At 72.2% G+C, this 57,671-nt stretch carries 51 protein-coding genes and 1 pseudogene (1 of these 52 running past the window's edge); 19 read left to right on the forward strand and 33 right to left on the reverse strand.

Annotated features, from left to right (window positions below; translation table 11 throughout):
• Positions 1 to 8 precede the first annotated feature (8 nt).
• Positions 9 to 632 (forward strand): class I SAM-dependent methyltransferase, encoded by a 624-nt coding sequence (locus tag LJB74_RS02260; RefSeq protein ID WP_259307004.1) that lies wholly within the window; start codon positions 9 to 11, stop codon positions 630 to 632.
• A gap of 2 nt (positions 633 to 634) precedes the next feature.
• On the opposite strand, the gene LJB74_RS02265 is transcribed toward LJB74_RS02260, so the two are convergent.
• The 4 genes from LJB74_RS02265 to LJB74_RS02280 are packed head-to-tail and all read right to left on the reverse strand — an operon-like array spanning position 635 to position 3,768.
• A complete protein-coding gene (locus LJB74_RS02265; RefSeq protein WP_259307005.1) occupies positions 635 to 958 on the reverse strand; it encodes a thioredoxin family protein in 324 nt (107 codons plus the stop codon).
• A gap of 56 nt (positions 959 to 1,014) precedes the next feature.
• Positions 1,015 to 1,941 (reverse strand): diaminopimelate epimerase, encoded by a 927-nt coding sequence (gene dapF / locus LJB74_RS02270; RefSeq protein WP_259307006.1) that lies wholly within the window; start codon positions 1,939 to 1,941, stop codon positions 1,015 to 1,017.
• 13 nt (positions 1,942 to 1,954) lie between these two features.
• Complete coding sequence (gene miaA, locus LJB74_RS02275) at positions 1,955 to 2,905, reverse strand: tRNA (adenosine(37)-N6)-dimethylallyltransferase MiaA (RefSeq protein WP_259307007.1); 951 nt, start codon at positions 2,903 to 2,905, stop codon at positions 1,955 to 1,957.
• Complete coding sequence (locus LJB74_RS02280) at positions 2,902 to 3,768, reverse strand: hypothetical protein (RefSeq protein ID WP_259307008.1); 867 nt, start codon at positions 3,766 to 3,768, stop codon at positions 2,902 to 2,904. Before LJB74_RS02280 ends, miaA begins: the two co-directional genes overlap by 4 nt.
• A 198-nt stretch (positions 3,769 to 3,966) precedes the next feature.
• On the opposite strand from LJB74_RS02280, the gene LJB74_RS02285 reads away from it, so the two are divergent.
• Positions 3,967 to 4,425: a YbjN domain-containing protein gene (locus tag LJB74_RS02285; RefSeq protein WP_259307009.1), complete on the forward strand. Its 459-nt coding sequence runs from the start codon at positions 3,967 to 3,969 to the stop codon at positions 4,423 to 4,425.
• 65 nt (positions 4,426 to 4,490) lie between these two features.
• A pseudogene (locus LJB74_RS02290) lies at positions 4,491 to 4,886 on the forward strand (YbjN domain-containing protein); the annotation flags it as partial.
• Between the two features lie 63 nt (positions 4,887 to 4,949).
• Here the strand turns inward: LJB74_RS02290 and miaB are convergent.
• The 7 genes from miaB to LJB74_RS02325 all read right to left on the reverse strand — a co-directional run bounded on the left by miaB (position 4,950) and on the right by LJB74_RS02325 (position 13,293).
• Positions 4,950 to 6,575, reverse strand: a complete 1,626-nt coding sequence (gene miaB, locus LJB74_RS02295; RefSeq protein ID WP_259307010.1) for a tRNA (N6-isopentenyl adenosine(37)-C2)-methylthiotransferase MiaB — start codon at positions 6,573 to 6,575, stop codon at positions 4,950 to 4,952.
• An 86-nt stretch (positions 6,576 to 6,661) separates the two neighbouring features.
• Entirely contained in the window at positions 6,662 to 8,128 is a 1,467-nt protein-coding gene (gene rny / locus LJB74_RS02300) for a ribonuclease Y (RefSeq protein WP_259307011.1), read from the reverse strand.
• Positions 8,129 to 8,247: 119 nt separating this feature from the next.
• On the reverse strand, positions 8,248 to 8,835 hold the full coding sequence (locus LJB74_RS02305) for a regulatory protein RecX (RefSeq protein ID WP_259307012.1): 588 nt from the start codon (positions 8,833 to 8,835) through the stop codon (positions 8,248 to 8,250).
• Positions 8,836 to 8,910: 75 nt separating this feature from the next.
• Positions 8,911 to 9,951: a recombinase RecA gene (gene recA / locus LJB74_RS02310; protein ID WP_259307013.1), complete on the reverse strand. Its 1,041-nt coding sequence runs from the start codon at positions 9,949 to 9,951 to the stop codon at positions 8,911 to 8,913.
• A 218-nt stretch (positions 9,952 to 10,169) separates the two neighbouring features.
• Positions 10,170 to 10,964: an MBL fold metallo-hydrolase gene (locus tag LJB74_RS02315; protein ID WP_259307014.1), complete on the reverse strand. Its 795-nt coding sequence runs from the start codon at positions 10,962 to 10,964 to the stop codon at positions 10,170 to 10,172.
• Positions 10,961 to 13,063, reverse strand: a complete 2,103-nt coding sequence (locus LJB74_RS02320; RefSeq protein ID WP_259307015.1) for an alkaline phosphatase family protein — start codon at positions 13,061 to 13,063, stop codon at positions 10,961 to 10,963. The genes LJB74_RS02315 and LJB74_RS02320 overlap by 4 nt, the downstream gene beginning before the upstream one ends.
• The gene (locus LJB74_RS02325; RefSeq protein ID WP_259307016.1) at positions 13,060 to 13,293 is read right to left on the reverse strand and encodes a DUF3046 domain-containing protein; all 234 of its coding nucleotides are present in this window, start codon (positions 13,291 to 13,293) and stop codon (positions 13,060 to 13,062) included. The genes LJB74_RS02320 and LJB74_RS02325 overlap by 4 nt, the downstream gene beginning before the upstream one ends.
• Before the next feature lie 115 nt (positions 13,294 to 13,408).
• Here LJB74_RS02325 and LJB74_RS02330 point away from each other — a divergent pair, with 115 nt between their 5' ends.
• Both LJB74_RS02330 and LJB74_RS02335 read left to right on the forward strand, forming a co-directional pair.
• The gene (locus LJB74_RS02330; RefSeq protein ID WP_259307017.1) at positions 13,409 to 18,460 is read left to right on the forward strand and encodes an ATP-dependent helicase; all 5,052 of its coding nucleotides are present in this window, start codon (positions 13,409 to 13,411) and stop codon (positions 18,458 to 18,460) included.
• 36 nt (positions 18,461 to 18,496) lie between these two features.
• Positions 18,497 to 19,315 carry a DNA-formamidopyrimidine glycosylase family protein gene (locus LJB74_RS02335; protein WP_259307018.1) on the forward strand — a complete coding sequence of 273 codons (819 nt, stop codon included), beginning with the start codon at positions 18,497 to 18,499 and terminating at the stop codon, positions 19,313 to 19,315.
• A 107-nt stretch (positions 19,316 to 19,422) separates the two neighbouring features.
• Here the strand turns inward: LJB74_RS02335 and LJB74_RS02340 are convergent, their stop codons facing one another.
• The 5 genes from LJB74_RS02340 to LJB74_RS02360 all read right to left on the reverse strand — a co-directional run bounded on the left by LJB74_RS02340 (position 19,423) and on the right by LJB74_RS02360 (position 25,906).
• Positions 19,423 to 19,761 carry a helix-turn-helix domain-containing protein gene (locus LJB74_RS02340; RefSeq protein WP_259307019.1) on the reverse strand — a complete coding sequence of 113 codons (339 nt, stop codon included), beginning with the start codon at positions 19,759 to 19,761 and terminating at the stop codon, positions 19,423 to 19,425.
• Positions 19,762 to 20,034: 273 nt separating this feature from the next.
• On the reverse strand, positions 20,035 to 20,562 hold the full coding sequence (locus LJB74_RS02345; RefSeq protein ID WP_396125107.1) for a CinA family protein: 528 nt from the start codon (positions 20,560 to 20,562) through the stop codon (positions 20,035 to 20,037).
• Between the two features lie 42 nt (positions 20,563 to 20,604).
• Positions 20,605 to 21,183 (reverse strand): CDP-diacylglycerol--glycerol-3-phosphate 3-phosphatidyltransferase, encoded by a 579-nt coding sequence (gene pgsA / locus LJB74_RS02350; RefSeq protein WP_259307020.1) that lies wholly within the window; start codon positions 21,181 to 21,183, stop codon positions 20,605 to 20,607.
• Positions 21,180 to 23,453: a bifunctional diguanylate cyclase/phosphodiesterase gene (locus LJB74_RS02355; RefSeq protein ID WP_259307021.1), complete on the reverse strand. Its 2,274-nt coding sequence runs from the start codon at positions 23,451 to 23,453 to the stop codon at positions 21,180 to 21,182. The genes pgsA and LJB74_RS02355 overlap by 4 nt, the downstream gene beginning before the upstream one ends.
• Positions 23,432 to 25,906 (reverse strand): DNA translocase FtsK, encoded by a 2,475-nt coding sequence (locus LJB74_RS02360; RefSeq protein WP_259307022.1) that lies wholly within the window; start codon positions 25,904 to 25,906, stop codon positions 23,432 to 23,434. The genes LJB74_RS02355 and LJB74_RS02360 overlap by 22 nt, the downstream gene beginning before the upstream one ends.
• A gap of 480 nt (positions 25,907 to 26,386) precedes the next feature.
• Between LJB74_RS02360 and LJB74_RS02365 the strand changes: the two genes are divergently transcribed.
• Positions 26,387 to 27,295: a DMT family transporter gene (locus LJB74_RS02365; protein WP_259307023.1), complete on the forward strand. Its 909-nt coding sequence runs from the start codon at positions 26,387 to 26,389 to the stop codon at positions 27,293 to 27,295.
• Between the two features lie 19 nt (positions 27,296 to 27,314).
• On the opposite strand, the gene LJB74_RS02370 is transcribed toward LJB74_RS02365, so the two are convergent.
• Positions 27,315 to 29,000: a ribonuclease J gene (locus tag LJB74_RS02370; protein ID WP_259307024.1), complete on the reverse strand. Its 1,686-nt coding sequence runs from the start codon at positions 28,998 to 29,000 to the stop codon at positions 27,315 to 27,317.
• Entirely contained in the window at positions 29,000 to 29,926 is a 927-nt protein-coding gene (gene dapA, locus LJB74_RS02375; protein WP_259307025.1) for a 4-hydroxy-tetrahydrodipicolinate synthase, read from the reverse strand. The genes LJB74_RS02370 and dapA overlap by 1 nt, the downstream gene beginning before the upstream one ends.
• Before the next feature lie 296 nt (positions 29,927 to 30,222).
• Here dapA and LJB74_RS02380 point away from each other — a divergent pair, with 296 nt between their 5' ends.
• The 4 genes from LJB74_RS02380 to LJB74_RS02395 all read left to right on the forward strand — a co-directional run bounded on the left by LJB74_RS02380 (position 30,223) and on the right by LJB74_RS02395 (position 34,336).
• Entirely contained in the window at positions 30,223 to 30,924 is a 702-nt protein-coding gene (locus LJB74_RS02380; RefSeq protein WP_259307026.1) for a glycerophosphodiester phosphodiesterase, read from the forward strand.
• Complete coding sequence (locus LJB74_RS02385; protein ID WP_259307027.1) at positions 30,921 to 31,886, forward strand: carbohydrate ABC transporter permease; 966 nt, start codon at positions 30,921 to 30,923, stop codon at positions 31,884 to 31,886. Before LJB74_RS02380 ends, LJB74_RS02385 begins: the two co-directional genes overlap by 4 nt.
• Positions 31,883 to 32,779, forward strand: a complete 897-nt coding sequence (locus LJB74_RS02390; RefSeq protein ID WP_396125108.1) for a carbohydrate ABC transporter permease — start codon at positions 31,883 to 31,885, stop codon at positions 32,777 to 32,779. The genes LJB74_RS02385 and LJB74_RS02390 overlap by 4 nt, the downstream gene beginning before the upstream one ends.
• A 144-nt stretch (positions 32,780 to 32,923) precedes the next feature.
• Positions 32,924 to 34,336: an ABC transporter substrate-binding protein gene (locus LJB74_RS02395; RefSeq protein WP_259307028.1), complete on the forward strand. Its 1,413-nt coding sequence runs from the start codon at positions 32,924 to 32,926 to the stop codon at positions 34,334 to 34,336.
• A gap of 36 nt (positions 34,337 to 34,372) precedes the next feature.
• On the opposite strand, the gene LJB74_RS02400 is transcribed toward LJB74_RS02395, so the two are convergent.
• The gene (locus tag LJB74_RS02400) at positions 34,373 to 34,870 is read right to left on the reverse strand and encodes a dihydrofolate reductase (RefSeq protein ID WP_259310258.1); all 498 of its coding nucleotides are present in this window, start codon (positions 34,868 to 34,870) and stop codon (positions 34,373 to 34,375) included.
• Between the two features lie 71 nt (positions 34,871 to 34,941).
• A complete protein-coding gene (locus LJB74_RS02405) occupies positions 34,942 to 35,745 on the reverse strand; it encodes a thymidylate synthase (protein WP_259307029.1) in 804 nt (267 codons plus the stop codon).
• A gap of 6 nt (positions 35,746 to 35,751) precedes the next feature.
• Here LJB74_RS02405 and LJB74_RS02410 point away from each other — a divergent pair, with 6 nt between their 5' ends.
• The 4 genes from LJB74_RS02410 to LJB74_RS02425 all read left to right on the forward strand — a co-directional run bounded on the left by LJB74_RS02410 (position 35,752) and on the right by LJB74_RS02425 (position 38,937).
• Positions 35,752 to 37,269, forward strand: coding sequence for an NAD-dependent succinate-semialdehyde dehydrogenase (locus LJB74_RS02410; RefSeq protein WP_259307030.1), 1,518 nt, complete (start codon positions 35,752 to 35,754; stop codon positions 37,267 to 37,269).
• Between the two features lies 1 nt (position 37,270).
• Positions 37,271 to 37,972 carry an AzlC family ABC transporter permease gene (locus tag LJB74_RS02415; protein WP_259307031.1) on the forward strand — a complete coding sequence of 234 codons (702 nt, stop codon included), beginning with the start codon at positions 37,271 to 37,273 and terminating at the stop codon, positions 37,970 to 37,972.
• Positions 37,969 to 38,289, forward strand: a complete 321-nt coding sequence (locus LJB74_RS02420) for an AzlD domain-containing protein (RefSeq protein ID WP_259307032.1) — start codon at positions 37,969 to 37,971, stop codon at positions 38,287 to 38,289. The genes LJB74_RS02415 and LJB74_RS02420 overlap by 4 nt, the downstream gene beginning before the upstream one ends.
• 102 nt (positions 38,290 to 38,391) lie before the next feature.
• Positions 38,392 to 38,937, forward strand: coding sequence for a GNAT family N-acetyltransferase (locus LJB74_RS02425; protein WP_259307033.1), 546 nt, complete (start codon positions 38,392 to 38,394; stop codon positions 38,935 to 38,937).
• Between the two features lie 90 nt (positions 38,938 to 39,027).
• Here LJB74_RS02425 and LJB74_RS02430 read toward each other — a convergent pair whose 3' ends face one another.
• Positions 39,028 to 39,486, reverse strand: coding sequence for a hypothetical protein (locus LJB74_RS02430; RefSeq protein WP_259307034.1), 459 nt, complete (start codon positions 39,484 to 39,486; stop codon positions 39,028 to 39,030).
• A 5-nt stretch (positions 39,487 to 39,491) separates the two neighbouring features.
• Positions 39,492 to 40,286 (reverse strand): 4-hydroxy-tetrahydrodipicolinate reductase, encoded by a 795-nt coding sequence (gene dapB, locus LJB74_RS02435; RefSeq protein ID WP_310650791.1) that lies wholly within the window; start codon positions 40,284 to 40,286, stop codon positions 39,492 to 39,494.
• 54 nt (positions 40,287 to 40,340) lie between these two features.
• Here dapB and LJB74_RS02440 point away from each other — a divergent pair, with 54 nt between their 5' ends.
• The 3 genes from LJB74_RS02440 (at position 40,341) to LJB74_RS02450 (ending at position 42,372) form a co-directional block, all read left to right on the forward strand.
• A complete protein-coding gene (locus tag LJB74_RS02440) occupies positions 40,341 to 41,036 on the forward strand; it encodes a hypothetical protein (RefSeq protein WP_259307035.1) in 696 nt (231 codons plus the stop codon).
• A 30-nt stretch (positions 41,037 to 41,066) separates the two neighbouring features.
• The gene (locus tag LJB74_RS02445) at positions 41,067 to 41,324 is read left to right on the forward strand and encodes a hypothetical protein (RefSeq protein ID WP_259307036.1); all 258 of its coding nucleotides are present in this window, start codon (positions 41,067 to 41,069) and stop codon (positions 41,322 to 41,324) included.
• 100 nt (positions 41,325 to 41,424) lie between these two features.
• Positions 41,425 to 42,372, forward strand: a complete 948-nt coding sequence (locus tag LJB74_RS02450; protein ID WP_259307037.1) for a hypothetical protein — start codon at positions 41,425 to 41,427, stop codon at positions 42,370 to 42,372.
• A 44-nt stretch (positions 42,373 to 42,416) separates the two neighbouring features.
• Here the strand turns inward: LJB74_RS02450 and LJB74_RS02455 are convergent, their stop codons facing one another.
• The 4 genes from LJB74_RS02455 to LJB74_RS02470 form a co-directional block, all read right to left on the reverse strand.
• Entirely contained in the window at positions 42,417 to 43,745 is a 1,329-nt protein-coding gene (locus LJB74_RS02455) for a pitrilysin family protein (RefSeq protein WP_259307038.1), read from the reverse strand.
• 1 nt (position 43,746) lies between these two features.
• Positions 43,747 to 45,963, reverse strand: coding sequence for a polyribonucleotide nucleotidyltransferase (locus LJB74_RS02460; RefSeq protein WP_259307039.1), 2,217 nt, complete (start codon positions 45,961 to 45,963; stop codon positions 43,747 to 43,749).
• A 206-nt stretch (positions 45,964 to 46,169) separates the two neighbouring features.
• Entirely contained in the window at positions 46,170 to 46,439 is a 270-nt protein-coding gene (gene rpsO / locus LJB74_RS02465) for a 30S ribosomal protein S15 (RefSeq protein ID WP_259307040.1), read from the reverse strand.
• 237 nt (positions 46,440 to 46,676) lie between these two features.
• Positions 46,677 to 47,651, reverse strand: a complete 975-nt coding sequence (locus LJB74_RS02470) for a bifunctional riboflavin kinase/FAD synthetase (protein WP_259307041.1) — start codon at positions 47,649 to 47,651, stop codon at positions 46,677 to 46,679.
• A 218-nt stretch (positions 47,652 to 47,869) separates the two neighbouring features.
• On the opposite strand from LJB74_RS02470, the gene LJB74_RS02475 reads away from it, so the two are divergent.
• A complete protein-coding gene (locus LJB74_RS02475) occupies positions 47,870 to 48,400 on the forward strand; it encodes an NUDIX hydrolase (RefSeq protein ID WP_259307042.1) in 531 nt (176 codons plus the stop codon).
• Between the two features lie 4 nt (positions 48,401 to 48,404).
• Here the strand turns inward: LJB74_RS02475 and truB are convergent, their stop codons facing one another.
• From truB to rimP, 6 genes are all read right to left on the reverse strand, one after another.
• A complete protein-coding gene (gene truB / locus LJB74_RS02480) occupies positions 48,405 to 49,343 on the reverse strand; it encodes a tRNA pseudouridine(55) synthase TruB (RefSeq protein WP_259307043.1) in 939 nt (312 codons plus the stop codon).
• Positions 49,340 to 49,804 carry a 30S ribosome-binding factor RbfA gene (gene rbfA / locus LJB74_RS02485; RefSeq protein WP_259307044.1) on the reverse strand — a complete coding sequence of 155 codons (465 nt, stop codon included), beginning with the start codon at positions 49,802 to 49,804 and terminating at the stop codon, positions 49,340 to 49,342. The genes truB and rbfA overlap by 4 nt, the downstream gene beginning before the upstream one ends.
• 127 nt (positions 49,805 to 49,931) lie before the next feature.
• Positions 49,932 to 52,769 carry a translation initiation factor IF-2 gene (infB, locus tag LJB74_RS02490; protein WP_259307045.1) on the reverse strand — a complete coding sequence of 946 codons (2,838 nt, stop codon included), beginning with the start codon at positions 52,767 to 52,769 and terminating at the stop codon, positions 49,932 to 49,934.
• 71 nt (positions 52,770 to 52,840) lie between these two features.
• The gene (locus LJB74_RS02495; protein ID WP_310650792.1) at positions 52,841 to 53,308 is read right to left on the reverse strand and encodes a YlxR family protein; all 468 of its coding nucleotides are present in this window, start codon (positions 53,306 to 53,308) and stop codon (positions 52,841 to 52,843) included.
• Positions 53,305 to 54,327 carry a transcription termination factor NusA gene (gene nusA / locus LJB74_RS02500; RefSeq protein WP_259307047.1) on the reverse strand — a complete coding sequence of 341 codons (1,023 nt, stop codon included), beginning with the start codon at positions 54,325 to 54,327 and terminating at the stop codon, positions 53,305 to 53,307. The genes LJB74_RS02495 and nusA overlap by 4 nt, the downstream gene beginning before the upstream one ends.
• 1 nt (position 54,328) lies before the next feature.
• The gene (gene rimP, locus LJB74_RS02505; protein WP_259307048.1) at positions 54,329 to 54,886 is read right to left on the reverse strand and encodes a ribosome maturation factor RimP; all 558 of its coding nucleotides are present in this window, start codon (positions 54,884 to 54,886) and stop codon (positions 54,329 to 54,331) included.
• 127 nt (positions 54,887 to 55,013) lie between these two features.
• Between rimP and LJB74_RS02510 the strand changes: the two genes are divergently transcribed.
• Positions 55,014 to 56,222, forward strand: a complete 1,209-nt coding sequence (locus LJB74_RS02510; protein ID WP_259307049.1) for a ferritin-like domain-containing protein — start codon at positions 55,014 to 55,016, stop codon at positions 56,220 to 56,222.
• Between the two features lie 116 nt (positions 56,223 to 56,338).
• On the opposite strand, the gene LJB74_RS02515 is transcribed toward LJB74_RS02510, so the two are convergent.
• Positions 56,339 to 57,671, reverse strand: partial view of a proline--tRNA ligase gene (locus tag LJB74_RS02515; RefSeq protein WP_259307050.1) — the 3' portion only. Its footprint extends 464 nt past the window's final position; 1,333 of the gene's 1,797 nt are visible here — the last part of the coding sequence; its start codon lies beyond the right edge, outside the window; its stop codon occupies positions 56,339 to 56,341.

Here is a 57,671-nt window from a genome sequence, read left to right on the forward strand (position 1 = left end):
TCGCGGACGTGAGCGACGACCACTACTTCACCGCGCGCCCGGCGTCAGCCGAGGACCGACGCCTGCTTCGCGTGACGCTCGCCGGGCGCGACGTCGAGGTCGAGACCGCCGGCGGGATCTTCTCCCCCGGGCGCGTCGACCTCGGCACCCAGGTCCTCCTGCGAACCGTGCCAGCAGCGCCCAGCACCGGCGACCTGCTGGACCTCGGGTGCGGGTGGGGCCCCGTCGCGCTGACGCTCGCCCTCGACGCACCGCAGGCCCACGTCTGGGCGGTGGACGTCAACGAGAGGGCGCTCGACCTCGTCGCGCGCAACGCCCGCCGGCTCGGCCTGGACAACGTCACGGCCTGCACCCCCGACGCGGTCCCGGCCACCACGCGCTTCGCCGCGATCTGGTCGAACCCGCCGATCCGCGTCGGCAAGGAGGCGCTGCACGCGATGATGCGGCGGTGGCTGCCGCTCCTCGCCGCGGACGCGAGCGCGCACCTGGTCGTGCAGCGCAACCTGGGCGCGGACACGCTGCACCGCTGGCTCGAGGAGCACCTCCCCGAGATCCTCGACGGTCGCGACGCGACGGTCGAGCGGGTCGCGAGCGCCAAGGGCTTCCGGGTCCTCGAGGTCCGCGCCGACTGACCTCAGGCCGTCACGAGAGCGCGCGCCGCGGCGACGGTCGGCACACCCGTCAACCGGTGCCGCACCGCTCCCGTCCCGTCGAGCACGAGCACCGTGGGGGTCTGCACGATCTCGAGCGTCTCGGCGAGGTCCTGGTCCCTCACGACGTCCAGCTCGAGGTGCACCACCCCGTCGGACGTCGCGGCGACACGCTCGAGCACCTGCCGCGTCATCCGGCACGGCCCGCAGAAGGCGCTCGAGAACTGCACGAACGTCAGGCGCTCTCCGAGAGGTGCCCCGAGCTCGCTCGCGCTCAACCGCTCTGTGCTCAACCGCTCGGTGCTCATCCGCCCTGTGCTCGACAACCCTGTGCTCGACAACCCCGTGCTCGACAACCCCGTGCTCACGACGCCGTCAGCGCCGCGAGATCCACCTGTGCCGTCGCGACCAGCTCGGCCGGTCCGGCGAGCTCCACCGTGCCGGAGTCCAGCATGCTGACACGGACCGTACCGCCCGGCACGTCCACGAGCCAGACGTCGGGAGCGTCCGGGCCGGCCCAGCTGCGCACCGCGAGGGCTGCGGCGCACGCCCCGGTCCCGCACGACCGTGTCTCGCCGACGCCACGCTCGTGCACCCGCATCCGCACGCGACCGAGCGTCCCCCCGTGCCCGTCCGGCGACTCGCCGAGCGGGACCACGAGCTCGACGTTCGTCCCGTTCGGAGGCGTCGGGCTCACCGTCGGCGCATGCGTCAGGTCCACGGTCGCCAGCTCCGCGAGCCCCGAGAGCGCCAGGACGGTGTGCGGGTTGCCGACCTCCACGCGCAGTGCCGGGCGGTCCACGTCGAGTCCCGCGACCCGGACCTCGGCGTCGAACCCCTGGTCGACCGCCGCGTCGCCGCCCGGGAGCGTCCACCGGCCCATCCCGACCGCGTACCAGCCGTTCGGCTCGCGGCGGACCCGTCGGACACCCGCGCGGGTGCCGACAGCGACGACGTCGGCCGCGGCGTCTGCGAGGCCGAGCCGTTCCAGGAACTTCACGAAGACCCGGACCCCGTTGCCGCACATCTCCGCCACGGACCCGTCCGCGTTGCGATAGTCCATGAACCAGGTCGCCGACGCATCCTCGGCGAGCACGCGCGCGCCCTCGGGTACCGACGCGCTCGGCACGAGGCGGATCACGCCGTCTCCCCCGACGCCCGCACGCCGGTCGGTCAGCGCGCGCACCAGAGCGGGTGTCAGATCCAGCTCGTCCTGCCGATCGTCGATCAGCACGAAGTCGTTCTGGGTGCCGTGCCCCTTGGTCACCTCGAGCAGCGCGGGCGCGGTCATGCGCCGGTCCCCGTCATGAGCCCAGCGTACGACGGCGCAGGCCAGGGTCGGTGAGCGTGCCGGCGTCGGCCGCCTCGACCAGCTCGACGGCTCGCTCGACGAGGTCGGGGGTCCGGGCGTCCAGCCAGTGGACGCGCGGATCCCGACCGAACCAGCCCATCTGCTTGCGGGCCAGCCGACGGGTGTGCGCGCTGACGCTCTCCCGGGCAGCCGCCAGGTCCCCGTCGCCCGCGAGCGCCGCGATCACCTCCGCGTAGCCGACGGCGCGCGAGGCCGTCCGTCCCATCCCGCGCCGCACCAGCCCACGGACCTCGTCCACCAGCCCGGTGCTCCACATACGCGCGACACGGTCCTCCACCCGTCGGTCGAGCACCTCACGGTCGCAGTCCAGCCCGATCTGCACGGCGGGAACCGCGTAGCGGTGCTCGGGCAGGGTGGCGGAGTACGCCCGCCCGGTCAGCTCGATCACCTCGAGCGCGCGGACGATCCGTCGCGCGTTGGCCCTCCCGATCGACGCCGCAGCGACCGGGTCGAGGCGCTCGAGCTCGGCGTGCACCAGTCCGACGCCCTGCTCCTCGACCCGTGCCTCCCATCGTGCACGCACCTGCGGATCGGTACCGGGGAACGTGATCTCGTCGAGCAGCGCACGGACGTAGAGCCCCGATCCCCCGACGACGACCGGCCGGGCGCCCCGGGACACGATCTCCGCAAGATCCGCCCGGGCGTGCTCCTGGTAGTGCGCGACCGAAGCCTCCTGGTCGACCTCGAGCACGTCGAGCTGGTGGTGGACGATGCCTCGACGTTCGTCGACCCGCAGCTTCGCGGTGCCGACGTCCATCCCGCGGTACAGCTGCATGGCGTCGGCGTTGACCACCTCGCCACCGAACCGCTCGGCCAGCGCGAGGCCGAGGTCGGACTTGCCCGTCGCCGTCGGCCCCACGACGGCCACGACCGCGGCGGTCATGACCGCGCCTCGGTGCACCGCCACGACGCGGCCACGTGAACCACCCCGAAGGAGCGGATCCTCGCCACGTCGTCGACCTCGACCTCGTCCACCTGGCGGCAGGCGCCGACGAGCACCTGCCACGGCGCCCACCCGCTCATGCCGAGGTCACCGGCCGCGTCGGGGTCCAGGTCTTCCAGACGACGGCGGGCCTCACGTCCGCCGTCCACGAGAAGCTCGGCCACGTCCCGGTCGGCGCCCGGTGCACGGTCATCCGCGGCCAACGGCGCCTCGGGACCGTTCCGCGCGCTCAGGCTGCCAGCGACCACGAGGCCGAGGTTCTCGTCCGTGTCGGCCCGTGCCAGTGCGCGGCCCTGCGCCCGGAGCTCCTCGACCCGCGAGGCGGCCGTGCGCGCACCCGGTCGCGGCTCGCGCACCTCGAGTACCTCGAGAACGCCTGGCCAGCTGTCCGGGCTCAGGTGCTCGGTCATCGTGAGGACGGCCGACGCCACGGCCGAGACGGTCACGACGTCCACCCCGGTCTCCGTGCCGCGCGAGTCGGGTGCACCCGACGTGCCCGCGACCGGCCCGGCGCCCAGACCACGTACGGCATTCGACGCCGTCGCCGAACGCGCCGGGAGCGGCCAACGGACCTGGTCGTCGGCGATCCCGACCTCACCGAGCCCGGCTCGCCACCCGGTAGCGAGGTGACGGTCCACGCGACCCGGCGCGACCACGACGACGCGGTCGACCCCCGAACGGAACATCGTGCCGATCGCGGCAGCGGCCGCGTCGCGCACCGCCGCGAGCCCGCCCTCGTCGCGTCCACCCGCACCCGGGACGAGCAGGACGGTGCCCGGAACGAGGGCCACGGCGATGAGCATGCACCGACGGTACCGAGTGACTGGTGCACTCCCTGCCATCCGATCTGCTGCTGTCGGTGTCGGGGGCTCGCGGTAGTCTGCCTCATGGGCATCTTCCGGGACGGTCCACTCGGCCGACGGCGGAGGGCAGCACGGCCTGAGGACGCACCGGAGCCCTCCGACCCGCAGTCGATCGCCTCTGCGACACGGCTGGCGCCCGTGCAGCGCACGCCCGTCGCGCACGACGTCCCGTACCCGCTGACGAGCAGCCGGATCGTGCACTGGTTCGAGGCCAACGACTTCAGCTACTTCGTCGACAACGACGGCGACCTCGGCGGCATCTGGCGGGGTCGGCTGTTCTACTTCTTCCTCTTCGGCGACGACTCGGAGATCCTGCAGACCCGGGGTCAGTGGAACCGCGAGGTGTCGATCGAGCGCCTCGAGGAGATCCTCGACCACTGCAACGAGTGGAACGCCGAACGCATCTGGCCCAAGGCATACGCGCGCGTGCGCGACAACGGCATGGTCCACGTCGTGACCGAGGTCGCGACCGACCTCGAGCCCGGGGTGACGGAGGACCAGCTCAGCCAGCTGCTCTTCTGCGGGCTGAGCACCGGGTCGATGTTCTTCGACTCCCTCGACGAGCTCTACCCCGACCCGGTGGGGAGCGCACCGTGAACGCGAACGAGCGGACCGGCTGGCTCGCCCGACTGTTCGGCGAGCCGCACACGAGCTCGGCGCCCGTGGTCGAGAAGATCGAACGCCCGACGCCCCTCACCCGTGACCGGGTCGCCGCCTACCTCCGCAGCCGTGGCTACCGGTTCGTCATCGATGCCGAGGGCGACCTGACGGGTACCTGGGACGACAACAGGTTCTGGTTCCTGCTGCTCGGTGACGACGACGAGATCCTCCAGGTGCGGGGACGTTGGCGGCGCCAGCTGCCCGTCGAGCATCGCCGAGCACTCGCGCTCGCGCTCAACGACTGGAACCGGGAGCGCATCTGGCCGAAGGTCTACGTGCGCGAGGAGGAGGGCGCACTGTCGCTGTACAGCGAGGTGTCGGTCGACCTGGAACGAGGCGCGACGGACGCTCAGATCGGGCAGGCCATCGCGTGCGGGCTCGGCACCGGCGTCAAGATGTTCGACGCACTGCTCGGGCTCCTGCCCCCGGGACCCTCGACGACAGCCCCGACTGACCGACGGTCAGCTTCGCCGGCCGGGCATGCCCAAGGTGATCGTGCCGCCGACGGCCCCGTGCTCGTGGACGTCCCCGCCAAGCCGAGCCTGCTCGCGCGCCTCCCAGGCATCACCCGCACGTGTGCGCCGGACGGTGTACAGCCCACCCTGCACCGGGGAGTCCGCCACCAGGTAGTGCGGCGCACCGTGCGTGACCTCGACCGTCACGAGGTCGCCGGGTCGCGGCGCACCGAGGTCGGAGCGGCCCGTACGGTCGGGACCGGCTGTGCCCTCGGTGAGGGCACCGGGACGGACATCGGCCGGTAGAGCGACGTGCACCAGGCGGTTGTCCGCGGCACGCCCCGAGACGCGCTGCGACGCCCCGTCCTTGCGGCCCTCACCCTCGGCGATCAGCACCTCGACGGTCCGGCCGACCTGCGCGGCGTTCTCCTCGAGGGCGATCCGGTCCTGCAGGGCGACCAGCCGCTCGTAGCGCTCCTGGACGACCGCCTTCGACACCTGATCCGGGAGGTCGGCAGCGGGGGTCCCCGGCCGCGGTGAGTACTGGAACGTGAAGGCCGAGGAGAAGCGCGCCTGCTCGACGACCCGCAGCGTCGCGGCGAAGTCCTCCTCGGTCTCTCCGGGGAAGCCGACGATGATGTCGGTCGTGATGGCGGCCTCGGGCATCGCGGCGCGGACCCGGTCCAGGATGCCCAGGAACTTGTCGGAGCGATACGAGCGCCGCATCGCCCGGAGCACCCGGTCCGAGCCCGACTGGAGCGGCATGTGCAGCTGGGGCATGACCGTCGGGGTCTCCGCCATCGCCGCGATGACGTCGTCGGTGAACGCAGCCGGGTGCGGCGACGTGAACCGCACCCGCTCGATCCCGTCGACCGCTCCGGTGGCGCGCAAGAGCTTGGCGAAGGCCGCGCGGTCCCCGAACTCGACCCCGTAGGAGTTGACGTTCTGCCCGAGCAACGTGACCTCGATCGCACCCTGCTCGGCGAGCGCCGCGACCTCGGCGAGGATGGCGCCAGGCCGCCGGTCGCGTTCCTTGCCCCGCAGGCTGGGGACGATGCAGAACGTGCAGGTGTTGTTGCACCCGACGCTGATGGAGACCCAGCCCGCGTACACGGACTCGCGTCGGGTGGGGAGCGTGGAGGGGAACACCTGGAGCGACTCGGCGATCTCCACCTCGGCGCGCGCATTGTGCCGTGCGCGTTCGAGGAGCACCGGAAGGGCATCGAGGTTGTGCGTACCGAAGACCACGTCGACCCACGGGGCGCGGTCGACGATCCCGGCCCGGTCCTTCTGCGCGAGGCAGCCGCCGACGGCGATCTGGGTGCCGGGGCGCGCGCGCTTGAGGCTCGCGAGCTGCCCGAGGTTCCCGTACAGCCGGTCCGACGCGTTCTCCCGCACCGCGCACGTGTTGATGACGATGACGTCGGCGACGCCCTCGGTCGCCTCCGCACCTGTCGCCGGGACGTAGCCGGCGGCGTCCAGGAGCCCGGCCATGTGCTCGGAGTCGTGGACGTTCATCTGGCACCCGAGCGTGCGCACCAGATACGTGCGTGGGCCCGCGGCGGTCGCAGCGCCCGTCTCGGGGGCGGCGGTCAGCGGGATCGGTGTGCGGGGGGTGGCGGTCGTCGACATCACCTCAAGGGTACGGTGACCCGCGCCACGGCTCGCACACGACGATCGTGACAGGGACCGGTCGGCGAGGAGCCCGACCCGCGCGGTCAGCCTGCCGTCGCCGAGGCACGGATCTCCCGGACGACGGTCACCTTGATCTCGCCGGGGTAGGTGAGATCGGCCTCGATGTGCCGGGCGATCGCCACCGCGAGACCGGGAAGGTCGACGTCCCCGACCTCGCTGGGCTCGACGACGACCCTGACCTCGCGGCCCGCCGACATCGCGAGCGCACGTCGAACACCCGGGTGCGCCACGACCAGCTGCTCGAGACGGTCCACCCGCTCGATGTACTGGTCGAGCTCCTCACGACGCGCACCGGGCCGTGCGGCCGACGCCGCGTCTGCGGCCTGGACGAGAATGGCCTCGACGGTCTCGGGGGGCACCTCGTCATGGTGGGCGGCGATCGCGTTGACCACCGACGCGCTCTCGCCGGCCCGACGAGCCAGCTCGGCACCGATCAGTGCGTGCGTGCCCTCGATCTCCGCGGGACGCGCCTTGCCGATGTCGTGCAGGAACGCTGCGCGACGCGCCAGACCGACGTCCGCGCCGATCTCCGCCGCGACCACTGCGGCGATCTGTGCGCACTCGACGAGGTGGTTGAGCACGTTCTGCCCGTACGAGGTCCGTAGCCGCAGCCGTCCCAGCGTCGTGATGAGGTCCGGGTGCAGATCACCGACGCCGGCGCGTTCGGCGGCGACGTGACCGGCAGCCACGGTGCGGTCCTCCGCGCCGGCGAGCGCGTCGGCGTACGCGGCTTCGATGCGCTGCGGGTTGATGCGCCCGTCGGCGATCAGGGCCTCGAGCGCCACCTGGGCGACCTCGCGCCGCTCAGGGTCGAAGCTGGAGAGCGTGACCGAGTCCAGGGACTCGTCCACCAGGACGTTGACGCCGGTCAGCGCCTCGAACGCCCGGATGTTGCGCCCCTCCTTGCCGATGATGCGCCCCTTCATCTCCTCGGAGGGCAGAGAGAGCACCGACACGACCGACTGGGCACTCGTCGGTCCTGCTACACGCTGGACCGCCGTGCTGAGGATCCGCCGCGCGCGCGCCTCGGCGGTGCGGCGCGCCTTGACCTCGGTGCGACGGACGAGCGAGGCACCGTCGTTGGCGACCTGGTCCTTGAGCCGGCTCATGAGCGTCGCGCGCGCCTCGTCGGCGCTCAGCCCGCTGATCGACTCCAGGGTCTCGAGGGTGGAGCGCTCGGCTGCGGTGATCCGCTCCGCGAGGTTCACCTCGGCGGCATGCAGAGCCTCGGCGCGCACCTCGAGCGCATGAGCCCGGTCGACCGCCTCGGTCTCCGCGGCCCGAACCGCACGCTCGCGCACGACGACCTCGTCCACGCGACGCCGCGCGTCTGCGAGCAACGAGCGTGCCTCGTCCTTGATCTCGGCGACATCGGACTCAGCACGCGCACGCTGCTCGGCGGCCTCTCGCCGAGCGATGCTCACCAGGATGAGCGCCACCAGGCAGACCAGGAGCAACGCCACGACGACGCCGTACTCACTCGGGACCACGGCGACCTCCGACATCGGGGAACGGACTGCCCGCCATTCTTCCGGAAAGTCGGGCGACTGGTGACCTCACGTGCGTGGGCGCGCGGTGGCGACCTGCGTCGACACCGCCGGGGCAGGGGTCAGACGTCCTCGGCGGGATCGTCGCCCCGGCCGAAGGTCACGAGCGGGTCGTCCGGGTCGGTGTCCCCCTCGCTCGCGAGGTGCTCACGCACGAGCTCCATCACCATCCCGGACGGGTAGCCCTTGCGGCCGAGTGTCGCAAGGGTTCGTCGCATGCGGACCTGCGGGTCGAGACCGCGCGTGGCCGCCAGCTTGCGCGCCACCAGTCTCCGTGCGGTGGCATGCTCCGACTCCGAGTCGAGCTCGGCGAGCGCCGCCTCGGCGTGCTCTGCCGAGATCCCCTTCCGACGAAGCTCCTCGCCGAGCGCCCTCCGCGCGAGCCCGCGGTCACCGTGGCGGGACCTGACGAGCATGCGAGCGAACTCGGCATCGTCGACGAGCCCGACCTCGGTGAACCGGTCCAGGACGGCCGAGGCGACCTCCTCGGGCACCTCTCGCCGGGCCATGGCCTCGGCGAGCTGGGCCCTGCTCCGGGGTGCGCTCGTCAGGAGCCGAAGGGCGATCGCGCGTGCGACAGACTCCGGTTCCGGCTCGCGATCCTGCGCGGCCGACCCTGCCGACGGGGGTTCCGATGCCCGGCCGCTCACCTCAGCACCTCACGACTCGCTCGCGATCCGACCGGCCGCACGCGGACCTCACGACGCCGCGCGCGGCCGTCCGGCTCAGAAGTCGACCCCCGGCCCCGGCCCCGCCGGCGCGTCGAGCGTGGCACCGACGCCGAGCTTCTCCTTGATCTTCTTCTCGATCTCGTTCGCCAGGTCCGGGTTGTCCCGCAAGAACCCACGAGCGTTCTCCTTGCCCTGACCGAGCTGGTCGCCCTCGTACGTGTACCAGGCGCCTGACTTGCGGATGAACCCGTGCTCCACGCCCATGTCGATGAGCCCACCCTCGCGCGAGATCCCGACCCCGTAGAGGATGTCGAACTCGGCCTGCTTGAACGGCGGCGCCATCTTGTTCTTCACGACCTTGACGCGCGTCCGGTTCCCGACCGCCTCGGTGCCCTCCTTGAGGGTCTCGATCCGCCGGATGTCGAGGCGGATCGACGCGTAGAACTTCAGCGCCTTGCCCCCGGTCGTCGTCTCGGGGCTGCCGAAGAAGACCCCGATCTTCTCGCGGAGCTGGTTGATGAAGATCGCCGTGGTCCCCGACGAGTTCAGCGCACCGGTGATCTTGCGCAGCGCCTGCGACATCAGCCGCGCCTGCAGCCCGACGTGGCTGTCGCCCATCTCTCCCTCGATCTCGGCCTTCGGCACGAGAGCGGCGACCGAGTCGACCACCACGATGTCGATCGCGCCGGACCGGATCAGCATGTCCATGATCTCCAGCGCCTGCTCACCGGTGTCCGGCTGGGAGACGAGCAGGGCATCGGTGTCGACGCCGAGCTTCTTCGCGTACTCCGGGTCGAGCGCGTGCTCGGCGTCGATGAAGGCCGCGATGCCACCCGCGCGCTGCGCGCTGGCCACGGCGTGCAGGGCGAGCGTCGTCTTCCCGGACGACTCCGGCCCGTAGATCTCGACGACACGTCCGCGCGGGAGCCCGCCGATGCCGAGCGCCACGTCCAGCGCGATCGATCCGGTGGGGATGACCTCGACGGGGGCCCGGCCCTCGTCACCGAGGCGCATGATCGATCCCTTGCCGAACTGACGGTCGATCTGTCCGAGCGCGGCCTCGAGTGCCTTCGCGCGGTCCTGGGGAGCTGCCATGTCGTACCTCGTCTTCTCGAGCAGCCGGGGGCTGCGCCTGCTGGGGCTGGCCTGTTCTCGCGGTGACGCTATGTCCGACCACCGACACCCGCCGCGCGTCCGCTCCCACCTGTGGAGCCCGAACGCCCTGCGGTCACCTTGTGGACAACAGTAGACGAACACCTGTTCGAAGACACCCGACACGCCGGGACCCGGACCGCGTCGCTCCCGCAGGTCCGTCAGCCGGCTCGCGGCGCGTCGACGACGAGCCCGGCCCCGAGGTCGACCTGCTCGCCGGGCTGCAGGACCACCGGCCGGCACGCCGGCGCATGATGGGCGAGAGCAGCCGCGAACGCCGGCCCCGCCCGGTCCATCCAGCCCGGCGGCAGCCGACGTGACGCCGGCGCGTGCAGCGTCCCCCAGTGCACCGGCACCGCGAGACGCGCACCGACGACCCGGCACGCCTCCGCCGCCTGCACCGGGTCCATGTGCCCGCCCGAGAGCCGCGGGCCCCATCCGCCGACAGGGACCACCGCGACGTCGATCGTCCCCTCGGCGAGCTCCGCCAGATCCGCCATGGCGGCGAACGGCTCGGTGTCGCCCGCCACCCAGATCGTCACCGGGCCGCTCCGCACCAGGTGACCGTTGGTCGCGTTCGGCCGGTGGGGCATCGGGCGGTGCCCGTGCACCGCCGGGACGAGGCGCACCGACACGTGCCCGGTGCGGAACCACACGTCCTCGTGCAACCCGAGTGCGGTCGGGTGGCCCCGCCCGCGCAACCAGGCGGCGTTCGCCGGGGCGGTGATCACCGGCGCGGCCCCCAGCCGCCGTAGCGACCCGAGCTCGGCGTGGTCGTGGTGCAGATGGGACAGGAGCACGAGGTCGGGGTCGCGCCAGTCCGCGTCACGCGGCTGGTCGCCGCGTCTCCGCAGCAGGCCGGCGTGCCGCCCGAGCAGAGGATCGGTGACGACCCGCGTGCCGTCGAGGTCGAGGACGGTCGTCGCGTGCCCGAGCCATCTCAGCATCGTCGTCATGTCCGTATCCCCAGCCGTCGCGCCCACCGGAGCAGCTGGACGTGGACCTGCTCCGCCCCGACGAGGATCCGTCGCCCGTCGACGTCCTCCAGGAGGTCCTCCTCGACGTCCCACCCGGCCGGGTGGAGCAGGAACGCATCGTTCTGCGGCCCACCCAGGCCACCGTGAGAACCGACGAGGCCCTCGAACGCGTGCACCCGGCCCGCCGCGTCCACCTCGGAGACCAGCACGAGGTCACCGGCGTCCGCCAGACCGACGACCCGCAGCAGGTCCGGGCGGGCCCTGGCCCCGAGCCCGATGAGCGGATCGCGACCCTCGACCGTCCCGTCCGAGAGCACGCACCAGCCGTCGGAGCCCACGGCCACCGGTCCGTGCCGGTCGGACACGGCCACCACGACAGCGATCGACGCCAGGCTCGCGAGGCCGGGGACCAGCCGCGGCCACCTCGATCGGATCTCCTCGAGCGACACCCGTCCGGGCAGCAGCGGGAACCAGACCATCCCGAGGTTGCCCGAGGCGATGACCGCGACCTCCGGCACGTCGCCGGCGCCGGACCCCACCGACCTCCCGGCCCGGTCGTCCCCGGCACCGACGGTCGTGGCACCGGCCCGCGTCGCCCGGCCGAACGCCGACGTCAGCAAGGCGTTGAGCGGCCCCCAGTCCTCACCCTCCCCGGCACGCAGCCCGCCGCCGTCCGCGACGTCCATGAGCGACCGGACCACGTCGCGCAGGGGCCGTCCCTCGACCTGCGCGAAGGTGTCTCCGAGGCTCTGGCCGTGGTCCGAGAGCACCACGACCTCATACGGACGCGGGGCCACCGACATGACCGTGTGAAGCAGCCAGAGCTCTCGGTCCAGCCCTTCGAGAGCGCGCAACGACTCCGGTCTCGTCGGCCCGGCGTGGTGCGCGATCTCGTCGTAGTCGACCAGGTCCACGAAGACGATCGGGGTGCCCCGCAGCAGCTGCTCGGCCACGAGGGACACGTTGAGGTCGCGCAGCAGCACGTTGCTCACACCGCGCGCGAGCACGTACGCCCCACGCCGGTGCACGCGCGGTCGCACCCGCCGGACCCGCTGACGACGCCCCTGGTAGAGCTCCTTGACCATCTCACCCACCGTCATGACCAGGGCGCGGGCGAGCACGAACGGGCTGGCGAAGAACCTGACGTACGCGGGGCCCGGCCCGAACCCCCCGTGCCCGAGCGCGCGGCTCATGACGAGCAGGCACGTGGCCGCGTCGCCGGAGAACATCGTGCTGATCGCAGCACCGTCCGGCGCGAGGAGCCCGTCCCCGGTCGTCATCCTGCTCTCGACGAGCGCGGCGTCCGCCGGGTGGTTCGTGACGACCAGGCGGCCGAGCTCCTTGTCCCACCAGCGGAACGACGGGACGCCCGAGCTGTCGCCGTGCAGCAGCCCCGCCTGGCTCGCAGGGGTGGTGGCCGGCACCCGGGCCCACCAGCCCGTCAGACGGTGGGAGCCGGTCCGGATCCAGCGATCCATCGTCGGGGTCAGACCGGCCTCGGCCGCCTGCTGGAGCACCTGCGTGGACACGCCGTCGAGCTGGACCACGAGCAGCCCCGGGCCCGATCCCGCCGCCGCTCCCCCGTGGCGTCGGGCCTTGCGCCGCGCACGCCGGAGCACGTCACCGACGACGTACGCGCTGTCGTTCGCCCCGATGAGCCAGCGCCCCACCGCCATCACGAGTGCCGTGATGACGAGCACCCCGACGACGTCCCCCGCGCCGGCGACGTGCAGCCCCGGCACAGCCCACAGCGCGAACCAGACGGTGACGACCTGGGCCGCCAGTCCGGCGACGAGGGCACCCATCGCACCGGAGACGAGCGCCATGACCCGGAGAGCCGGCCGGAGGAGGACGTCACCGAGCCCGACCACCGCGGCAGCGACGACGACCGCGTCGACCCGGTCCGCCGTGACGCCGTCGAGAGCGACGACGGACGCCCCGAGGCCGAGCGTCGTGGTGACGAGCTGGAGCAGGGCGTCACCGGCGTCCCGGAGCGTCGGCAACCAGGTCGGCCACCCGGGTGTCGCCGTCACGTCGTCCAGGCGACCGGGGTCGCGGGCCGGCACGCGCGCGGTCATCGCCGGGGCGGCGCCTGCCGCCGCACGTCGGAGCCCCAACGACGGGCATCCGGCAGCTCCATCGCATCGCACAGCGCATGCCAGACGGAACGCGGTTCCTCGCCGGTCTCGATGGCCTGGTACGCCGTCCGCCCGCCAAGGGCGTCGATGACGAGATCCCTGGTCAGGCTCCGACCGTAGGCCGGCCCGAACACCTCGTCGACCAGCTGCCAGAACTCGCGGTTGCGCACGCCACCAGCCTGCCATGCGACGGGCGTCGCGGTACGACCGACCGCGGCGGCGTCCGACGAGCAGCGCACCGGTGCGGCCCGGGCGTGTGTCGGTGCGACCCGCGACACTGGTCACATGACCGAGCGACGCGCCCACGCCGACGGCGTCGCCGCCGGGGCTGCAGCGGCCGACGCCCGGCGGACCGAGGCCGTGCGGACCGGCGTCGTCGACCCGCTGGCGAGTTTCGCGGTCCCGACCCGGGACTGGTTCACCGGTGCGTTCGCCGCCCCGACCGCAGCGCAGACCGGGACCTGGGCGGCCGTCCAGGGCGGCGACCACGCGTTGGTCGTCGCACCGACGGGCTCGGGCAAGACGCTCGCCGCGTTCCTCTGGGCGCTGGACGGCCTGCTCGCACGCGGAGGGGACGTCCCGGCGGCCGCCGAGCGGTGCCGTGTGGTGTACGTCTCGCCGCTCAAGGCTCTCGCCGCGGACGTCGAGCGGAACCTGCGCTCGCCCCTCGTCGGCATCCGCCAGGCCGCGCTGCGCCGTGGCGCGATCCTGCCGGAGGTGCGGATCGGGGTCCGCACCGGCGACACCCCACCGCACGAGCGTCGTAGCCTCGCCACGTCTCCGCCGGACATCCTCATCACGACACCGGAGTCGCTCTACCTGATTCTCACGTCGGCGGCGCGTCAGGGGCTCGCCGGCGTGCACACCGTGATCGTCGACGAGATCCACGCAGTCGCGGGGACCAAGCGCGGCGCCCACCTCGCCGTGTCGCTCGAGCGTCTCGACGCCCTCCTGGGCCGACCGGCGCAGCGGATCGGGCTCTCGGCGACCGTGCGACCGGCCGACGCGGTGGCCCGCTTCCTCGTCGGCGGGCGATCCGAGGCCGATGGGGCGCGACCGGTCACGATCGTCAGCCCGCCGTCCGCCAAGCAGGTGGTCGTCGACGTCGTCGTGCCGGTTCCCGACCTCGCGGACGTCGCCAGCGCCCCGACCGCACGCCGCGGAGGAGACCCGTCGACACTCGACGAGGAGGACCTGACCGGCCCGGCCGCCGCCGAGCTGCCGCGGGCCTCGATCTGGCCCCACGTCGAGGAGCGCGTCGTCGACCTGGTCGCCGACCACCGCACGACGCTCGTCTTCACGAACTCGCGCCGCGGTGCCGAACGCCTCACCGCCCGGATGAACGAGGTCTGGGCGGAACGGCAGGGAGTCGTGCTCCCGGAACCGGGGACGCTCGTCCCGGCCCAGGTCACGGCACAGTCGGGGACGTCGATCGGGCTCGATCCCGCGCTCCCCGTCCTCGCCCGGGCGCACCACGGGTCGATGAGCCGGTCCCAGCGCACCCGGACCGAGTCGGAGCTGAAGTCGGGAGACCTCCCGGCCGTCGTCGCGACGTCCTCGCTCGAGCTCGGGATCGACATGGGTGCGATCGATCTCGTGGTGCAGGTCGGCGCACCGCCGTCCGTGGCGAGCGGCCTGCAACGCGTCGGGCGTGCCGGGCACCAGGTCGGCGCGGTCTCGCGCGGTGTCGTCTTCCCGACGTTCCGTGGCGAGCTGATCCCTGCGGCCGTGATCGGTGATCGGATGCGGCGCGGTGAGATCGAGGCGCTCCATGTGCTCGCGAACCCGCTCGACGTGCTCGCGCAGCAGGTCGTGGCCATGGTCGCCGTCGACGACTGGACCGTCGCGGACCTGGCCGAGGTGGTGCGCCGCGCCGCGCCGTTCGCCACCCTCGGTGACGCGACCCTGCGCGCCGTGCTCGACATGCTTGCCGGACGATATCCGAGCGAGGACTTCGGCGAGCTCCGGGCCCGGATCGTCTGGGATCGTGCCACCGACACCCTCACGGCGCGCCCCGGCGCTCAACGCCTCGCCGTGACGAGTGGCGGCACGATCCCCGACCGCGGTCTGTACGGTGTCTTCCTCTCCTCAGGCGCGAGCGCGGGGCCCGACGCCGCGGTCGACGGCCCGGGCACCGACGGCCCCGGTACCGACGGATCGGCGCGACGTCACCGCGGGGGCAAGCGAGTCGGGGAGCTCGACGAGGAGATGGTGTACGAGTCCCGCGTCGGCGACACGTTCACCCTCGGGTCCAGCACGTGGCGTATCGACGAGATCACCCCGGACCAGGTGCTCGTCTCCCCGGCTCCCGGCGCACCGGGACGTCTTCCGTTCTGGAAGGGCGACTCGCCGGGCCGCCCGGCCGAGCTGGGGCGAGCGATCGGCGCCTGGATCCGCGAGATCGAGCACCCGCTCCCCGGGGGCGCGCCCGCGCCGGAGGTCCTCGCCGACATCGGCCTGGACCGCTGGGCGAGCGAGAACCTGCTCGCGTACCTCCACGAGCAGCGCGAGGCGACCGGACGTGTCCCGGACGACCGGACCATCGTGGTCGAGACCTTCCCGGACGAGATCGGCGACTGGCGCGTCGTGATCCACTCGCCGTACGGCGCCCGGGTGCACGGCCCCTGGGCCCTCGTCATCGCAGGTCGGTTGCGCGCAAGCGGTGCGGACGTCGCCGCGATGCCTGCGGACGACGGCATCGTCCTACGCCTCCCGGATACGTACACCGCTGACCGGCCTGGGACGGACCTCCGCGACGGTCTCGCGGAGCACGGCCCGACGCTCTCTCTCGACGATCTCCTGATCGATCCCGACGAGGTGGCCGACGCGGTCCGCGCGGAGCTCGCCGGCTCGGCTCTGTTCGGTGCCCGTTTCCGTGAGGCGGCCTCGCGCGCGCTGCTGCTGCCGCGACGACGTCCCGACCGCCGTCAGCCGCTCTGGCAGCAACGGCACCGGTCAGCTCAGCTCCTCGGCGTCGCGGCCGACCACCCGGACTTCCCGATCCTGCTGGAGGCCGCACGCGAGTGCCTCCAGGACGACTTCGACGTCGCGGCCCTCGCCGACCTGATGCGCGACCTCGCCGGAGGGCTGGTCCGGATGGTCCAGGTGACGACGACGTCCCCGTCGCCGTTCGCGCAGTCGCTGCTGTTCGGGTACACAGCCCAGTTCCTCTACGACGGGGATGCGCCGCTCGCCGAACGCCGGGCCGCTGCCCTCACCCTCGACCCGACCCTCCTGGCGGAGCTCCTCGGCCACGGTGCCGGTTCCCAGCTCGCCGAGCTGCTCGACCCCGAGGTCATCGAACGCACCGAACGCGAGCTCGGGGCGCTGACCCGGGAACGGCAGGCCCGCGACGCCGAGGCGGTCGCCGACCTCGTCCGCCGGCACGGCCCCCTGACGACCGGCGACGTCGAGGCGCGTACCCGCGAGGACGTCCGCGACCGCACCACCCGGTGGCTCGAGGACCTCGAGTCGGCACGGCGGGTGATCCGGGTCCGTTTCGCGACGGACCGGACCTCGGCGGCGGGCGGCGGGCGAGCATCCGAGCACTGGGCCGCCGTCGAGGACGCCGGACGGCTGAGGGACGCACTCGGGGTCGCGCTGCCCGTCGGGATCTCGGAGGCGTTCACCGAGGTCGTCCGCGACCCTCTCGGTGACCTGCTCCGTCGGCACGCACGCACCCGCGGGCCGTTCACCGCCGCGTCGGCTGCCGCCCGGTTCGGCCTCGGCGTCGCGGTGGTGACCGACGTGCTCGACCGTCTGGTCGCCTGCGGGACGCTCGTCGCAGGTCGCCTGAGACCCGAGGTGCTCGGCGGGATCGGAGCCGAGTACTGCGACGTCGACGTCCTGCGCACGCTTCGGCGTCGATCGCTGGCAGCGCTGCGATCGGAGGTCGAGCCTGTCCCGGAGACCACCCTCGGCGTGTTCCTCCCCCGGTGGCACGCGATCGGTCAGCTCGGCGGCGTGGACGGGCTCGCACGCGCGATCGAGCAGCTGTCGGGTGCCGTCGTGCCCGCATCCGCCCTCGAGTCGCTCATCCTTCCCGCGCGCGTGCGGGACTACACCCCGCACCTGCTCGACGAGCTCACCGCCTCAGGTGCGGTCCTGTGGTGCGGGCACGGCACCACACCGGGGGGTGACGGGCTGATCAGCCTCCACCTGACGGTCGACGCCGCCCTGACCCTCCCCGAACCGCCGGACGCGGATCAGCTCCGCACGCTCGACTCCGCCGTCCACGCGGCCGTGCTCGCCGCTCTCGCGGGCGGTGGGGCGTACTTCATGGCCGGGCTCGTCACGCGTGCGGCCGAGATCGTGGCGGCAGGGGCGCCAGGTCCGGGTGTCGACGGCGACAGCCGGGTGCCGTCAGCACCGGACAGCAGGGCACCAGGAGGCGGGGCATCAGGCAACGCGGGCGCGCCGGTGACCGTCGACACGCGCACGGTCGCGGCAGCGGTCTGGGACCTCGTCTGGGCAGGCATGGTCACCAACGACAGCCTCGGACCTCTGCGCGCGCACCTCGGGCCGCGTGCCCGCGCACCCCGCTCGGCGAGCGGTGCGCCCCGGGGCTCACGGGCGCCGGCTCGTCTCTCCTTCGCCGGTCGCGTCGGCTCCCCCGTGCTCGCCGAGCATGCCGGCAGGTGGTCGCTGCTCCCCAGCCGCGAGCCCGACCCGACCGTGCGCATGCACGCGCTCGCCTCCCGGCTGCTCGCACGGCACGGCGTGATCACCCGCGCCATCGCGCCGTCGGAGCGACTGGGTGCACGCTTCGGCGCGCTGTACCGGGTGCTCGCCATGTCCGAGACCGTTGGCCAGGTGCGCCGGGGGTACTTCGTCGAGCATCTCGGCGGCTCCCAGTTCGCTCTTCCCGCCGCTGTCGACCAGCTACGTGCCGATGCCCGCGACCTCGATCCGACGGGTCCCCGGACGGAGGTTGTCGTGACTCTCCTGGCGGCCACCGACCCGGCCAACCCGTACGGCGCTGCCCTCCCCTGGCCGGCACCCGTCGTCCCGCATGAGCCCGGTGACGGAGGCGGGCACCGACCAGGTCGCAAGGCCGGGGCGGCGGTCGTCCTCGTCGCCGGGGCGTTGGCCCTCTTCGTCGAACGCGGAGGCCGCAGCATCCTGTCGTTCACCGACGACCCCGACGTCCTGCGCCACGCGTGCGAGCGGTTGGCCACGGAGATCCGGAGCGGTTCGTTGGGACGCGTGGTGCTCACCCGGGCCGACGGCACCGACCTGCTCGGACCGCACCGGCCGACGACCCGGCTCGCCGCCGCCCTCACCGACGTGGGGTTCGCGCCCACACCCCGCGGACTGCACCTCTCAGGGCAGCGATGAGCCGCACCACGAGCGCTCGCCACGCGGACTCGATCCATGCCTGAGGGGGACGTCGTGCGTCGGACCGCGCACCGGCTGGACCAGGCGCTCGCCGGCCGGCGCCTGGTGCGCGCCGAGCTGCGATGGCCGAGCGTGGCCGGGATCGAGCTCGCGGGCCGATCGGTGCTCGGGACCATCGCCTACGGGAAGCACCTGCTCACACGCATCGACGACGGCCGCACCCTGCACACCCACCTCCGGATGGAAGGCTCGTGGTCGATCGTGCGCACCGGCACCCGGGAGGCCGCCGGGCGCGGACCATTCGTCAGGGTCGTCCTCGCTGCCGAGCCCTGGACCGCGATCGGTGACCGGCTCGGGATGGTCGACGTCCTCGCCACGCGGGACGAGCCCCGGCTCCTCGCCCACCTCGGACCGGATCTGCTGGCCGACGACTTCGTCGACGACGGCCTCGGACGCGCACTCCGCTCGCTGCATCGCGATCCGGACCGTGCCGTCTGCGACGCCCTGCTCGACCAGTCGGTCGTGGCGGGGATCGGCACGATCTTCACGGCGGAGTCGCTCTACGCCGAGCGCCTGTGGCCCTGGGTGCGCAGCGCTGACGTCCCCGACCCGCGCGCGCTCCTGCTGACCGCTCGGCGCCTGATGATCGGCGCGCTGGAGAAGCCATGGCGCCCCGGACTCAGCGACCAGCGTGGACTCCCTGCGGTGCACGGGCGGGCTCGGCAACCGTGCCGCCACTGCGGCACGACCATCAGCGTCCGACAGTCAGGCCCACCCGCCAGGCAACGGCCGATCTTCTACTGCCCGGCATGCCAGGCCCAGGGTCCGCCAGCTCGCGCGGAGACGCCACCATGAGATCGCCCAGCGCGCACCTGATCCAGCGCACACCTGATCGAACGTCACGGCGCCACCTGCTCGAGTGGCACGCCCCGCACCGCTCGGCATCCCTCCCGCGAGCGGACTCAGCCGACGCGCGCGAGCTCACCTCGTGCTCGCGCCCAGTCGCGACCGAGATCGCCGACCGATCCGACGAGCTCCGCAGGGACGGTGTCCGGGATCAGCAGACCCTCGGCCACCGCAACACGGTCGCTGACCTCACGAAGGACGATCGACAGCGGCACGTCCAGCGCCTCGCAGATGCTCGCGAGAAGCTCGGACGACGCCTCCTTCTGCCCGCGCTCGACCTCGCTCAGGTACCCGAGCGAGACACGCGCAGCAGACGACACCTCACGAAGGGTGCGCCCCTGACGCTGGCGTGCATCGCGCAGCACGTCGCCGATCTCGCGTCGTAGAACTATCACCTGGCGTCCCCCTCTCGTGTCCCGTTCCGGCTCCTGCCGTGCCGCGAACCCTGGACCGGTCGCCCCGATCCCGCGCGCCACGACACCCAGTCCCTCCTTGGTAGGAAGACTCCTACCGTACCGTGCGAACTCCGTCCCTCGACGGGGTGCACGGGCACCTCTCTCACCTGACGTCACACAGGTCTCAACGTCTGACCATCGGCACGTGTTCCCCCTCGCACAAGCACTTCGCCCGGGGAATCACCCGGACGGCCCGCCCACGCCCGGGCGCACTCACCTGTCGACGGTGGGCGCCGACGCATCAACGGTGATGACGACGCCGAGGGCGAGCTCCAACGCGAGCTCGCATGTCGCACGCCGCACGGCCGCACGATCACCGGGCAGGACCACGGACTCGACCCGGGCACCGCCTGGTCCGACGGCCGCCACGTGGACCTCTCCAGGAAGATGACCGTCCTGCGGATCGGGGCCCGCCACACCGGTCGTCGCGACCCCGACGTCCGCCCCGAGACGCTCGCGGACCCCGACCGCCATGGCCAGCGCGACGTCCCGGTCCACCGCGCCGCGGGCGGCGAGCAGGTCGGCTTCCACTCCCAGCAGGGAGGCCTTAAGGTCGGTCGCGTACGCGACGACCCCGCCGCGCAGGACCCGAGAAGCGCCGGGGACGTCCACGAGCGACGAGACGACGGCACCGCCGGTGAGCGACTCCGCGACGGCGACCGTCAGACCACGCGAGACCAGGCCGTCGACGAGGGTGCGGGCCAGCTCCGCCGAGCGTCGCCCACTCGCGTCATCACGCACCGCGCGACACCTCGGGTGCGGGGGCCGTCGCCGGCCCGTCGCTCACGTCCGCGCCGCCCGTCGGATCTGCACGACCCGCAGGACATACTCCACCCCGGTGACGACCGTGGCCGCGACAGCGAGGCCCATCGTCACGGCGGCCACGAACGAGACGGCCGACGGAAGGCTGCCGAGCGGCAGGAGGTACAGGCCGATGGCGACCGACTGGAGCACGGTCTTGATCTTGCCGCCGCGAGACGCCGGCAGGACGACGTACCGGAGCACGAGCAACCGCATGACCGTGATCCCGAGCTCCCGGACCAGGATCACCACGGTGACCCACCAGGGAAGCTCACCGAGAGCGCTGAGGATGACCAGCGCCGTCCCCATGAGGAGCTTGTCCGCGATCGGGTCGAGGAGCTTCCCGAGGTCCGTGATGCGATCGAGCCGACGCGCCAGGTAGCCGTCGAGGCGATCGGTCACGGCAGCGAGCACGAACACCGCCGTGGCCACCAGACGCCACCCGGTGCTCGTCGCACCGTCCGCGAGCATGGCCGCAGCGAACACCGGCACGAGCGCGATCCTGACCACGGTCACGACGTTCGGCGCGTTCCAGCTGGAAGGAGGAGTAGTGCCTGTCACTCCTGCAGCGTAGAGGGCACGGCGGCGCACGCGGCACCGATCGCCCGGCGAGGCGCCGCGCCCGTCACAGCTCGGTCTCCGGCCGCCCCCCCACCGAAGAGCCAGCCCTGCCCGTACCGCCATCCGCTCGCGTACAGGAAGTCCGCCTGCTCGACGTTCTCGATCCCCTCGGCGATCGTGATCATCGTCAGATCGCGGGCGAGCGACCCGAGGGCTCGTGCGACCTTCGCCGCAGCCGGGTCGTCGGGGATGCCGGACGTGAAGGACTGGTCGAGCTTCACCCCGTTCACCGGCAGGTCACGCAGGTACGACAGCGGCGAGATGCCCGTGCCGAAGTCGTCGAGCAGGATCGGCACCCCGGCTGCGCGCAGCTGCGTGAGCTCGTGCCGCACGCGGGTCCCCGAGTCGATCAGCGAGGACTCCGTGAGCTCGACGACGAGGCGTCCGGGTGCGACGCGCATGCGCGAGATCTCCCAGAGCACCCGGGCGACGAACTCACCGTCGCCGAGCTGGTCCCCGGACGCGTTGATCGACACCCACCTGGTCTGGTCCTTGCACCGCGCGAGATACGCCACGGCCTCGGTGACGACCCAGGCGCCGAGCTGCACGCCGAGACCGGCCTCCTCCGCGACGCCGAGGAACTGGTCGGGGAGCAGCATGCCGCGCTGCGGGTGCTGCCAGCGGATGAGCGCCTCGTGCCCCATGACGCGCTCGTCGGAGAGCGCCACGATCGGCTGGTAGTGCAGGGTGAGCTGCCCGTTCGTGAGGGCGTCCGTCAGCTCGGCATGAAGGCTCGTCGAGACCCCGCTCGCTGCCATGGACGGGTCGTAGACCTCGGTGCGGCCTCGCCCGGCCGCCTTCGCCCGGTAGAGCGCGGCGTCCGCCGCCGCGAGCAGGCCCGGGGCGCCGTTCGCGAGCGTGTCCGCATCGGCGAAGGCGATCCCGATGCTCGCACGGACCGCGATGCGCTTCCGCTGGAACCGCAGCGGCTCCCGGAGCCCACCGTGCACCGCTGCGGCCACCTCGACGACGGTGCGCGCGCTGTCGAGGTCCTGGAGGACGACGACGAACTCGTCACCGCCGAGCCGAGCGACCGTGCCGCGTCCTCCCGCCGCAGCGCGCAGCACCCCGGCGACGTGCACGAGCACCTCGTCACCCGCCGCGTGCCCGAGCCTGTCGTTGATCGCCTTGAAGCGGTCGAGGTCGCACGCCATCACCGCGAGCCTCCCCGCGGCCCCCGGCTGCTCGATCACGGACTGCAGGACCTCCTGCAGCAGCGTCCGGTTCGCCAGCCCGGTCAGCGGGTCGTGCATCGCGCGATGGGTCAGCATCTCCGCCTGCAGCCGCGACTCGGTGCTGTCCCTGACCTGCACGACGAAGTGGTCCGGCGCGCCGTCCGGGGTGCGGGCGAGTGCGACGTCGAGGACGGCCCAGACCTCGTGGCCGTCCGCGCGCAGGTACCGCTTCTCCTGGGAGAACCGGTGCGTCTCGCCGTCGAGCAGCCGCGCGACCTCGGCACGTTCTGCGGCTCGCTCGTCGGGGTGCGAGAGCGCAAGCAGCTCGTAGCCGCGCAGGGCATCGACCGTGGTGCCCAGCAACTCGGCGAAGGCCGCGTTCACCTCGACGAGGCGCCACCTGAGGTCGACGAGCGCCATGCCGATCGGGGCGTTCTCCATCGCGACGCGGAACTGGGTCTCGCTCCGCTCGAGCGCCGCCTTGGTCTGCTGGCGGTTCGTGACGTCCGTGAGCAGCGACAGCACCGCCACCGCGGATCCGTCGCCGTTCGGCACGAACGACGTCGAGACCTGGACGGCACGGATCATCTCCTGGCCGAGACCGGCACGACCCACGCCGACGAGCACAGGCTCGGCTGGTCGTCCCGGGCTCCCGCTCGTGCGCCGGGCCCCGAACACCCCGGCCGGTACCATCGCGAGCCCGTGCTCGTCGACGACGACGAGCCCGAGGTCGTTGATGTGGCGGCCGACCGCGTTGCTCGCCTCGACGTCCAGCATGTCGCACGCGGCCGGGTTGAGGTCCAGCACCGCGCCCCCGAGGGTCTGGAGCACGAGCCCCTCGCGCGTCGCGGCCTTGATCGCCTCGTACCACCGGTGCAGGCGGGCGATCTCGAGGCGGTCTGCCGACCACTGCCGCGTCGCGCGACGCAGCCGCAGGACCAGCACGACGACGCCGAGCGTGGCGACGAGCGCGACGGCCACGGCCACCAGATCGAGCAGCGTCGCCCGACCGATCAGCGCGAGGATCCCGTCCACTGGTCACCGTCTTCTTGGTCGAAGTAGTCCGTCGCCACAGGAGGACCATCCGGCCGCCCCACGTCGGCACCACCGACAGCCGGCTCCCCCCGGAGCATGGCGAGCGTATCGGCAAGGTCTTCCGGTTGGACGAGAACGTCGCGCGCCTTCGATCCCTCGGACGGTCCGACCACCTCGCGTGACTCCAGGAGGTCCATCAGGCGACCGGCCTTCGCGAACCCGACGCGGAGCTTGCGCTGCAGCATCGACGTCGACCCGAACTGCGTCGTGACGACCAGCTCGGCCGCCTGCAGGAGGAGGTCGAGGTCGTCGCCGATGTCCTCGTCGACCTGCTTCTTCGCAACTGTGACAGCGACATCGGTGCGGTAGTTCGGCTTCAGCTGGGTCTTGACGTGGGCGACCACCGCGTGGATCTCGGTCTCGGTGACCCACGCCCCCTGGGTGCGCATCGGCTTGGCGGCCCCCATCGGCAGGAACAACGCATCACCCTGTCCGATGAGCTTCTCGGCCCCGGGCTGGTCCAGCACGACGCGCGAGTCGGTCAGCGAGGACGTCGCGAACGCGATGCGCGACGGGACGTTCGCCTTGATCAGCCCCGTCACGACGTCCACGCTCGGCCGCTGGGTGGCCAGGACGAGGTGGATCCCTGCGGCACGCGCGAGCTGCGTGATCCGCTGGATCGCCGCCTCGACGTCGCGTGGCGCCACCATCATGAGGTCGGCGAGCTCGTCCACGATGACCAGCAGGTACGGGTACGGTGCGATCTTCCGTTCGGAGCCCGGCAGCGGTTTCACCTTGCCGGCACGGACCGCGGCGTTGAAGTCGTCGATGTGCTTGAACCCGAAGAACGCGAGGTCGTCGTATCGCGCCTCCATCTCCCGGACGACCCACTCGAGGGCCTCGGCGGCCTTCTTCGGGTTCGTGATGATCGGCGTGATGAGGTGCGGGATCCCCTCGTACACGGTGAGCTCGACCCGCTTCGGGTCGACCAGGATCATCCGGACCTGGTCCGGCGTCGACCGCATGAGGATCGACACGATCATCGAGTTCACGAAGCCCGACTTGCCGGCACCGGTCGCACCGGCGACCAGCAGGTGCGGCATCTTGGCCAGGTTGGCGACGACGTAGCCGCCTTCGACGTCCTTGCCCACCCCGATCACCATCGGGTGCTCGATCCGACGCGCGGCCGATGACCGCAGCACATCACCGAGCGACACGATCTCGCGGTCGGTGTTCGGGATCTCGATCCCTATCGCCGACTTGCCGGGGATCGGGGACAGGATCCGTACGTCGGCGCTCGCGACCGCGTAGGCGATGTTCTTGGACAGGGCCGTGACCCGCTCGACCTTGACCGCCGGGCCGAGCTCGACCTCGTACCGGGTCACGGTGGGTCCGCGGGTGAACCCGGTGACCTGGGCGTCGATCTCGAACTGGTCGAGGACGGTGGTCAGTGCCTCGACGACGCGGTCGTTCGCGGCTGACCGGACCTTGTGCGGTGCCCCCTTGGCGAGCACCTCGTCCGGCGGCAGGACGTAGAGCACGTCGCCCTCGAGCATCGGCTGCTCGCCCCGCGGTACGCCGGTGGTCGCCGGTGCCGTGAGCTCCGGTGCCGGTGCCGCCGCGCCGAGCACCGCCGTCGGTGTCACGTCGGGTTCTTCGAACGGTGCCGCCCCCGCGTCGTGCTCGCTCGGTCCGTGCTCCAGGTCCGTGAAGGCCGCGCGCTCGAACGCCTCGTCCCCGACGTAGCCACCGGGAAGGAGCTCGGTCTCGGCTGCGTCGCGATGACGTCGCCCGAGGAGCCGCTTCCGTCTGGGCTCCGGCGGTGCGGGATCGTCGGCGGAGTGCAGCGCGCGGATGTCCAGCGGCGCATCGTCGTCGTCCTCGACCTGCGTGCGGGTGACCCGTGCGTACAGCGCACGCACACGGGGGACGACCTGGTGCACCGGGGTCGCGGTCACGACCAGGAGCCCGAACACGCCGAGCAGGACCAGCAGCGGCACGGCGACCCAGGCCGTGAGCCCGGCCGCGAGCGGGTTGCCGATCGCATAGCCGACGATCCCCCCGGCACCACGCAGCTGCGCCCACCCGTCCGACGGCGCCGGCCGCCCGGAACCGACCTGGACGAGCCCGCACGCGGACACCACCAGGGCGGCGACGCCGATGCCGATGCGCGAGTTCGCCTGGCCACGGTCCGGGTGACGCATCAGCCGGACCGCACCGGCGACGAGGAGGACCGGGACGACGACCCCGACAGCCCCGAACGTGCCGGCCACGACGGCATCGACGACCTCGCCCGCGGTCCCGGCGAGACCCCACCACTCGCGTGCCGCGACGATCAGTGCCAGACCGAGCAGCGTGAACGCGGCTCCATCACGGCGGTGCGCGGGATCGAGGTCACGGGCTCCCCGACCGACCCGACGCGCTGTGCCGCCGACGACGTGCGCAGCGCCCATCCACAACCCGCGCACGAGACGAACGGGCAGTGCCGACTGCCGCGGAGGCGGTGCGGGGCGCCCACGCGAGCCGGAGCTCCCGCTCCGCCCCGCGCCGGAGCCGCGGGAAGACCCGCTGCGCGCCTGTCCCCCGCTGCTTCGATGAGAGGATGCCGCGGCAGATCCTCCCGCACGAGAGCTCGACGACGTCGCACGGGTTGCCACAGTCCTCACGGTAGCGGTGAGGCGCGCCCTGGACCGGGAGCGCAGCCACGTGCGTGTCGGTCGCCGACCCGCAGTGTCGGTCAACCGCACGCAGTGTCGGTCGCCGGGCCTAGGCTCCTCCTGCTGCACTGCCCGACGACGGGCCCGACGACGAGCCATCCGACGATGCCGTACCGGCACTGAGCCGCGACGACCTCCGTCCAGACGCATCGCGTGGGAGCCCGCCTGCACGTGACGGTGCACGGTGGACAGCTCCAGAGCACAGGAAGGCACGGCATGACGCGGCGAGGATGGCTGCTGCTCGGTGCGGTCGGCGCGATCTGGGGCATCCCCTACCTGCTCATCAAGATCGCCGTCGCCGAGGTCTCGCCCCCGACGATCGTCTTCGCCCGCACGGCCGTCGGGGCGATCGTCCTGATGCCGTTCGCTCTCCGGTCCGGTGGCCTGCGTCCGTTGCGCGGGCGCTGGACCGCCGTCGCCATGTTCGCCGCACTCGAGATCGTCGGCCCATGGCTGCTGCTCTCGAACGCCGAGCGGGTCCTGGCGAGCTCGACGACCGGGCTGCTCGTGGCGACCGTCCCCATCCTCGCCGTCGTGCTCGGGCGGTTCGTGGGCGACCGCCGCCCGGTCTCCGCCGTGCGCTGGGTCGGGCTGGTCGTCGGTCTCGGCGGGGTGGTCCTGCTGCTCGGCCCCGGTGCCGTGCACGGCCACGCGTGGTCTCTCGGCCAGGTGCTCCTCGCAGCGCTCGGGTACGCGATCGCCCCGATCGTGGCGGACCGAGCGCTGCGAGGCGTGCCGGCCGTGACGCTCACAGCGGCCTGCCTGACCCTCGCCGCCCTCGTCTACGCGCCGGTCGTCGCCGCGACGGGTCTGCACACCGCACCGGGCCCCGGCACGATCGCGGCCCTCCTGACGCTCGGCGTCGTCTGCACCGCACTGGCCTTCGTCCTGTTCTTCGCCCTGATCACCGAGGTCGGCGCCGCACGCTCGACACTGGTCGCCTACATCAACCCGGTGGTCGCCGTCGCTCTCGGTGCCGCCGTGCTCTCGGAACCGATCACGCCGCTCGTGGTCATCGCCATGGTGCTCATCGTGGGGGGCTCCGCCGCCGGCTCGCACCGGTCACCGGTGCCTGACCGGTCGGCGGACCAGGACGCGCCCGTCGCCGGAGCCGCGGCAGCCTGACCGCAGCCGCTCGGCGGCGTCACGCCTCGACGACGACCGGGATGATCATCGGCCGCCGGCGCAGACGACCGGAGACCCACCGTCCGACGATGCGGCGAACCACCTGCTGGAGCTGGTACGTGTCCGCCGAGCCTCCACGCGCGGCGTCCTCGACCGCCGCGACGATCTGCGGGCGGATGTCGTCGAACACGGCGTCCTGCTCGGCGAAGCCGCGCGTCTGGATCTGCGGCTCGCTCAGCACCTTCCCGGTCGCCGAGTCCACGACGACGAAGATCGAGACGAACCCCTCCTCCCCCAGGATGCGCCGGTCCTTGAGCTCGACCTCGCCGATCTCTCCGACGCTCGCGCCGTCCACGTAGACGTAACCGCACGGGACGGCGCCGACCACACGGGCACGCCCCTCGACCAGGTCGACGACCACGCCGTCCTCGGCGACGACCACGTGGTCGGCCGGAACGCCCGTGCGGACCGCGAGCGCCGCGTTGGCGACGAGGTGCCGCGCCTCGCCGTGCACCGGCATGACGTTGCGTGGTCGCAGGATGTTGTAGCAGTACAGCAGCTCACCCGCCGACGCGTGCCCGGACACGTGCACCTTCGCGTTGCCCCCGTGCACCACGCGGGCACCGAGCCGCGTCAGGCCGTTGATGACGCGGTAGACGGCGTTCTCGTTCCCGGGGATCAAGGACGACGCGAGGATCACCGTGTCCCCGGGGCCGACGGAGATCTTGTGGTCCCGGTTCGCGATCCTCGACAGCGCCGCCATCGGCTCACCCTGCGACCCGGTGCACATCAGGACGATCTCGTCGTCCGGGACGGTGTCGACCTTCTTGACGTCGATGAGGACCCCATCGGGGACGTGCAGGTGGCCCAGCTCGGCGGCGATGGTCATGTTGCGCACCATCGACCGCCCGACCAGCGCGACCCGCCGTCCGTGCGTGTGCGCGGCGTCGAGCACCTGCTGCACCCGGTGCACGTGCGACGCGAACGACGCGACGACGATGCTCCGCTCGCTCGTCGCGAAGACGCCGTCGAGCACCGGACCGATCTCACGCTCCGAGGCGACGAACCCGGGGACCTCGGCGTTCGTCGAGTCGACCATGAAGAGGTCGACCCCGGCCTCGCCGAGGCGCGCGAACGCCCGCAGGTCGGTGACGCGGCCGTCGAGCGGCAGCTGGTCCATCTTGAAGTCGCCCGTGTGCAGCACCGTGCCGGCACCCGTGCGCACCGCGACCGCCAGCGCATCGGGGATCGAGTGGTTCACGGCGACGAACTCGCACTCGAAGACGCCCAGCCGTTCGACCTGTCCCTCGCGGACAGCCAGCGTCAGCGGGGTGATCCGGTGCTCGCGAAGCTTGGCCTCGACGAAGGCCAGCGTCAGCTGCGAGCCGACCAGCGGGATGTCCTCGCGGAGCCGCAGCAGGTACGGCACGGCGCCGATGTGGTCCTCGTGACCGTGCGTGAGGACGATCGCCTCGATGTCGTCGAGCCGCCCGTGGAGGTAGTCGAAGTCCGGGAGGATCAGGTCGACCCCGGGTTGGTGGTCCTCCGGGAACAGGACCCCGCAGTCGATCACGAGCAGTCGACCGGCGTGCTCGAGGACGGACATGTTGCGCCCGATCTCCCCCAGACCGCCGAGCGCGACCACCCGGAGCGCGCCGTCCGGGAGCTCGGGCGGCAGGCCGAGCTCGGGGTGCGGGTGCGACATCAGCGCTCCGGCGAGCCGACCGCGCTGACCAGCCCGGCGGCAACCAGCCCGGCGCGCACCTCGAGGGCCTCATCGTCCGTCGCCGCGACGTTCGGCAGGCGCAGCTCGCGGTTCGTGGTGATCCCCAGGATCTCGATCGCCGCCTTCGCCATGACCGCCTGGAAACCCGCACCGTTCATCGCCCGGATCGCCGGGCCGATCGCACGGAACACCTCGAGAGCACGCGCGTTGTCGCCGGCGGCGAACGCCTGCGCGATCTCGGCGAGCTGCAGACCCGCGACGTGCCCGACGACGCTGACCACGCCGACCGCACCCTGGGCGAGCAACGGCAGGAAGACCGCGTCGTCCCCGCTGTACCAGGCCAGCCCCGTGCGCTGGATCGAGTGCGCCGCGCCGGCGACGTCGCCGGTCGCGTCCTTCATCGCCACGATCTGCTCGTGCGCGGCGAGCCGGTCGAGCGTGGCGGCGGAGAGCCGGACGCCCGTCCGCCCGGGAACGTCGTACAGCATCACCGGCAGCGAGGTGGCCTCGGCGACGGCGAGCGTGTGCGTGACGATGCCGGCCTGCGACGGACGCGAGTAGTACGGGCTCACGACGAGCAGGCCGTTCGCCCCGGCCTCCTGCGCCTGCTGCGCCATCCGGATCGCGTGCGAGGTGTCGTTCGAGCCCGCGCCGGCGACGACGACGACCCGGTCGCCGACCGCCTCGACGACGGTGCGGACCAGGTCCGACTTCTCCGGGGCGTGGGTGGTCGGGGACTCGCCCGTCGTCCCGTTCACGACGATCCCGTCGTGGCCGTGGTCGGCGAGGTGGCGGGCGAGGCGGGCAGCGGCGTCGAGGTCGACTGCTCCTGCTGCGTCCATGGGGGTGACCATCGCGGTCAGCACCGTTCCGAACGGGCGCGCGGGCGAGGTGGCGTGCGGCATGGCCTCAAACTACCGTCCCGCGGGGACGACCGGGGCGACCTCGTACGGAAGGGCCGCCACCGCGTGCCGCCGGGGCGACCCGGACTGCCAGGGGTCCGTCCGGTGACGTGCGCGCGTCGCAGCAGGAAAGCGGACGTGACCTGCAGGTGCATCCAGCGAACACCTCATGAACCCTCGGTGACGGATCCCGTTCATACCCTCCCAGGGCGCTCTCGGGGGTGTGTACTCCCTCTCGGCTGCGCTCGTGGCGCCGCCGGGCGGAACCGCCCACACCACCACCTCCTGGAGGTCTCGCCGTGCCGTCCCCCGCGCAAGTCCTGGCCATCGCCCACCGCGGCGATCCCGTCCGGTACCGCGAGAACACCGTCGACGCCGTGCGGGCTGCGATGGAGCAGGGCGCTGATGCCGTCGAGGTGGACGTCCAGCTCGCTGCGGACGGCACCGTCGTGGTCCTCCACGACGACACACTCGCGCGCCACTGGGGCGACCCGCGACCGGTGTCCTCGATGACCTGGCCCGAGATCGCCCGCCTGGGCGACGGTGACCTGCGGATCCCCCGGCTCGAGGACCTCCTCGACCTCTCGGCGGAGACCGGCGTGCCCCTCGTGCTCGACCAGAAGCACCCGATCGCGGCTCTCCCCGCCGCCGAGGTCGTCCGGCGCCACCGCGCCACGGGCACCGCGTTCTGCGGCTCCACCGACGGCCTCCTGGAGATCCGCGCGGGCGATCCGGACGCCACGATCTACTTCAACGACACGAGCCTCCATCTCCCGGACGTCCGCCTCCTCGCGATGCTGCGCCCGCAGTTCTACAACCCGTACTGGAAGCTCCTGGCGCCGGCGACCGTCGAGGCCTTCCACGCATTCGGCATCGGCGTGTGCTGCTGGACGCCGAACGACGACGCCGACCTGCGACTCGTCCTCGACATGGGCCTCGACGCCGTGATGACGGATCGGGTCGGTGCCCTGCGCACGCTCCTCGACGGGGCGTCCGCGTGACCGTCCTCGGTACGCGGGACTCCCGCACCGCGCCCGAACCGGCGGTCGAGCCGGCGCCGCCGTCGGCTCCCCCGCGGCCGCGTCGGAGCCGACGGACCCGTGAGTACCTGATCTTCCTCGCGTTCGCGGGACCGAACCTCCTCCTGATCGCGCTCTTCACGTACCGTCCGCTCCTGAGCAACGTGTACTACTCCACGCTCGACTGGAACCTCGGGTCCCGCACCGCCACCCCCGTCGGCTTCGGCAACTACCTGCGGTGGTTCCACGACCCGACGAGCCTCGAGGTGCTGCGGGTGACCGCCGTCTTCACCGTCGCGACCGTCGGCGCCACGCTGGTGCTCGGACTGCTGCTCGCGACCGCGCTCAACCAGCGCATCCGCGGCCGCACCGGTGCGCGCGCCGTCGTGTTCGCCCCGTACGTGCTCTCGGGAGTCGGCGTCGGTCTCGTCTGGCTGTTCATCTTCGATCCCACCTACGGCGCGCTCTCGGCCCTCCTGCGACTGTGGGGCGCGACCGGACCGGACTGGTACCTCAACCGGAACTGGGCCCTGGTGATGGTGATCGTCGTCTACGTCTGGAAGAACCTCGGTTACGCAGCCGTCGTCTACCTGGCAGCGCTGCAGAGCGTCCCGCAGGACGTCCTCGACGCCGCGGCGCTCGACGGCGCGGGAGCGGTCCGCCGGTTCACCCGGATCACCGTCCCGCTCCTGTCGCCGACGACGTTCTTCCTCATGGTGACGACCATGCTCAGCTCGCTGCAGTCCTTCGACCTCATCCACGTGATGACCAAGGGAGGGCCGCTCGACGGGACCACGACCCTCATGTACCAGGTGTACGTCGAGGCGTTCGTCAACGGCCGTGCCGGCTACTCCGCCGCCGTCGCCACGATCCTGTTCGCGGTGCTGCTGGTCGCGACGCTGGTCCAGATGCGCTTCCTCGAGAGAAAGGTGCACTACGCGTGAGCACCGTCGCGACCCACCCGGGCGCTGCTGCAGCGCCGACGACGCGGCGTCGCCCCGGATCCGTCCGCGGCACGTTCCACGCTGTGCTCGGCGGGTACCTGCCCGTCGTCCTGGCGACCACCGTCGTCGTCCTCCCGTTGGCGTGGATGGTCATCGCCTCGATCAAGCAGCCGCACGAGCTGGTGCGGCTCCCGATCCAGTGGCTGCCGAGCAAGCCCTACGCCGGCAACTACCTCGAGGCAGCCCGGACCGTGTCCTTCGGTCGGCTCTTCCTCAACAGCGCGATCGTCACGGCGGTCGGCGCGGGGATCAAGGTCGTGCTCGCCGTGATCACGGCCTACGCGCTCGTCTTCATCCGCTTCCCCGGGAAGCGCCTGGTGTTCCTGCTGATCCTCGTCGCCCTGATGGTGCCGCCACACATCGCGCTGGTCCCCAACTACACGTTGATCGCGCAGCTCGGCGGTCGCAACACCCTCTGGGGGATCGTCCTCCCGGGCCTCGGCACGGCGTTCGGGACCTTCCTGCTGCGACAGCAGTTCCTCTCGCTCCCCCGGTCGATCGTGGAAGCCGCCGAGCTCGACGGCGCGAGCCACCTGCGCCGCCTCGTGTCGGTCGTCGCCCCCGTCTCCGCACCGGCCATCGCCACCGTCGCGCTGATCAGCATCGTGTTCGAGTGGAACGAGTACCTGTGGCCGCTGATCATCGTCGACGACCCGAACTCCATGACGCTGCCCGTCGGGCTCACGCTGCTGCAGAACAGCGAGTCCGGGTCCGCCGCGTGGGGCGTCCTCATGGCGGGGACGGTCGTGGTCATCCTCCCCGTCCTCGCGATCTTCGCCGCCCTGCAGCGCTGGATCGTGGCCGGCCTCACCCAGGGCGCGGTCACGGGCTGACGCCCTCGGCCACCTCGACGCCATCGACCGCTGCTCCCGCCCCGTTCCGCAACCAGACCACCAGACCACCAGACCACCAGACCACCAGACCAGCCTGTCCGTCCGTCCGCTCGCTCCTCCCCACGTCCCTGGAAGGACACCCTGATGAACCCCGGTCTCTCCCGCTTCCTCCCCGGCCTCACGAGCGCCACGCCGGGTGGACTGCACCTGCCTGACCGCGCCTTCGACCGCCGGACGTTCCTGGCCCTGGCCGGAGCCGGTGCAGGCGCCCTGACGCTCGCCGCATGCGCCGGGCCGTCGACGGCAGCCGTCGGCTCGACCCCGACCCCGACGAGCACCACCGACTGGGCCGGTGTGAAGCCGGCCAAGCAGATCAGCTTCTGGTCGAACCACCCGGGCGGCTCGCAGGCGGTCGAGAAGGCCCTCGTCGAGAAGTTCAACGCCTCGCAGTCCGCGATCACCGTCACCCTCGTGACCGCCGGCGCGAGCTACGAGGAGGTCGCCCAGCGCTTCCAGACCGCCCTGACCGGCGGCGGGCTGCCGGGGCTGGTGATGTTCTCCGACGTGTGGTGGTTCCGCTACTACCTCAACCAGTCGATCATCCCGCTGACCTCGCTGTTGAAGGCCGTCAAGATCGACACCGCGGACTTCCGCCCGAGCTTCTACTCGGACTACCAGTACGCGGGCGAGCAGTGGGCCGTGCCGTACGCGCGCTCGACGCCGCTGTTCTACTACAACAAGGCGCACTGGGCCGCCGCGGGTCTCCCCGACCGGGCACCCACGACCTGGAACGAGTTCGCCGAGTGGGCTCCGAAGCTCATGGGGGCCGGGGTGGGCACCCAGAAGGCCTTCCAGTACCCCGCCGTCGCCGGCTACGCCGGGTGGACGTTCCAGAACAACGCGTGGGGCTGGGGCGGCGCGTACAGCCACGACTGGGACATCACGATCGACGCGGACCCCGTCGTCTCGGCGCTCGACTGGATCCGCAAGGGCGTCCAGGAGGAGAAGTGGGCGGGCGTCACCGCGAACGACCAGTCGGCCGACATCGCGTCCGGTGCGGTGAGCGCGACGGTCAGCTCGACGGGCAGCCTCGTCGGGATCCTCAAGAACGCCAACTTCGACCTCGGCGTCGGCTTCCTTCCCGGTGGCCCGTCCGCGACCGAGCCGGTGTGCCCGTCGGGCGGTGCCGGGATCGGCATCCCGCAGGCGATCACCCCGGAGGAGCAGCTCGCCGCAGCGACCTTCCTGAAGTTCCTCACGCTCCCGGAGAACACGATCGCGTTCTCCGCGGCGACGGGCTACATCCCGACCCGGACCTCCGCGGACACCAGCACCCTCACGGCCAAGGCCCCGCAGATCAAGACCGCGATCGACCAGATCGCCGTCGTGCGCACCCAGGACCGCGCCCGGGTCTTCCTCCCCGGTGGTGACAAGGCGATCGCCGACGGGTTCGGCCGGGTCGTCACGCAGAACGAGGACCCGAAGACGGTGCTCACCGCGGTCAAGACCCAGCTGCAGGACATCTACACGCGCGACGTCAAGCCGAAGCTCGTCTGACGTGCTCGGGCCCGGCCCCTCGGCGGAGGGGCCGGGTCAGCCCGTCGCGACGCCGGGACGACGCCGGTAGCTCACGAACCGGTAGCGGTGTCCGGTCCTCGACGTGTGCCACCCGTCCTCGGGCGACCGCGCGACCTCGAGCCACGTTCCGTCGACCGCCGGGGCGTACGTGTCCCCCGCCACCTCAAGATCCACCTCGGTGACCTCGAGGCGGGTCGCCCGGGTGATCGCCTCCGCGTAGACCGACGCACCACCGATCACCCACGCCTCCCGGCCGGCGGCCACGTCGAGAGCGGCAGACAGGTCCGGCACCACCGTCGCACCGTCCGCCACCAGACCGGGCCGACGGGACAGCACGATGTTGGTGCGGCCCGGGAGCGGGCGGAACCGCACCGGCAACGACTCCCACGTCGCACGGCCCATGATCACCGGGCTCCCGGCGGTCGTCTCGCGGAAGTGGGCCAGGTCCTCCGGCAGATGCCACGGCAGCCCGCCGTCCACACCGATCACCCCGGCGCGGGACTGCGCCCAGATGAGCCCGAGCCCGGACTGTGCCTGACCTGCCGGGCCTGCCTGGCCCGGATGGCCCGGATGGCCTGACGGGCTCACACGGCCACCGGTGCCGCGATCGCCGGATGGTGCTGGTAGTCGACGATCTCGACGTCCTCGAAGGTGTAGTCGAACATCGAGGGAGCCTGGCGAAGACGCAGAGTCGGGTACGGGTACGGCTCACGGGCGAGCTGCGTGCGCACCTGCTCCACGTGGTTGTCGTAGATGTGGCAGTCGCCACCGGTCCAGACGAAGTCGCCGACCTCGAGACCGGCCTGCTGGGCCACCATGTGGGTGAGCAGCGCGTACGACGCGATGTTGAACGGCACCCCGAGGAAGAGGTCGGCCGACCGCTGGTACAGCTGACAGCTCAGCCGGCCGTCGGCCACGTAGAACTGGAAGAACGCGTGGCACGGGGGCAGTGCCATCTGCGGGATGTCCCCGACGTTCCACGCCGAGACGATGATCCGCCGTGAGTCGGGATTCGTCCGGAGCTGGTCGACCACCTGCGCGATCTGGTCGACATGACCGCCGTCGGGGGTCGGCCACGACCGCCACTGGACCCCGTACACGGGCCCGAGCTCGCCGTCCGGTCCGGCCCACTCGTCCCAGATCGACACCCCGTGCTCCTGGAGCCACCGGACGTTCGAGTCGCCACGAAGGAACCACAGCAGCTCGTAGACGATCGACTTCAGGTGGACCCGCTTGGTCGTGACGAGCGGGAAACCCTCGGAGAGGTCGTACCGCAGCTGGTGACCGAACACGCTGCGCGTGCCGGTGCCGGTCCGGTCCGACTTCACGGTGCCGTGCTCGAGCACGTGCCGGAGCAGGTCTTCGTACGGGGTCGGCACGGTCGTCATGCCGTCATGATAGGCATCGCCACGAGGCCCTCCGGGCGCGATACTGAGGCATGTCGTCCTCACGGATCCCCCCCCACCGTTGCTGCCCACCTCCCCACCGGTCTGCTCATCGACGGCCAGTGGCGTCCCGCGTCCTCCGGCGCGACGTTCCCCGTCCAGGACCCCGCGACGGAGGAGACGCTGTTCGACGTCGCCGACGCGACGTCCGACGACGCGCTCGCCGCGCTCACCTCGGCGCACGACTCCTGGCCCGCCTGGCGCGAGGTCGCGCCCCGTCAACGCGCCGACCTGCTCCGTGCCGTCTTCGACGAGATGATCGCCCGCACCGACGACCTCGCCGCCGTGATCACCGCCGAGGGCGGCAAGCCTCTCGCCGAGTCGCGTGCCGAGGTCATCTACGGCGCCGAGTACCTCCGGTGGTACTCCGAGCAGGCCGTCCGCATCGACGGGCTCGCCCGGCGCGCCCCGTCCGGTGCGAACCACCAGGTCGTCCTCAACCGTCCCGTCGGCCCCGCCCTGCTCATCACCCCCTGGAACTTCCCGCTCGCGATGATCACCCGCAAGGTCGCGCCGGCACTGGCGGCCGGCTGCACGGCGGTCGTCAAGCCTGCCGCGCTCACGCCGCTCACGACGGCCCTCTTCGCCGAGATCGTCCGCGAGCAGCTCGAGTCCCGCGGGCTGCCCACCGGGATCCTCAACGTGGTCCCCACGACCCACGCCTCCGGCATCAGCGGTCCGCTCCTCGCCGACCGCCGGCTGCGCAAGCTCTCGTTCACGGGCTCGACGGAGGTCGGCCAGCACCTCCTGCGGGCGGCGGCCGACGGGGTGCTCCGCACGTCGATGGAGCTCGGCGGGAACGCACCGTTCCTCGTGTTCGAGGACGCGGACATCCCGGCCGCCGTCCAGGGCGCCCTCGCCGCGAAGATGCGCAACGCCGGGCAGACCTGCGTCGCCGCGAACCGCTTCCTCGTGCACGAGTCGGTCGCGGACGAGTTCGCCGCCGGGCTCACCGCGGCGTTCGACGCCCTCGTCGTCGGGCACGGCAGCGACCCCGGGACCACGGTCGGCCCCTTGATCGAGGCGAAGGCCGTCGCCAAGGTCAGCGAGCTCGTCGCCGATGCCGTCGACGGCGGCGCCCGGGTGACCACCGGGGGCGACGCGCTCGACCACGCGGGCTTCTTCTACGCCCCCACCGTCCTGACCGGAGTCTCCCCCGACTCCCGTGCCGTGCGCGAGGAGATCTTCGGCCCGGTGGCCCCGATCGTGACGTTCGGCACCGAGGCCGAGGCCGTCACCATGGCGAACAGCACCGACTTCGGCCTGGTCGCCTACGCGTACACGCGTGACGTCGGGCGGACGTTCCGGCTCGCCGAGTCGATCGAGGCGGGCATGCTCGGGGTCAACCGCGGCATGGTCTCGGACGCCACCGCACCGTTCGGTGGGGTCAAGTCGTCGGGTCTCGGCCGGGAGGGTGGCGAGGCGGGCATCGCGGAGTACCTCGACAGCATCTACGTCGCGATCTGACGTGGCGGGCCCCCGCGACCCGCACGTCGACTCGGCAGTCAAGCAGGCGCTCTCGGTCTCGATCGCGACGGGCCTGTACGGGATCTCCTTCGGGGCGCTCGCGACCGTCGCCGGGCTGGACCTCCCGCAGACCGCGGCCCTGAGCCTCCTGCTGTTCTCCGGAGGCTCTCAGTTCGCGTTCATCGGCGTGGTCGGGTCCGGCGGCTCGCCCGTGGCCGCCGTGACCACCGCGGCGCTCCTCGGCGTCCGCAACGGCTTGTACGGCGTCCAGGTGGCCCCGCTGATCTCGGCGGGTCCCCTGCTCCGTCCGCTGGCCGCCCAGCTCACGATCGACGAGTCGACCGCGGTCGCGACCGCCCACCGGGAGCCGGCCGCCGTCCGGGCCGGCTTCTGGTGGACGGGGGTCGGCGTGTTCGTGCTGTGGAACGCGTTCACGGTGGTGGGCGCCCTCGTCGGCAACGCGCTGGGCGACCCCCGGAGGTACGGCCTCGATGCCGCGGCCGCCGCGGCGTTCCTCGCACTCGTCTGGCCGCGTCTGGCCGGGCGCACCCCGCAGGTCGTCGCGGGTCTGGCGGTCGTGGTCGCTCTGGCGCTGACCCCGGTGACCCCACCGGGCGTCCCGGTGCTCGCCGCGGCGGCTGTCGCGGTCGTGATAGGCCTGACCAGGACCGTCGCTCCCCCGGCGCCGCAGGACTCCGCATGAGCGCCTACGCAGTCACCTGGGTCGCCGTTCTTGCGGCCAGTGCGGCCTGCTTCGGCATCAAGCTCGTCGGCCACCTGGTCCCCGCGCACTGGCTGACGGACCCGCGGGTCGCCCGGATCGCGTCCCTGGTGACGGTGTCGCTGCTCGCGGCGCTGGTCGGCGTGCAGACCGTGACGTCCGGACCGCACCTCGTCCTCGACGCGCGGGTTCCTGCGCTGGCCGTCGCCGCGGTCGCCCTGGTCCTGCGCGCGCCGTTCATCGTCGTGGTGCTCGCCGCAGCCGTCACCGCCGCGGTGATCCGCGGCCTGGGCGGCTGACGGGCACCGCGCCCGTGCCATGACAGTCCGTGCGAGGTTCGTGGCGGCCACGGTGGCGGGCGTGGTGCGAGACGTGACGGCTGCTCGGGGGATGATGCTCCGATGGCCCTCTTCCGTGAACAGGCAGACGTCTCCGTGCGACCGGCGGTCCTCGGGGACGAGCAGACCATCGCCGACATCCAGCTCGAGGCATGGCGGACGGCGCATGCCGAGGTCCTCGGCGAGCCCGTCCTGGCGACTCTCGACCGTGACGCGTTCGCCGCGGGCTGGACGGCGGCGATCAGCGCGCCACCCGGACCGGGCCACCGCGTGCTCGTGGCGTGCGACGGGCCGCACGTCGTGGGCTTCGTCGCGATCCGGCCGCTGCGGGAGGCTGGGACCGACGGAACCTCGACAGCCGGCGAGGTCGTCGCGCTCGAGGTCCTTCCGGTCGCGCAGCGCGGTGGGCACGGCTCACGGCTGCTCGCCGCGGCGGTCGACCTCCTCCGCGAGGACGGCCTCGTCCATGTCGCCACCTGGGTGCTTGACGGCGACCCGGCACGCGAGCAGTTCCTGACCTCGGCCGGGCTGGGACCCGACGGTTCCGAGCGCGTCCTGGCGACCGGGGTCAGAGAGGTCGTCGAGCGTCGCTGGGTTGCCGAGATCTGAGGTTGCCGAGATCTGACGACGCCGGGACCTGAGCACAGGCCACTGAACTGAGCACTGGCCACTGAACTGAGCACAGGTCACTGCGACAGGTCAGGCCCGCGAGCCAGCATCTTCCCTGTACAGCCGTGCCGCCGTGCGCAGCGCTGCACGTGCCCGACGTCGGTCGCCACCCGCGTCGTAGGCGAAGCCGAGGTGGAACCACGCCGCCCAGTCGTCCGGACGACTCTCGGCCACCTCGCGCACCGCGTCGAACGCGGCGAGCGCGGCGGTGCGGTCGATGCGCCCGCCGGGCGAGCGCGGGAGGTCGTCGACGGGGAGCCGCCCCTCGGCGGCCAGCACGTCGGCCATCTGCTGGACCCGTGAGGCGAGCATCCACTCCTGGACGACGAACCACACCCCGAGCACCGGGAGGACCAGGACGGCCACCCCGAGGCCGACGCCGACGAGCTCACCCGTCCTGATCAGCGCGACCCCGCGCGACGCCACCTGCCAGACGTACAGACCGAGCAGCGCGGTCAGCGCGACGGCCCATCCGAGTCCACGACGCACGGCGCTCAGCCCAGGTCGAGCAGGTGCTCGAGCCCGACAGTCAGCCCGGGGCGCGACGCCACCTGCCGGACACCGAGCAGGACGCCCGGCATGAAGCTCACCCGGTCGAACGAGTCGTGCCGGATCGTGAGCTGCTCACCGGCGTTGCCGAAGAGGATCTCCTCGTGCGCGACGAGACCGCGGAGCCGGACGCTGTGCACAGCGATCCCCGCGACCTGGGCGCCGCGAGCCCCCGGGAGTGACGTCTGCGTCGCGTCAGGCACGGGACCGAGGCCGGCGTCCGCGCGGGCCGCAGCGATCGCCTCGGCTGTGTGGCGTGCGGTGCCCGACGGTGCGTCGACCTTCTGCGGGTGGTGCAGCTCGATGACCTCGGCCGACTCGAAGTACCGTGCCGCCCGCGCCGCGAAGGTCATCGCCAGGACGGCCCCGAGGGCGAAGTTCGGCGCGATCAGGACCCCGACCGGGTGGCCGGCGGCGTGAGCCGCGTCCAGGTGCGCCGACACCCGGGCCAGGGACTCGTCATCCCACCCCGTCGTGCCTACGACGACATGCACCCCGGCGTCGATCAGCGCATGCACGTTCGCCTCGGTGACGCTCGGCACGGTGAAGTCGACAGCAACGTCCGCGCCGGACGCCGCCACCTGCGCGAGGTCGTCGCCGGCGTCGAGCCGCGCCACGAGCTCGAGCCCGGGCGCCGCCTCGACGGCGGCGCACACGGTCGCGCCCATGCGGCCCGCTGCGCCGAGAACGGCAACCGTGATGCGCGGCTGCCCGTCGGTCGAAACTCTCTCATCTCTCACGAAGCACGACCCTAACCGGTCAACCCGATCAAGATCGATGCCGATAGGAGCGCCATGCGCACAGAGGGGGCACCAGAGGAGGCACCGACGACGACCGGCACGATCCACCGATGGCGGGTCGCGCGGCGCAGCACCTGGATCGGCTCCGGCCTGCTCGTGGCTCTCGGGGCCGGAGGGATGGGTGCTGCTGCCGGTTGGGGTCTGCTCCGGTGGGAGCAGGTCGACCTGATTCGCCACGTCACCGAGATCGTCGGCTTCGAACCCGAACCCTGGGTCAGACCGAGCGACGGTGTCGATTTCGGGACACTCGTCGCCGGCCTCGCCCTGCTCACCTGGCTGCTCGCAAGTCGCCCCGACGTCCCCGCCCGGAAGTCCCTCGCGCTCGCTGGTGGAACGTTCGCCGCCTGGACCGTGGTCGCGTGGTTCCTCACCGTCGTCACCGCACCCGTGTGGTGGCCGGGGCCAGTGGTGCCTGTCGCGCTGGACGACCAGAGCCAGCTGGTCCGTTCTGCGGCTCCCGCGGCATATCTCGGGCCCCTCGTCGTCCTGGTCGCGATCGTCGGAGCCGTGTGGGTCGGTTCGCGGTTCAGGCCGTCCGTGCCTGTGACAGACGGGTCCGGTGGTCCGCGGCGGCCATCTCGCCTGGCCGTCCGCATCGCTTCGGGTCTGGTCGGCGCCGGGGTTCTCCTCGGGATCAGCGGTGTGGCGGCGCTGCTCATCGCGGGGCGGGAGATGGGCGCGTGGGAGTAGGCGGCGTTTGCCTCGCTCGTCGGTCGACCGATGGTCCTTGCCGTTGTCGTGTCCGGCGTCGCGTGGCTGGTGTCCGGCACGCAACGCGGGGTCTCGATCCTCGTGACGATCGCGGCAGCCGTCGTCCTGGGCGGAGACCTGGTGGCGGGGTCGCCAATCTCGGGCGCCGCCGCGCTCGTGGGCATCGCGACCACAGCGGTCGCGTCGGCGCGGCGGCCGCTCGCGGCAACGCTCGACCGCCTCACGCTGGAGGACCACCGGGGTCGCCGTGCGTCGGCAGACACATGACGCTCGTCCCACGCTGTCCGCTCTCGCCACCTGACCCCGGCAGGTCAACACCTCCGTGACCGGTGCCGATAGAAGGCCCATGCCTGCAGAGAGGTCAGCGGTGGCGACAGCCGTCACGACGAAGAAGCACCGGACCGCGGGTCCGGGCAGGAGGACCTGGTCGGGGTTGCTGGTCGCCCTCGCTGCCGGAACGGCCGGAACGGCATCGGGATGGGCGCTCCTGTGGTGGGAGCAGCTCGACCTGGTCCGGCACATCGCCCAGGTGACCGGCATCCACGCCGTGCCCGAGGTCGACCAGCACCACGCCGTCGGATTCGGGTCGCTCGTCGCGGGCCTCGCCCTGCTCGCGTGGCTGCTCGCCAGCCGCCCGGGCCAGGCCGCCCGACGGTCGTTCGCGCTCGTCGGCGGAACGCTCCTCGCCTGGACCGTGATCGCCTGGTTCCTTCTCCCCGCGGCCGTGGCCATGTGGTGGTGGCCCGGTCCGGTCTTGCCTGTCACCTTCCCGGACTCGAACGCCCGCTTCACCGACCCGGGCGTCGCCCTGGTGCACTCTGCGGCCCCCGCGGCCTACCTCGGACCGCTCGTCGTCCTGATCGCGATCGTCGCCGCAGTCTGGGCAGGCTCGCGGATTGCGGCCTCCGGAGAGGTCACGGACGTGTCCGCTGACCCGCGGGTGCCGTCCCGCATGTCCTCCCGCGTGGCCTCGGGCCTGATCGGGGCCGGCGTGCTCGTCGGGATCGGCGGCATCACAGCCCTCGTCTTCGCCCAGTGGCAGGCCGGTGCGTCAGACCGGAGCACCGTTCTCACCTCACTCGCCGATCGGCAGGTCCTTCTCGCCGCCACTGCGACGGCTGTCGCCTGGCTGGTGTCCGGCACCGCGCGCGGAACCGCGACCCTCGTGCTCGTCGCGACTGCCGCGGTCGTCGGTGAGGACCTGACGTCACAGAGCCCCCTCCAAGCGGGCGCCGCGCTTCTCACGATCGTCACCGCGTCGATCGCGGCGGCGCGGCGGCCTCTCGCCACGGCCGTCGATCGCCTGACGCTATGAGGACCCCGGGTGCGTCGCCCGGCGCCAGCAGCGACTCGCGGCCGTCAGTCTCCGAAGGGGCCGACCCGCACCAGTGACCGAGGTCGTTCCGCGAGCTCGACAGCGAGCTCCTGCACGTCCTCGAGAGTCACGGCCGCCACCCGCTCGAGCGACTCCTCGACCGTCAGCAGCTCGCCGTGCACCAGCTCGGCCTTCCCGAGCCGACTCATCCGCGAACCCGTGTCCTCGAGGCCCAGGACGAGCCCGCCGGACAGCTGTCCGACGCTCCGGGTCAGCTCGGACTGCGTGATGCCGCCGTCCGCGAGCCGCGCCCACTCCGAGGTCAGCAGGGCGACCACCTGGTCCACCTTGCCCGGTGCGCAGCCGGCGTACAGCCCGAACACTCCGGTCTCGGCGTGCCCCTGGGCGAACGAGTACGTGGAGTACGCGAGACCTCGCTTCTCGCGGATCTCCTGGAAGAGCCGGGAGGACATCCCGCCGCCGAGGACGGCGTTGAGGACGGTCAGGGTGAAGCGACGCGGGTCCGTCGACGTCAGCCCGGTGGTCCCGATGATGACGTTGGCCTGCTCGGTGGTCCGCCGGATCGTCAGCTCGACGCCCTCGGTCGGGATCCCGGTCGTCGAGCTACGGCCACGCCGTACCGCCGGCGCCTGCACCGACGTCGTGTCCCAGCCGCCAGTGCCGAGGGCCGTGAGGACCTGGTCGCACAGCTCGTCGTGGTCGACGCCTCCGGCGGCTGTCACCACAAGGGTCGGCGCGTCGTAGTGCTCGCGGTAGTGCTCCCACACTGCCTCACGCGGGACCGCGCGGATCGTGTCGGGGGTGCCACCGATCGGCCGACCGAGCGGGTGGGTGCCCAGGACCGCCGCAGCGAACTGCTCGTGGACGACGTCCGACGGGTCGTCGTCGTTCATCGCGAGCTCTTCGAGGATCACGCCGCGCTCGGTCTCGAGCTCGGCGGGATCCAGGGTGGCCGAGGTCACCATGTCCGAGATGACGTCCACGGCCATCGGCAGGTCCGTGTCCAGCACCCGGGCGTAGTAGCAGGTGTGCTCCTTGCCGGTGACCGCGTTGGCCTCGCCGCCGACCTCGTCGAAGGCCTCGGCGATGTCCATCGCGGTGCGACGCTCGGTGCCCTTGAACAGCAGGTGCTCGAGGAAGTGCGTCGAGCCGTGGTGCCCGTCGCTCTCGTCGCGCGACCCGACACCGACCCACGCGCCGACGGTCGCCGAGCGGAGCCCTGGCATGTGCTCGCTGAGGACGCGAACACCGCCGGGCAGGACGGAGCGACGCACGAGTGCGCCGCCGTCCTGCCCGGCGGTCAGCTCGCTGCCCGGTTGACCCGGGGCCACGAGCGGAAGGTGCAGCGTCACGTCAGGCGTCGGCCTCGGCCGGCGTCGCGTCCTTCTCGTCCTCGACGACCGCGTGCAGCGACAGCTTGCCGCGCGGGTCGATCTCGCCGATCTCGACCTGGACCTTCTGGCCGACGGCCAGGACGTCCTCGACGTTGTCGACGCGCTTGCCGCCGACGAGCTTACGGATCTGCGAGATGTGCAGAAGGCCGTCCTTGCCCGGCGACAGCGAGACGAACGCGCCGAACGTCGTGGTCTTCACCACGGTGCCGACGAACCGCTCACCGATCTCCGGCATGTGCGGGTTCGCGATCGCGTTGATCGCGGCCCGCGCGGCCTCCGCCGACGGTCCGTCGGTGGCGCCGATGTAGACCGTGCCGTCGTCCTCGATCGAGATGTCGGCACCGGTCTCCGCCTGGATCTGGTTGATCATCTTGCCCTTCGGGCCGATGACCTCACCGATCTTGTCGACCGGGACCTGGACCGAGATCACGCGCGGGGCGTACGGGGACATCTCGTCCGGCGTGTCGATCGCCTCGTTGATCACGTCGAGGATCGCCAGGCGGGCCTCCTTCGCCTGGGTGAGCGCGCCGCCGAGCACCGACGCGGGGATCCCGTCGAGCTTGGTGTCGAGCTGGATCGCGGTGACGAACTCCCGCGTCCCGGCGACCTTGAAGTCCATGTCACCGAAGGCGTCCTCGGCACCGAGGATGTCGGTGAGCGCCGCGTAGCGCGTCTCGCCGTTCACGGTGTCCGAGACCAGGCCCATGGCGATGCCCGCGACGGGCGCACGGAGCGGGACGCCAGCGTTGAGCAGCGACAGCGTCGAGGCGCAGACGGAGCCCATCGAGGTCGACCCGTTCGACCCGAGGGCCTCCGAGACCTGACGGATCGCGTAGGGGAACTCCTCGCGGGTCGGGAGCACCGGGAGCAGCGCACGCTCGGCGAGAGCGCCGTGGCCGATCTCGCGACGCTTCGGCGACCCGACCCGACCGGTCTCACCGGTCGAGTACGGCGGGAAGTTGTAGTTGTGCATGTAGCGCTTGCGCGTCTCCGGGGAGAGCGTGTCGAGCTGCTGCTCCATGCGGAGCATGTTGAGCGTCGTGACCCCGAGGATCTGGGTCTCGCCGCGCTCGAACAGCGCCGAGCCGTGCACCCGCGGCAGGACCTCGACCTCGGCGGACAGGGTGCGGATGTCCCGCAGCCCGCGACCGTCGATGCGGAAGCCGTCGGTGAGGATGCGCTGACGGATGAGCTTCTTGGTGACGGCGCGGATCGCGGCCGACAGCTCCTTCTCGCGGCCCTCGAACTGGGCGGCGAGCGCGCCGATGACCTCGGCCTTGATCTCGTCGAGACGGTTCTCGCGGTCCTGCTTGTCCGCGATCGTCAGCGCCTCGCCGAGCGGGCCCGTCGCGGCGGCGTCGACCGCCTCGTAGGCGTCCGGCTGGTAGTCCGGGAACACCGGGAACTCGGCGGTCGGCTTGGCGGCACGCGCGGCCAGGTCGGCCTGCGCCTCGCACAGGACCCGGATGAACGGCTTGGCGGCCTCGAGGCCCTCCGCGACGATCTCCTCGGTGGGCGCCTGGGCACCCTCGTGCTTGATGAGGTTCCAGGCACCCTCGGGGGCCTCGGCCTCGATCATCGCGATCGCGACGTCGTCACCGACGATGCGACCGGCGACGACCATGTCGAAGGTGGCGCGGGCGCGCTCGGAGTAGCGCGGGAAGGCCACCCACTGCCCGTCGATGAGCGCGATGCGCACGCCGCCGACCGGCCCGGAGAACGGCAGCCCGGAGAGCTGCGTCGAGATCGACGCGGCGTTGATCGCGAGCACGTCGTACGAGTCGTCCGGGTGGATGGTCAGGACGGTGATGACGACCTGCACCTCGTTGCGCAGCCCCTTGACGAACAGCGGGCGCAGCGGGCGGTCGACCAGCCGGCACGCGAGGATCGCCTCGGTGGACGGGCGACCTTCGCGGCGGAAGAACGAGCCGGGGATCTTGCCGGCCGCGTAGCTCCGCTCCTCGACGTCGATCGTCAGCGGGAAGAAGTCGAACTGGTCCTTCGGGTGCTTGCCTGCGGTGGTCGCGGCAAGGAGCGTGGTCTCGCCGTCGAGGTACGCGACGGCGGACCCGGCGGCCTGACGGGCGATGCGTCCGGTCTCGAACCGGACGGTACGGGTGCCGAAGCGCCCGTTGTCGATGATGGCTTCGGCGAACTCGATCTCGGGACCCTCCATGGGTGCCCTCCTCTGGGTGATGGCGCCCTTCACCTCGACGGTCTTCGATCGAGGTGCCCGGAACGAGGTTCCGGACGCCACTACCGAGGACCAGACGAGCGGGTGGGCGCGAGTGGTGTCACGGTCGTACGGCCGGGTCCGCGACGTCGCCGGGCCCGGCGTGGGACCAGCCCGGACCCGAGCGGGTCCGGGCTGGTCTCAGGCAGCTATCGGCGCAGGCCGAGCCGCTCGATCAGGCTGCGGTAACGGTTGATGTCGACCTTCTGGAGGTATCCGAGGAGGCGACGACGCTGGCCGACGAGAAGGAGCAGACCACGACGGCTGTGGTGGTCGTGCTTGTGGATCTTGCCGTGCTCGGTGAGGTCCTTGATGCGCTGCGTCAGCATCGCGATCTGGACCTCGGGGGAACCGGTGTCACCCTCGTGGGTGGCGAACTCGGTGATGATGGCCTGCTTGGTGACACTGTCGAGGGGCACGGTTCTCCTGTTGTGTACTCGTTGCGCGGTGCTCCGGGGCATGTCCACCCGGGCGCTCTCGATCCGCGGCCGATCTGACGGCGATCTGATGCTAGCAGTCGGGGCCCTGCCACCCAATTCCTCCGCCGCACGTCCAGTAGCGGACCGGTTGCCGTCCGGCAGGCGTCCTGCCCGGGCCGGAAGCGTTCACGGGCACCGCGCCCCGCCAGATCACGCCCCCGCGGACCGCGAGCGGAGTCACCCGACGAGGTCGCCCGCGAGCGCCTCGTGCACGCGCGCCACGTCGCGACGCATCTGCTCGACGAGCTCCTCCACGGAGTCGAACCGCTGCGTCGGGCGGAGCTGGGACACGAACTCGACGACGACCTCGCGGTCGTACAGGTCGAGATCGGTACGGTCGAGCACGTAGGCCTCGACCCGCCGGGTCGCGCCGTCGAACGTCGGGTTGGTCCCGACCGAGATCGCCGCCGGCCATCCGTGCGGTCCGGCGTCCGCCGACCCGGGCCCGTCGGTCGGGCGGAGCCAGCCGGCGTAGACACCGTCCGCCGGCACCATGCCCGTCGCGTCCCGCGAGAGGTTCGCCGTCGGGAAGCCCAGGCTGCGCCCACGCGCATCCCCGTGCACGACGACGCCACGCATCCGGTGCGGCCGGCCGAGCACCCGTGCCGCCCCCGGTGCGTCCCCCGCCGCAAGCAGCTCCCGGACCCACGTCGAGGACCACCGTCGGTGCGAGGACTCGGGGGCGACGTCCTCGACCACCTCGACCGTGAAGCCGTACGAGCGACCGAGGTCGACCATGGTGGCGATGTCGCCCGAGTTGCGTCGACCGAACCGGACGTCCCGCCCCACGACGACGGTCCGCGCGCCGAGGGCGTCGACCAGGTACCTCCGGACGAACTCCTCGGGCGTCTGCCGGGCGAAGTCGAGCGTGTACTCGAGCATGAGCACCGCGTCGAGACCGGTGGCCTCCAGGAGCTCGAGCCGGTCCGCGTCACCCGTCAGGAGCTCCGGGGCGGACTCGGGCCGGTGCACCTGCGCGGGGTGGGGCGTGAAGGTGACCGCGACGGCCTGCAGCCCTGCCGCACGTGCACCGGCCACCATGCGGCTCAGCACGCTGGCGTGCCCACGATGGACCCCGTCGAAGTTGCCGATCGTCACGACGGACGGACCGAATCCCGCGGGGACCTCGGTCACGGCGGTCCAACGGTGCACGTACCCTCCTGGAACGGTCACGACCCACGGACGGCCCGGAGCCGTCGCTGCCAGCAGTGGTGGCAGCGTGGACAAGCCTGCCACGCCGCAGACCTCCTGCCGCACCACGCGTGGTCACGGCCGGGTTCCACCCCGCCCTTCGGCCAGGACCCGGGCGGCGCTGACGTCGGACCCGGGAGGTCGCCGGGCCGGGCGCGACCACGCCGTAAGGTCGCTCCATGAAGTGGCAGACGTTCGGCGAGCGCGTCGTGTACGACAGCCCGTGGGTCCGGCTCACCCTCGTCGACGTCGACGTCCCGGGCCACGGCCGGATCGACCACCACGTCGTCCGGATCCCCGCCCATGCGTCGGGCACCGTCGTGCACGACCCGCAGCGTGGTCTCCTGCTGCTCTGGCGGCACCGGTTCATCACCGACTCGTGGGGCTGGGAGGTCCCGGCGGGCCGGGTCGACCCGGGCGAGACCCCGGCCGAGGCGGCGTCGCGCGAGGTCCTCGAGGAGACAGGGTGGCGGGTCGACGAGGTCCGCCCGCTCATGACGTACCACCCGTCGAACGGCTCGGTGGACCAGACGTTCCACGTCTTCGTCGCTGACGGCGCCACGTACGTCGGCGAGCCGAGCGACCCCAGCGAGTCCGAGCGGATCGCCTGGGTCCCGCTGGAGGAGGTCCGGCGCCTGGTCCGCGACGGCAGCCTCGGGGACGGGCTCTCCGTGACCGGGATCCTCCGCTACCTGCTGGAGCTCGACTGACCGGTCAGGCCGGAGCGAAGACCAGCACCGGTGCCGACTGCGTCGCGCGTTCCTCGAGGAGGGCGATCAGCGTCCCGTCCGAAGAGATCCCCGCGACGAGCCCGTTCGTCGGCACGGACCCCCGCGCGATCCTCTTGCCGTACGAGAGCGCGGCCGCCTCGTCCGCGCTGAGGTCACGCACGGGGAAGATGGCCCGCGCCGCATCGGCGAGGCCCACGACCTCGAGCGGGACGTCGATGTCCAGGTCGGCGAGCTCCTCGAGCGTCCGCGCGCCCGCGAGCGTGTACCCGCCGACGCGGGTGCGCCGTAGGGCGGTCAGGTGCCCCCCGACCCCGAGTGCCGCGCCCAGGTCCCGGGCGAGCGCCCGGACGTAGGTGCCGGACGAGCACACGACCGTGACATCGACGTCGACGACGCCGACGTCCCCCGACGTCCCCGGACGGATCTCGTGCACGTCGAAGCGGAAGACCGTCACGGGGCGCGCCGCGAGTCGGACGTCCTCCCCCTCGCGCACCCGGGCATAGGCCCGCTTCCCGTCGACCTTGATCGCACTGACCGAGCTCGGGACCTGCTCGATGGCTCCCGTCAGGTCGAGGACCTCCGCGGCGATCGCCTCGCGGGTGACCGCCGACGCGTCGACAGTGGCGAGCACCTCGCCCTCGGCGTCGTCCGTGGTCGTGGCGACCCCGAGGCGGATCGTCGCGGTGTACTCCTTGTCGGCGCCGACCACGTAGGTGAGCAGGCGGGTCGCACGCCCGATACCGATCACGAGGACACCCGTCGCCATCGGGTCGAGGGTTCCGGCGTGGCCGACCTTGCGGGTGCCCGCGATCCGCCTCATGCGCGCCACGACGTCGTGGCTCGTCAGGCCGGCGGGCTTGTCGACCACGACCACGCCGTCGGGGGCCGTGGGGCGTCGAGGTGAGGCCGGTGCACCGGTCATGAGGGCTGTGGGGTGCCCTCGTCGCCGGCTGTCAGGTCGTCGTCCGCGGCTTTGCGGTACGGATCCGGGTCGCCCGCGTACCGCGCGGCCGCAGCGAGCGCGGCGACCTCCGCATCCCGTCGAGCCGCCTCCAGGAGCGCGGCCTCGAGGTGCGCGGCCGTCTCCGGGATCGCGTCGGGGTGGAACTCGAGCGTCGGGGTCAGCCGGATGCCGGTCTGCTTGCCGACCTCGGACCGGATCAGGCCCTTGGCGCTCTCCAGTGCCGCAGCCGACGCCGTCCGTGCCTCGTCGTCGCCGAGCACCGTGTAGAACACGTCGGCGTGCTGGAGGTCACCGGTGACCCGGACGCTCGTCACCGTGACGAAGCCGAGCCGGGGGTCCTTGATACGGGTGTCGAGCATCTGGGCGACGATCACCTGGATGCGCTCGGCGAGCTTGCGGGCCCGTGGGTGGTCTGCCATGTCTCCTCAGCCTTCTTGCCCCGAACAGCTCGGCAGCAGATCGGTCGTACGCGCCTGGCGCCTCAGGGGGCGGCCGGTCGGTCGGCGCGGGGACGTGCCCCGCACCGACCGACCGACGTGCGACCCGTCAGCTGCGGGGCTTCTCCCGCATCTCGAACGTCTCGATCACGTCACCGATCTCGACGTTGTTGAACGATCCGAGCCCGATACCGCACTCGTACCCCTCGCGCACCTCGGTGGCGTCGTCCTTGAACCGCTTGAGCGACTCGACCGTGAGGTTGTCCCCCACGACGGTGCCGTTGCGCAGGACGCGCGCCTTGGCGTTGCGCCGGATCTCTCCGGACCGCACCAGCGAACCCGCGATGTTGCCGAACTTCGAGGAACGGAACACCTCGCGCACCTCCGCGGTGCCGAGCTGGGCCTCCTCGTACTCGGGCTTGAGCATGCCCTTGAGAGCTGCCTCGACATCGTCGATCGCCTGGTAGATGACCGAGTAGAACCGGACGTCGACACCCTCGCGGTCGGCCAGGTCCTCGACACGCTCGGCGTACTTGACGTTGAACCCGATGATGATCGCGTTGTCGACCGTCGCCAGGTTGACGTCGTTCTGCGTGATCGCGCCGACACCGCGGTGGATGACCCGCAGGTCGACCTCCTCGCCGACGTCGATCTTGAGCAGCGCGTCCTCGAGGGCCTCGACGGCACCCGAGACGTCGCCCTTGAGGACCAGGTTGAGGGTCTCGACCTTGCCCTGCTGGAGCGCCTGCGTGAAGTCCTCGAGGCTGATGCGCTTGCGACGCTTCGCCAGGAGGGCGGCGCGCTCGGCCGTCTCGCGCTTCTCGGCGATCTGGCGCGCGGTCCGCTCGTCCGGTGCCACCAGGAAGGTGTCACCGGCTCGCGGCACCGACGCCAGGCCCAGGACCATGACCGGGCGGGCCGGACCCGCCGACTCGACCGTGTCGCCGTGCTCGTCGAACATCGCGCGGACGCGGCCGTGAGCCGTCCCGGCGACGATCGCGTCGCCGACGTGCAGCGTCCCGGACTGGACCAGGACGGTCGCCACGGCGCCGCGCCCCTTGTCGAGGTTGGCCTCGATGGCCACGCCACGCGCGTCCTTGTTCGGGTTCGCCCGCAGGTCGAGCGCGGCATCCGCCGTCAGGAGGACCGCCTCGAGGAGGTCGTCGATGCCCTGGTTCTGCTTGGCCGAGACGTCGACGAACATGGTGTCGCCGCCGTACTCCTCCGCCACCAGGTTGTACTCCGTGAGCTGCTGACGGATCTTGGCGGGGTTGGCCCCCTCCTTGTCCACCTTGTTCACGGCGACGACGATCGGTACGCCGGCAGCCTGCGCGTGGTTGAGCGCCTCGACCGTCTGGGGCATGACGCCGTCGTCGGCGGCGACCACGAGGATCGCGATGTCCGTGACCTGCGCACCACGCGCACGCATGGCGGTGAACGCCTCGTGACCCGGGGTGTCGATGAAGGTCAGCGGACGGTCGACGCCCTCGTGCACGTGGCGCACCTGGTAGGCACCGATGTGCTGGGTGATGCCACCTGCCTCGCCCGCGACGACGTCCGTCTGGCGGATCGCGTCGAGGAGCTTCGTCTTGCCGTGGTCGACGTGACCCATGACCGTGACGACCGGTGGGCGCGGGAGGAGCTGGGCGTCCTCCTCGTCGGCGAGCTCGGCGTCGAGGTCGATGTCGAAGGACCCGAGCAGCTCGCGGTCCTCCTCCTCGGCCGAGACCATCTCGATGACGTACCCGAGCTCGGCAGCAAGCGCGCCGAACGTGTCCTCGTCCAGCGACTGCGTCGCGGTCGCCATCTCACCGAGGTGGAACAGCACCGTGACCAGGCTGGCCGGGTTCGCGTCGATCTTGTCGGCGAAGTCGTTCAGCGACGAGCCGTGACGCAGCCGCACGACGGTCTTGCCGTTGCCACGCGGAACCTGCACGCCACCGAGAGACGGCGCCTGCATCTGCTCGAACTCCTGGCGCTTCGCCCGCTTCGACTTGCGTCCACGGACGGGACGACCACCGGCACGACCGAACGCTCCCTGCGTGCTGCCGCGACCGGCGCCACCGGGGCGACCGCCGCCACCACCGGGACGACCGGCAAACCCACCGGCCGGTGCACCGCCACCGGCGCCACCGGGGCCACCGGGACGCCCACCACCCGGAGCCGGGCGACCGCCGCCACCAGGACGACCGGCTCCACCCGGAGCCGGGCGACCGACGGCGCTGCGTCCGGGCATCATGCCGGGGTTCGGGCGCGGACCGCCAGGACGCGGACCGCCGGAGCGCTCCCCCGTGCCGGACGGACCGGCGGCGGGTGCGCCCTCACGGGAGCCACCGGGACGCGGCATGCCCTGCGACGGGGCGAACGGGTTGTTCCCCGGCCGCGGACCGCCAGGACGGGGTGCGCCACCGGACGACGCACCCTGGCCGCCGCGAGGCATGCCCTGGGAGGTCGCGAACGGGTTGTTCCCCCGGCGCGGACCGCTGCCGCGGGACGCTCCGGTCGGCGCAGACGGGGCTGCCGGTGCGGGACGCGGGCCCGGCCGGGAGGCCGTCGGGGCCGATGCCGCTGGACGCTCCGGTTCCTTCGGGGCCGGGGCGGCCGGAGCGGCGGGCGCAGACGCCGGGGCGGCCGCTTCCGGTGCGCTCTCGGCCGGTCGCGGCGCCTGCACCTCGGCCGGTGCCGGTGCGGCAGGCGTCGAGGGCGCTGCCTCGGCAGCAGGGGGCTTCGGGGCAGCGGGACGAGCCGCAGCCGGCTTTGCGGCCGGCTTCGCCTGCGTCGCCGTGCTTCCCGCCGGGTAGAGGTCGCGCAGCTTGCGCACCACCGGCGGCTCGATCGTCGACGATGCCGAGCGAACGAACTCTCCGAGCTCGTTCAGCTTCGCCATCATGGTCTTGCTTTCCACTCCGAGCTCTTTGGCGAGCTCGTAGACGCGGACCTTGGCCACATCTCTCCTGTCTCGGTCCGCCCAGGAGAGGGTCGGACCGTCGTTAGTGCTGGGTACTCATCGCTGGGTACTCATCGCTGCGTACTCATCGGGTAGCCATCGGCTTCCAACCCGCTTCCCATGTCGGCATCTGACGGTCGTGCGGCCCCGGGTACGGACCCGGTGCTGTCGATCTTCCCCACGTGCCGGGCGAACCCACCGCGCAACGCAGCATCCCCGAGACGCCCTGCGACTCGCAGGGCACGCGGGAACGCCTTGCGGCGCAACGCGAGTTCGAGGCACTGGGGATCGGGGTGCAGCCACGCTCCCCGGCCCGGCATGCGGCGCCCGACGTCGATCACGAGCTCGAGGGACTCCTCGGACCCGCCATCCGGTCGAGCGACCACCCGCACCAGGGCGGACCTCGGGCCAACCCCTCGGCACCCCACACAGGTACGCGCCGGGCCCACATAGGGTTCCGGCGTCGCACACGAGGAGAGCCGGACGGCAGGCCCAGCGGGTGACAGTCTAGCGCCCCGCTCCGACGGGCGTGACCTCACCCGTCTCCCTCACCGCGAACGTCGGCGGCGGCCGCAGGCGGCGCGTCGGAGACGATGTCGATCCGCCAGCCGGTCAGCTTGGCGGCCAGACGCGCGTTCTGCCCCTCCTTGCCGATCGCGAGCGACAGCTGGTAGTCGGGGACGACGACGCGAGCCGACCGGGTCTCGGGGTCCACCACCGTGACCGAGAGGACCCGGGCGGGCGAGAGCGCGTGCGCGACCATCTCGGCCGGGTCGTCGCTGTGGTCCACGATGTCGATCTTCTCGCCGTGCAGCTCCGTCATGACCGCGCGCACACGCGAACCCAGCGGCCCGATGCAGGCACCCTTCGCGTTGACGCCCGCGACGTTCGCGCGGACCGCCATCTTCGTCCGGTGCCCGGCCTCGCGCGCGATCGCGGTGATCTCGACGGTGCCGTCGGCGATCTCCGGCACCTCGAGCGCGAAGAGCTTGCGCACCAGGTGGGGGTGCGTGCGGGACAGCGTGATCTGCGGGCCCTTGGCACCGCGGGCGACCTCCAGGACGTAGGCGCGCAGGCGCTCGCCGTGGACGTACTTCTCGGTGGGCACCTGCTCGTGCGCTGGGAGGACGGCCTCGATGCCCCCGACGTCGACGAGTACCACGCGCGGGTCCCGACCCTGCTGGATGACACCGCTGAGGAGCTCGCCCTCCTTGCCACGGAAGGCTCCGAGGACCTGGATGTCCTCGGCGTCGCGAAGCCGCTGGATGATCACCTGGCGTGCGGTCGAGGTCGCGATCCGACCGAAGCCGTCCGGCGTGTCGTCGAACTCGGGACCGGGGACGGGGCGCTCGCCACCCTCGCCCGCCGGGGCGGTCTCACGCGCCCAGACGGTCACGTGGCCCGTCTTCCGGTCCACCTCGACGCGCGCCTGAGGATGGGCGCCGGCGGTCCGGTGGTACGCGGACAGGAGCGCCTGCTCGATCGCCGAGACCAGCACGTCCAGACCGATGTCCCGCTCGCGCTCCAGCATGCGCAGCGTCGTCATGTCGATGTCCATGTCAGTCCTCGTCCTCGCTCTCGTCGTCGTCCTCGGGGCCGAGGTCCACCGTCATCGCACGTGCCAGCTCGACCTCGACCCGACCGTGCGCGACAACGGCGAACGGGACGTCCACCGGCGGCTGCTCCCTGGTCGGTCCACCCTTCTTCGCCGCGACCGGCTCCGGCGCGACGGTCAGCGCGGTCGGTTCGACCTGCGTCAGGCGTCCGGTCACCGTCCGGCCGTCGTGGAGGGCGAGCGTCACGAGCCGTCCGCGCGCACGGCGGAAGTGCCGGAGCTCGGTCAACGGACGCGCGGTGCCCGGGCTGGAGACCTCGAGGGTGTACTCGCTGTCGAGCTCGGCGACGGCGTCGAGCGCGACCGAGATGTCACGTGACGCCTCGGCGATCCTCTCGAGATCGACGGCGCCGGTCTCGCTCTCCTCGAGGTCGAGCACGATCCGGACGGTCGACCGCGGCCCGGTCCCGTGGATCTCCACGTCCTCGAGGTACAGCCCCGCGGCGACGGCGATCGGTTCCACGACGTCCCGCACGCGTGCGGTGAGTGCTGGCGCGGCCATGCTCGCCTCCTGTCGGCTCCAAGGGTTCACCCGTGGTGTCGACCCTGTGTTGTTGTGCGGCCACCAGCCTAACGAGTCACGGCGGCGCTCCGCGCCCGCACGCCCCGACCATGGCAGGATCACCGCGATGCCCACGACGCCCACACCCCCCTCTACACGCTCGCCCGACCACGGCGACGGGTTGCCGCGTCGTCCTCGTGCCCGGGCGTGGCGCAGTCCGGCGCTGCTCGCCGCGGTCGCGGTGATCGCCACCCTGGCGCTGTCAGGGTGCGAGCTGCGGCTGGAGACCCCCGCACCGACGGTGCCGGTCGCCGGTGCGATCGAGCGTGCGAGGGCCGGTGCCGTCACGGACGCAATCGCGCTGCGGACGCTCGCCGACGCCGCGAGCCCCGGCACCGACCCGGCCGTCACCGCGGTCCTGTCGCGTGTCGCGAACTCAGCGACGACGCACGTGACCGAGCTCGGCGGGGTCTACGTCTCGGGCCTGGGCGAGCCGACGGCGGCCCCGACCGCGACACCCGCCCGGCACGGCGTCCGCGAGGTGCTCGACCGCCTGGAGACCGCCGCGTCGCGGAGCCGCGACTCCGCGGTCTCGGTGAGCGACGGCGACCTCGCGCGACTCCTCGCCTCGCTCACGCTGTCGCGTCTGCAGGACGCGCGAGCGCTTGCCGCAGCAGCAGGGCTTCCCGGCCCGGGCGCCGGCACGGCCACCGCACCGACGAGCGCCGCGTCGACCGACGTCCCCGCAGGCGTCTCGCCTCCCCGCTCCGAGGTCACGCAGATCGTGCTCGCGGAGGATCAGGCGGGGTTCGCCGAGGAGGTCGCTGCCGCCTGGATCGACGGACCCGCCCGGGCGGAGCTCCTCACGCGAGCCGAGGAGCACCGCGCGCGTGCGCGGGCCTGGGCCGTGCACGCGGGGATCGCCTCGACCGGAGCCGATCCCCGCCGGGTCGCCTACTCGCTCCCGAGCGACCTCCACGACGCGGCGACGGCAGGCACCCTCGTCGCGACGGTCGAGACGGCACTCACCACGGCGTACACGACGATGCTCGCCTCGGTCGGTGCATCGGCACCGGAGCCGAGCACCACCACGGCCTCGGGAGCCACGACGGGATCACCGGGGGCCGAGACGACCCCCGTGCCGGTTCCGACCAGCCCCGTGCCGGACCCGGCCGGGGGGACGCCGAGCTCGACCGACGGGCCATCGGCCTCTCCCCCGGACGGAGGACGAGGCGCACTCCTCGAACGCGCCGACGACGCGTGGTCGGCAGCCGTCGCATGGGGTGCCGCCGCCACTGCTCTGCCCGGGTTCGGCGCGCCTGTGTCGAACGGCTGAGGAGCACGGGGGCAGCAGCCTCGACCTGTCAGGGCCTCGAGCCGCCCGTGCCTCGACCACACCCGGGCCGCGGCGATCGTGGCGCAGGCATGGCGCCCGGCGTCAGGAGCCGGTGATCACCCGAGGGGCGCGAGAAGCGTGCCGACCACGCGTGCGACGTGGTCCGCGGCCTCCTCGACCGGGACCTGCTCCGCCTGCCCTCCGACGCGGGGACGCACCTCGACCACGCCCTCGGCGAGCCCCCGTCCGACGACCACCACGAGAGGGACACCGAGGAGCTCGGCATCGGCGAACTTCACCCCGGGGGACACCCGGGGCCGGTCGTCGTAGAGGACCTCGACGCCTCGGTCGGACAGCGCGGTCGCGAGCGACTCGGCTGCCGCGAACACTGCCGGGTCCTTCCCGGTCGCGACGACGTGCACGTGCGCCGGGGCCACGTGCGCCGGCCAGGCCAACCCGGCGTCGTCGTGGTTCGCCTCGGCGAGCGCGGCGAGGGCACGTGAGATCCCGATCCCGTAGGAACCCATGGTGACGACCACGGCCTTGCCGTTCTGGTCCAGCACCGTCAGCCCGAGAGCCTGGGCGTACTTGCGACCGAGGGCGAAGATGTGACCGATCTCGATCCCCCGTGCGAGCTCGAGAGGCCCCGAGCCGTCGGGCGCGGGGTCGCCGGCCCGGACCTCCGCGGCCTCGATCGTGCCGTCGGCGACGAAGTCGCGCCCGGCCACGAGGTCGAACACGTGGCGCCCGGGCTGGTCGGCGCCGGTGATCCACCGCGTGCCCGGGACGACCCGTGGGTCGAGGAGGTAGCGCACCGCCGTGCGGGTCTCGGCCGGCTGCCCGGCGTTCGGTCCGAGGACGCGCGGGCCGATGTAGCCCTTGACGAGCTCCGGGTGGGCGGCGAAGTCGGCCTCCGTCGCGGTCTCGACCTCGGCAGGGGCCACGGACGCCTCGAGCCGCTTGAGGTCGACCTCCCGGTCCCCCGGGAGCCCGACGACGAGCAGCTCGCGCTCGCCCGTCGGCTGCGTGAGCGCCAGCACGACGTTCTTGAGGGTGTCGGCCGCAGTCCACTCACGGTCGGACCGCGGGACGCGTTCGTTGGCGAGGGCCACCAGCGAGGCGATCGTCGGGGTGTCGGGGGTGTCCTCCACGTGCGCGGCAGGCAACCCGTCGAACGGGATCGACGGCGGCACGGGCGTGGTCACGGCCTCGACGTTCGCCGCGTAGCCGCCGGGCGACCGCACGAACGTGTCCTCACCGATCGCCGTCGGGGTCAGGAACTCCTCGCTCCGCGAGCCGCCCATCGCCCCGGAGGTCGCCGCGACGATCACGTACTCGAGACCGAGCCGGTCGAAGATCCGCTGGTACGCCTGCCGCTGACGTTCGTACGAGGCGTCCAGCCCGGCGTCGTCGACGTCGAAGGAGTAGGCGTCCTTCATGATGAACTCG

It is taken from the genome of Cellulomonas sp. P24 (assembly GCF_024704385.1).
Taxonomy (GTDB): Bacteria; Actinomycetota; Actinomycetes; order Actinomycetales; family Cellulomonadaceae; genus JAJDFX01.

Bases quoted from the DNA above. Each gene is read 5' to 3' on its own strand.
- LJB74_RS02365 (WP_259307023.1), top strand. From the start codon at position 26,387: ATGACGCGGCGAGGATGGCTGCTGCTCGGTGCGGTCGGCGCGATCTGG.
- LJB74_RS02425 (WP_259307033.1), top strand. From the start codon at position 38,392: ATGGCCCTCTTCCGTGAACAGGCAGACGTCTCCGTGCGACCGGCGGTC.
- LJB74_RS02330 (WP_259307017.1), top strand. From the start codon at position 13,409: ATGACCGAGCGACGCGCCCACGCCGACGGCGTCGCCGCCGGGGCTGCA.
- LJB74_RS02395 (WP_259307028.1), top strand. From the start codon at position 32,924: ATGAACCCCGGTCTCTCCCGCTTCCTCCCCGGCCTCACGAGCGCCACG.
- LJB74_RS02265 (WP_259307005.1), bottom strand. From the start codon at position 958: ATGAGCACCGAGCGGTTGAGCACAGAGCGGTTGAGCGCGAGCGAGCTC.
- rimP (WP_259307048.1), bottom strand. From the start codon at position 54,886: ATGGCCGCGCCAGCACTCACCGCACGCGTGCGGGACGTCGTGGAACCG.
- rbfA (WP_259307044.1), bottom strand. From the start codon at position 49,804: ATGGCAGACCACCCACGGGCCCGCAAGCTCGCCGAGCGCATCCAGGTG.
- truB (WP_259307043.1), bottom strand. From the start codon at position 49,343: ATGACCGGTGCACCGGCCTCACCTCGACGCCCCACGGCCCCCGACGGC.
- LJB74_RS02510 (WP_259307049.1), top strand. From the start codon at position 55,014: ATGCCCACGACGCCCACACCCCCCTCTACACGCTCGCCCGACCACGGC.
- LJB74_RS02475 (WP_259307042.1), top strand. From the start codon at position 47,870: ATGAAGTGGCAGACGTTCGGCGAGCGCGTCGTGTACGACAGCCCGTGG.
- LJB74_RS02460 (WP_259307039.1), bottom strand. From the start codon at position 45,963: ATGGAGGGTCCCGAGATCGAGTTCGCCGAAGCCATCATCGACAACGGG.
- LJB74_RS02280 (WP_259307008.1), bottom strand. From the start codon at position 3,768: ATGCTCATCGCCGTGGCCCTCGTTCCGGGCACCGTCCTGCTCGTCCCG.
- dapA (WP_259307025.1), bottom strand. From the start codon at position 29,926: ATGCCGCACGCCACCTCGCCCGCGCGCCCGTTCGGAACGGTGCTGACC.
- LJB74_RS02360 (WP_259307022.1), bottom strand. From the start codon at position 25,906: ATGGGCGCTGCGCACGTCGTCGGCGGCACAGCGCGTCGGGTCGGTCGG.
- LJB74_RS02370 (WP_259307024.1), bottom strand. From the start codon at position 29,000: ATGTCGCACCCGCACCCCGAGCTCGGCCTGCCGCCCGAGCTCCCGGAC.
- LJB74_RS02335 (WP_259307018.1), top strand. From the start codon at position 18,497: ATGCCTGAGGGGGACGTCGTGCGTCGGACCGCGCACCGGCTGGACCAG.
- nusA (WP_259307047.1), bottom strand. From the start codon at position 54,327: ATGGACATCGACATGACGACGCTGCGCATGCTGGAGCGCGAGCGGGAC.
- LJB74_RS02315 (WP_259307014.1), bottom strand. From the start codon at position 10,964: ATGACGACGATGCTGAGATGGCTCGGGCACGCGACGACCGTCCTCGAC.
- LJB74_RS02440 (WP_259307035.1), top strand. From the start codon at position 40,341: ATGCGCACAGAGGGGGCACCAGAGGAGGCACCGACGACGACCGGCACG.
- dapF (WP_259307006.1), bottom strand. From the start codon at position 1,941: ATGACCGCGCCCGCGCTGCTCGAGGTGACCAAGGGGCACGGCACCCAG.
- LJB74_RS02410 (WP_259307030.1), top strand. From the start codon at position 35,752: ATGATAGGCATCGCCACGAGGCCCTCCGGGCGCGATACTGAGGCATGT.
- LJB74_RS02445 (WP_259307036.1), top strand. From the start codon at position 41,067: ATGGTCCTTGCCGTTGTCGTGTCCGGCGTCGCGTGGCTGGTGTCCGGC.
- miaB (WP_259307010.1), bottom strand. From the start codon at position 6,575: ATGTCGACGACCGCCACCCCCCGCACACCGATCCCGCTGACCGCCGCC.
- recA (WP_259307013.1), bottom strand. From the start codon at position 9,951: ATGGCAGCTCCCCAGGACCGCGCGAAGGCACTCGAGGCCGCGCTCGGA.
- LJB74_RS02320 (WP_259307015.1), bottom strand. From the start codon at position 13,063: ATGACCGCGCGCGTGCCGGCCCGCGACCCCGGTCGCCTGGACGACGTG.
- miaA (WP_259307007.1), bottom strand. From the start codon at position 2,905: ATGACCGCCGCGGTCGTGGCCGTCGTGGGGCCGACGGCGACGGGCAAG.
- LJB74_RS02405 (WP_259307029.1), bottom strand. From the start codon at position 35,745: ATGACGACCGTGCCGACCCCGTACGAAGACCTGCTCCGGCACGTGCTC.
- LJB74_RS02420 (WP_259307032.1), top strand. From the start codon at position 37,969: ATGAGCGCCTACGCAGTCACCTGGGTCGCCGTTCTTGCGGCCAGTGCG.